This window comes from Mesorhizobium sp. Root695, from assembly GCF_001428185.1.
Lineage (GTDB): Bacteria > Pseudomonadota > Alphaproteobacteria > Rhizobiales > Rhizobiaceae > Mesorhizobium.
Genome location: NZ_LMHO01000008.1, coordinates 56,267 through 111,910, shown reverse-complemented (window position 1 = coordinate 111,910; position 55,644 = coordinate 56,267). Strand labels below are relative to the sequence as shown.

Here is a 55,644-nt window from a genome sequence, read left to right as displayed (position 1 = left end):
GGCACTCATCATGAAGATGGTGCCGAAAACCATATAGTAAGAGACACTTTCCTTGTCCGCCCCCATAACCGCAGGGCACAACCAACCAACATAACCAAAGATGATGGCCCCGGCGCAAGTCATGTCAAGCCATTCCGTTGCAACCCCTCGGCGAAGCTGTACTTCCAGGGTCAAAAGCGCGGTCAGTCCGACCGCAAAGCGCGCCGTGATCGTATAGACGGCCACATCTGGAATCAGCAGCAGATCCGTTACCGAAAACAACAGATAGATGAGAACGGCGATCCAAAGCCCTGGCCTGGCTTCCCCTCTTCGCGTCGCCTGGGCTTCCGTCCGGTAAAGGGTGCGAAGCTCGTCGGTCCCTGGTTCGTCGCGCGGTTCATACGGTTCCGCATGAGCCGTATCAGCCAATGCGGATGACAGGTGTTCGTTCATCACAGACCCCGTTTGAAAGGGATTTTGTATTCTGAACCCATTTCCAGCTTCTGCCCCCACGCGGGCCGGCTCCTTGAGACGCGACGGCGATTGCGACGCCGGGCACACAAATGCAATCGCGCAAGACAAGTTTCCGTTAACTCGAACCCGGAATCGGGCTCGGAAGCTGTCTGACGAACGAACATGGTTTGCGGGAAATTAATCATACCGATAAAATGCCACCGGATCGACATTGGCAAAGGGAGCATTCTACGCAATAAGTTAACTCACTGTTAACTATGGAGTGATGGCGTGCAAACCGTTCTTGATGGCAAAAGCTTGATTACTGCCGAGATGCTCGCCAGCGGTCTCCCTCGAGGAAAGCTCGAGCATCATGGCGAAGCGTTCGAAACTGCTCGCGCGGAGCTGGCGCTCATTCTCCACGCGACACATCAGCAGGTCGAACAAAGCAAGGACCCCGCCGAAATCGTTCGTCGCCTTCTGTCGTACCTCAACGCTCTGCGTTCCAAGGTTCACCCCGACGTTTGGCATGCATTGATACCGGTGGCGCAGAACCACCCGATCCTGAAGTATTTTCTCGAAGATCCACTGACGCACTGGTCCTTCACCAAGCCCAGGGGCTATTCCGGCGACGCGCAATTGCTCGACTACATCTATTGCGATCCGCATGTGGCAGAAAGCGTGGCAAACGCCTCGGAGGTCGGCAAGGCACTCTATAGCCATACCCAGAACGTCCCGTCGTGCGTCGCGGCACGGGAACGACGCGATCTCTTGACCCGATATGTCGATGAGATTGCGGCCAGGAACGGACCACAAACCGAGGTCCTGGCGATCGCGGCCGGCCATTTGCGGGAGGCCAACCGTTCAGTCGCCTTGGCGGAAGGTCGCCTCAAGCGTTGGGTTGCACTCGATCAGGATCCCCAGAGCGTTGGATTGATTGCGCGCGACTTCCAGGGCACGGCGATCGAGGCCATCGACGGCTCGGTGCGAACCGTGCTCACGAGAGGCCACAAACTGGGCAAGTTCGACTTCATCTACGCCTCCGGCCTTTACGACTACCTCCAGCACAACGTCGCCGTGAAACTTACCAAAACCTGCCTGCAGATGTTGAAGCCGAACGGAACATTCCTGTTTGCGAACTACGCCGAGGGCACCCCCGACGCCGGGTACCGGGAGACGTTCATGGACTGGGTGTTGCTGCTGCGATCGGAGGTCGACATGTGGAACATCGTCAATGCCAGCGTCGACCGCAACACCGTCGAGGCGCAGGTGTTCTTTGGCGAGAACCGCAACGTGCTCTATGCCGTCATCGAAAAGCGCGGATAGCACCCGCCTGGGCTGCGCGCCGGCGGACATGCCTTTGGCTTGCACCTCCGGCCGCCTTCCGCTATAGAGCCGCCACCCGCGTAGACACCCTTGGAGGCAACGCGGCGGAAGGCCGCCTCACCCGGCGGCTTTCGACGTTTACGGTCCAGGCACGTTGCCAGCCGCGAACGCTCCAGAACAAACCGAAAGGAAATGCCATGAGCCACGACACTTACGAGCTCAAGGCCGAAGCACGCGAACAGGTCGGTAAGGGGTCCGCCCGTGCAGTTCGCCGCAACGGTAAAGTGCCTGCAGTAATCTATGGTGACAAGCAGCCTCCCCTGGCTATCGCGCTCACCTACAAGGACATCTACTACAAGATCCACGGCGGCGGGTTTCTGACCACGATCGCCACGATCGATGTCGACGGCAAGAAGATCCAGGTCCTGCCGAAGGACTTCCAGCTCGACCCGGTCAAGGATTTCCCTGTCCATGTCGACTTCCTGCGCATCGGCAAGGACACCCAGGTCAATGTCGACGTGCCTGTCCACTTCATCAACGAGGACAAGTCGCCCGGCATCAAGCGCGGCGGCGTGCTCAACATCGTGCGTCACGAAGTCGAGTTCCACTGCCCGGCCAATGCGATCCCGGAATTCATCACCGTCGATCTCACCGGCGCCAACATTGGCGACTCGATCCACATCTCGGCGGTTACGCTGCCGGCTGGTGTGAAGCCTGTGATCTCCGACCGCGACTTCACCATCGCGACCATTGCCGGTTCGTCGGCGATGAAGCCGGAGACGGAAGAGACGGCTGAAGTGGCTGCACCTGAAGCGGCTCCTGCCGCCGAAGAGAAGTAACTCTTTCCCGCCCGGAGCAGACGATGCTTGTCTTTGCAGGCCTCGGCAATCCGGGCGCGAAATATGCCAATAACAGGCACAATGTCGGTTTCATGGCGGCGGACGCAATTGCCCGCCGCCATTCCTTTTCGCCCTGGTCCAAGAAATTCCAGGGCCTGATTTCAGAAGGCACGCTTGGCGGCGAAAAAATCGTCCTGATCAAGCCGCAGACCTTCATGAACCTGTCCGGCCAATCGGTCGGCGAAGCGCTGCGCTTCTACAAGCTCGAGCTTTCCGCGCTCACCGTCTTCTATGACGAGATCGACCTCGCCGAAGGCAAGCTGCGCATCAAGACCGGCGGCGGCGCTGGCGGCCACAACGGCATCCGCTCGATCGACGGCCATGTCGGCAACGCCTATCGCCGCGTGCGCATCGGCGTCGGCCATCCCGGCGTCAAGGAAATGGTCCAGCATCATGTGCTCGGCGATTTCGACAAGGCCGACCGCGAATGGCTCGAACCGCTGCTCGACGCGATCGCCGACAATGCCGCCATGATCGCCAAGGACGACGAATCCGGCTTCATGAACAAGGCCAGCCTCGCCGTTCAGGGCAAGGCCGGCGCGGAACCGGAAAAGCCGGCGCCAAAGCAGCAGGGCTCAAAGCAGCAGAGCCACATCCGCCAGGCCCGGCCGCAACAGATGCCCGCCAAGCTGCCGGAATCCGGCCCGATGGCCGCCATGCTGAAGAAGCTGTTCGGCGGCAAGGACTGAGCGGGATCGGCGCCACGGGGCTTGACGTTGATCACCCCTATCGCCCATAGCCCTGATCAAATTTCTATTTTCCCGATAGGACCGGACAAAAATGGGTTTCAAATGCGGCATCGTTGGCTTGCCCAACGTCGGCAAGTCGACGCTTTTCAACGCGTTGACCAGGACGGCTGCGGCGCAGGCCGCCAACTATCCGTTCTGCACCATCGAACCGAACACCGGCGAGGTCGCGGTGCCCGATCCGCGCCTGCAGAAGATCGCGGCGATCGGCAAGTCGAAGGAGATCATCCCAACCCGCATCTCCTTCGTCGACATTGCCGGCCTGGTGCGCGGCGCCTCGAAGGGCGAAGGGCTGGGCAACCAGTTCCTCGCCAACATTCGCGAGGTCGACGCCATCGTGCATGTGCTGCGCTGCTTCGAGGATGACGACATCACCCATGTCGAGGGCCGCATCGACCCTGTTGCCGACGCCGAGACGGTCGAAACCGAGCTGATGCTCGCCGACCTCGACAGCCTCGAGCGCCGCATCGTGCAATTCCGCAAGCGCGCCGGCAGCAAGGACAAGGAAGCGACCACCGTGCTGCCGATGATGGAGGCAGCGCTCGAACTGCTGCAAGCCGGCAAGCCGACCCGCGTCCTGCTCAAGGGCATTTCGGCGGAAGACCTGCGCATCCTGCAGGGGCTCAACCTTTTGACCTCGCACCCGGTCCTCTACGTCTGCAACGTCGCCGAAGCCGACGCCGCCACCGGCAACGAGCACACCAAGGCCGTGGAGAAGATGGCTGCGGCGCAAGGCGCCAGCACCGTCGTCATCTCGGCCGCGATCGAGGCCGAAGTCGCCCAGCTCTCGGACGAGGAAGAGATGGAATTCCTGTCCTCGCTCGGCCTCGACGAGCCCGGCCTGAACAAGGTGATCCGCGCCGGCTACGAGCTGTTGCACCTCATCACCTATTTCACCGTCGGGCCGAAGGAGACGCGCGCCTGGACCATCCATAAGGGCGACAAGGCACCGCAGGCGGCCGGCGTCATCCACACCGATTTCGAGCGCGGCTTCATCCGCGCCCAGACCATCGCCTACAACGACTTTGTCACGCTGGGCGGCGAAGTGGCGGCCAAGGAAGCCGGCAAGGCGCGCGACGAGGGCAAGGAATATGTCGTCCAGGACGGCGACATCCTGCTGTTCAAGTTCAACACTTGACGCCTCGGCGGCCGGGTATCCGAAACATCCCGGCGAGCTGCCTGCGAAGCTTTCTCGACGAGTTTTCTGAGCGGCCGGCGGCCATCCGCCGGACCGCCCCTTGTCTTGATTTTGTCACGTCACAGGTCTAAGCGGCAGGCGCACGGTCGGCGCTTTCGGCGAAAGTGCCCGTCTCGCGCAATCCGAAACAGCGCGTCAATCTGAACGCACCCTTTGGCCCCAGCAAGGGAGACCCGGCGATGATCAAGGCCTTCGTCGTGGACAATGACCGCCTGCGCGCCGTCGATGATCTCTTGCAAGACGGCGACAACGTCGTCTGGGCCGACCTGCTCAACCCGTCAAAGGAAGAGGAAGAGACGATCGAGAGCTGGCTCGGCGTTGCCATTCCGACGCGCGAGGAGATGGAGGAGATCGAGATTTCGAGCCGCCTCTATGTCGAGGACGGCGCCTATTTCATGACCGCCACCCTGCCCGCCCAGACCGAAGTCGACGATCCCCTGATGTCGCCGGTCACCTTCGTGCTCGCCGGCGCCAGGCTGATCACCGTGCGCTATCACGAACCCAAGGCCTTCAAGACCTTTCCGCAGCGCGCCGAGAAGGTGGCGACCGGCTGCACCAGCGGCGACACCATCCTGATCGGCTTGCTGGAGGCCATTGTCGACCGCCTCGCCGATATTCTGGAACGCGCCGGCCGCGACATCGAGGCGATCTCGCGCGATATCTTCGAGGCGAGATCGACCAAGGTTTCCAAGCGCAACCGCGACTTCCAGGAACTCCTGAAGGCGATCGGCCGCAAGGAGGACATCGCCTCCTCGATCCGCGACAGCCTGATCTCGCTGCAACGCCTGGCCGGCTTTTTCGCTCATGCCTCGACCCGCACCAAGATGAGCAAGGACACCAAGGCGCGCATCAAGACGCTGTCGCGTGACGTGCTGTCGCTCGCCGACCACGCCACCTTCCTGTCGCAGAAGATTTCCTTCCTGCTCGACGCTACGCTTGGCATGATCTCGATCGAGCAGAACGCCATCATCAAGATCTTCTCGGTTGCCGCCGTTATCTTCCTGCCGCCGACGCTGGTCGCCTCGATCTACGGCATGAATTTCGACGTCATCCCCGAGCTCAAATGGGAGTGGGGCTATCCCTTCGCCATCGCCATGATGGTGCTGTCGGCGATCCTGCCCTTCTGGTACTTCCGCCGCCGCGGCTGGCTCTGATCCGCCCGCCAGAGGCCATGCAGCCACGACGTGGCGCTATAGAAATCTCTTGACCAAATGCGCTGCGGCCTGCATCCGGAAACCCAGATCCACAGGGATCGCGGGTTCGTGAGCCGGATTTCAGACCATGACTGCAAAGATGAAAACATGGGCTTATGAGGATTTCGTCGAGGGCGCGTCGCTCGACCTCGGCTCGAAGCTGGTCAGCGCCGCCGAGATCGTCGAATTCGCCACGGAATTCGACCCGCAGCCGATGCATCTCGACGAAGAAGCCGGCAGGGCCAGCATCCTTGGCGGGCTGGCGGCGTCGGGCTGGCACACCTGCTCCATGTTCATGCGCATGCTGTGCGATGCGTTCCTGCTGGACTCGACCTGCCAGGGCGCGCCCGGCGTCGATCAGGTCAAATGGAAGAAGCCGGTCCTGGCCGGCGACAAGCTCACCGGCACCCTGCTGGTTGTTGCCAAGCGCCTGTCGAAATCGAAGCCGCAGCTCGGCTTGGTGACCATGCGCAGCGAGCTGTTCAACCAGCGTGGCGAAAGCGTCTTCGAGCTTGAGAACTCGGTCATGTTCCTCACGCGGGATGCCGCGGGGAGGCCCGCATGACACTGGACGAGTTCTTCCGCATCGGCGCCACCGTCACGCTCGGTTCGCACACATTCGAGCCCGAAGCGATCAAGGCCTTCGCTCGCAAATACGATCCGCAAATCTTCCATATCGACGAGGAGGCCGCGAAGAAAAGCGTGCTCGGCGGCCTCTGCGCGTCTGGCTGGCACACGGCAGCGACCTGGATGAAACTCAATCTGGAAAACCGCATGGATGCCGAGGTCGCGGCCTGGAGCGGCCCCGGCCCGGTGCCGGAATTCGGCCCCTCGCCCGGCTTCAAGAACCTGAAATGGCTGAAGCCGGTCTATGCCGGGCAAACCATCACTTTCACGCGCACCGCACTGTCGCACCGCCCGATCGCCTCACGCCCCGGATGGCGGCTGCTGGCGCTGCGATGCGAGGCTTCCGATTCGATCGGCGACAAGGTGCTGGAGTTCGAGAGCGCTGTGCTGGTGAAGGCCGAGTAATTTCTTCCTTCGCCCCGTTTGCGGGGAGAAGGTGCCCGAAGGGCGGACGAGGGGCGGCGCCAGCGTTGGTGGTTTGCGTTGCCTCCCGGCCCTCCGCTATCGCTCCGGGCGTTCGAGCTCTTTGAAAGGTCCAGTGGGCCTTTCAATTTGCCTTTGGCAAACCGGTCTCAATGCCCTTCGAACCCAATCAGCGTCCGCACCGGTACGCCGAGCGCTTCGAGTTTGGCGCGGCCGCCGAGGTCCGGCAGGTCGATGACGAAGCAGGCGGCGAGGATGTCGGCGCCGATCTGGCGCAGCAGCTTGACGGCCGCCTCCGCGGTGCCGCCGGTGGCAATCAAATCGTCGACCAGGATCACCTTTTCGCCCGGAGCAACGCCGTCCTTGTGCATCTCCATCTCGTCCAGCCCGTATTCCAGGCTGTAGGCGACGCGCACCGTCTCGAAGGGCAGCTTGCCCTTCTTGCGGATCGGCACGAAGCCGGCCGAGAGCTGGTGGGCAACAGCGCCGCCGAGGATGAAACCGCGGGCCTCGATGCCGGCGATCTTGTCGATCTTCTGGCCGGCATAGGGATGCACGAGCTCGTCAATGGCGCGGCGAAACGCGCGCGCATTGCCGAGCAATGTGGTGATGTCGCGAAACAGGATGCCGGGCCTGGGATAGTCCGGAATGGTGCGGATCGCGGCAAGCAGCGTGTCTTCAAGGGAGGATTTCATGGGTCGTGATTACCTGAAACGGAGATTCTTGCGCGACAATTGTTCGATCGAACTGCAGCCCATCAGCTTCAAGCCGCGTTCGATCTCGACCCGCATCTGCTCAAGCGCCCGTTCGACGCCGGGCTGGCCGGCCGCCGCGAGCGGGAACAAATAGTAGCGGCCGACGCCGACGGCCTTGGCGCCGAGCGACAGTGCCTTCAGCACATGCGTGCCACGCTGCACGCCGCCATCCATGATGACGTCGATCCTGTCACCGACCGCATCGACGACCTCGGCAAGCTGGTCGAAGGCCGCGCGCGAGCCATCCAGCTGCCGGCCGCCATGGTTCGACAGCACGATGCCGCTGCAGCCAATGTCGACGGCACGTCTGGCATCCTCCACCGACATGACGCCCTTGAGGCAGAACGGGCCCGACCAAAGCTTGACCATCTCGGCGACGTCGTCCCATGTCATCGACGGGTCGAGCATCTCGGTGAAGTAGCGGCTGATCGACATCGTGCCGCCGCCCATGTCGACATGCTCGTCGAGTTGCGGCAGCTTGAACCCCTCATGGGTGAAATAGTTGACGGCCCAGGCCGGCTTAAGCGCGAACTGCAGCATTCCGGCCAGGTTGAGCTTGAAGGGAATGGCAAAGCCGGTGCGTTTGTCGCGTTCGCGGTTTCCCCCGGTGATGCTGTCGACGGTCAGCATCATCACCTCGACGCCAACCGCCTTTGCCCGCTGCATCATCGCCCGGTTGAGGCCGCGATCCCTGTGGAAATAGAACTGATAGACCTGTGGGCTGCTGCTGATCTTGCGCGCCTCCTCGAGACTGACGGTGCCAAGCGAGGAGACACCGAACATCGTGCCGTATTTGGCAGCGGCTTTGGCGACCGCGCGCTCGCCCTGATGATGGAACAAACGCTGCAAGGCGGTCGGCGAGCAATAGAACGGCATCGCCAGCTTCTGGCCCATGACCGTCACCGACATGTCGACCTCGCTCACCCCGCGCAGGACATTGGGAACCAGGTCACAGGTCTCGAAGCTTGCGGTGTTGCGGCGATAGGTGGCCTCGTCGTCTGCCGCGCCGTCGATGTAGTTGAAGATCGGCCCCGGCAGCCGCCGCTGCGCCATGCGCCGGAAATCGGAAAAGTTGTGACAGTCACTGAGCCGCATCATCGAATTCCAAATGCCATGCCGTCGACGATCCCTTCGTCACGGATCCCGCATGGCATACCAATCACAGGGCGCCATGCCAACGGATCTGTTCGACAAGACCGCACCTGCCCCCCAGGGCGCCGGCCCCGCCGATTCAGCAAAAAGGGCGCCGTCCGGCGCCCTTCGTGATCGTATTTCTCTGGCGCAGCTTAATGCGCCACGCCTTCCCACACCTTGCGCTTGGTGAGGTAGACCAGCGCGCCGAACAAAAGCAGGAACACCAGCACGCGAAAACCGGTCTTCTTGCGGTCTTCCATATGCGGCTCGGCCGCCCACATCAGGAAGGTCGCTACGTCACGGGAATACTGGTCGACTGTCTGAGGCGAGCCGTCATCATAGGTCACCTGGCCGTCGGACAGCGGCTTCGGCATTTTCAGCGACACGCCCGACATGAAGTACGGGTTGTAGTGCGTGCCTTCCGGGATGACCATGCCGGCGGGCGGCGTCTCGTCGTAACCGGTCAACAGCGAGTGGATATAGTCGGGACCGCCCGCGTCATACTGGGTGAAGATGTCGAAGACGAATTGCGGAAAGCCGCGCTCGACGCCGCGTGCCTTGGCCAGCAGCGACATGTCGGGCGGAGCGGCACCACCGTTGGAGGCAGCAGCCGCCTCCTCGTTGGCGAAGGGGGCCGGGAAATAGTCGGACGGCTTGCCGGGACGGTCGAACATGTCGCCGGCGTCGTTGGGTCCGTCATGGATGGTGTACTCGGCCGACAGCGTCTTGATCTGAGCATCGGAATAGCCGAGGTCCGACAGCGTGCGGAACGCCACCAGGTTCATCGAATGGCAGGCCGAACAGACTTCCTTGTAGACCTTCAGGCCGCGCTGCAGCTGCGCCTTGTCATAGGTGCCGAACGGGCCGGTAAAGCTCCAGCTCATCTCCTTCGGCTCGTTGATCGGGAAGTGCGTCGGCGCGGCCGCATTGTGTGCTTCTTCGGCGGCCATCGCCCAAGTGCCTGCTGCCCCAATGCCGGCGGCCACAAGGCCGACCAGCGCCAGCGAGGTGAGAATCTTTTTCATGCCAAATCCCCTTAGATTCTCTACCGCTCTGTCTTCCTGTTTGAGCATGATCTTGTCCGAAAATCGGTTCCCACTTTTCGGGATCATGCTCAGCCCTTGGTCTCTGGCGCGGCCGTGGCGCCTATCGGATGTCCGCCGCCGCCCTTGTTCTTCTCGAGCACCGCCTCGGTGATCGAGTTCGGCACCCTGCGCGGCGTCTCGATCAGGCCGAGCACCGGCAACGCGATCAGGAAGAAGGCGAAGTAGAACAACGTCGCCATCTGCGCCATGAAGACATAGCTGCCTTCGGCGGGCTGCGAGCCCAGCCAGCCAAGCAGGATGGCATCGGCCACGAACAGCCAGAAGAACAGCTTGTACCAGGGCCGATAGACCGCCGAGCGCACCTTCGACGTGTCGAGCCACGGCACCAGGAACAGCATGACGATGGCGCCGAACATGCACAGCACGCCGCCGAGCTTGGAGTTGATCGGCCCGACATTGAAGGTGATGGCGCGCAGGATCGCGTAGAACGGCAGGAAGTACCATTCGGGCACGATATGAGCCGGCGTCTTCAGCGGGTTGGCGACGATGTAGTTGTCGGGGTGGCCGAGATAGTTCGGCAGGTAGAAGACGAAATAGGCGAAGAAGAACAGGAATACGATCATGCCGAACGCGTCCTTGATGGTCGCGTAGGGGGTGAAGGCGACGGTGTCGGTCTTCGACTTGATCTCGATGCCGGTCGGGTTGTTCTGTCCGACGACATGCAGCGCCCAGACGTGCAGCACGACGACACCGGCAATCATGAATGGCAGCAGGTAATGCAGCGCAAAGAAGCGGTTCAGCGTCGGATTGTCGACGGCAAAGCCGCCGAGCAGCAGCTGCTGGATCCAGTCGCCGACGAGCGGAATGGCGCTGAAGAAGCCAGTGATAACGGTGGCGCCCCAGAAGCTCATCTGCCCCCATGGCAGCACGTAGCCCATGAAGCCGGTCGCCATCATCAAGAGGTAGATGATGCAGCCGAGGATCCACAGCAGCTCGCGTGGCGCCTTGTAGGAGCCGTAATAGAGGCCGCGGAAGATGTGGATGTAGACGGCGACGAAGAAGAACGAGGCACCGTTCGAATGCAGGTAGCGCAGCAGCCAACCCGAATTCACGTCGCGCATGATCTTCTCAACCGAGCCGAAGGCGAGATTGACGTCGGCCGTGTAGTGCATGGCAAGAACGATGCCGGTCAGGATCTGCGACACCAGCATGATCGCCAGGATGCCGCCGAAGGTCCACGCATAGTTGAGGTTGCGCGGCACCGGATAGGCGACGAAGCTGTCATAGACCAGCCGCGGCAGCGGCATGCGGGCGTCGAACCAGCGTTCGATACCGGTCTTGGGCGTGTAGGTCGAGTGTCCCTCGCTCATCGAAATATCCCCTGCCTCAACCGATAAGGATCTTGGTATCGGAAATGAACTTGAATACTGGAACCGCCATGTTCTCGGGCGCCGGCCCTTTGCGGATGCGGCCGGCGGTGTCGTATTGCGAACCGTGGCACGGACAGAACCAGCCGCCGAAATCGCCTTCCTGGCCGAGCGGAATGCAGCCCAGGTGCGTGCAGACCTGAACCATCACCATCCAGGCTTCCTTGCCGGGCGTTGTGCGGTTGGCGTCGGTCGCCGGCGCGTCGGCCGGCAGATTGGCGTTGCGGGCGATCGGATCCTTGAGATCGGCCAGCTTGACCGCCTCGCCGTCCTTCATTTCCTGTTCGGTGCGGTTGCGCACCACCACCGGCTTGCCGCGCCACTTGACGATCAGCGACATGCCCGGCGTCAGCGAGGCGACATCGACCTCGACCGAGGCGAGCGCCAGCGTCGAGGCGTCGGGGCGCATCTGGTCGATGAACGGCCATGCGAAGGCACCCGCGCCGACCACTGCGGCCATGCCGGTGGCGACGTAGAGAAAATCACGACGGTTGGGATCCTGGGTGTCGGTTGCGCTCACGGGTGCCTGATCCTTTCGCCTCTTCCGTGCCGGTGGCTGAGCCTTGTTCCCTGCTCAATTACGCCAACCCGACAGCGCATGGCGAACAGGCTTGCGAATTCCTCCGGCATTTGGACTTCGGTTTATGCGTGAAGCCCGTTTTTGTCCAGACGGGTGAAGGCACAAGGGCAGATTGTCGCGGGGACAAAATCCGCAGCCGGGCAACGCGGCGCCGGATAGCCGCCAAACGTCGCTAAACAACCGGGAAACAACCGCAAATCCGACATCCCCCTTCGTCTCGACACAGGGCGTCAGCCGGGTCTATCCTTGCCGCCATGGCACACGTCATAGACCGCGACACCTGGGCCGTTGGCTCCGACCGCTGGAAGGGCGAGCTGCAATGCGGCGCCTACGGCTCCAACTCCTGCCTGATCTTCAACCACCTGCCTGACGTCGGCGGCGGTCCCCGGCTGCACATGCATCCCTACGCAGAGATCTTCATCATCCGCCAGGGCACCGGCCTGTTCACCGTTGGCGACAAGGAAATCGAGGCCTCCACCGGCCAGATCCTGATCGTACCGGCCAACACGCCGCACAAATTCACCAATCTCGGCCCCGGCCCGCTGGAGACGACCGATATCCACGAGAACGGCTGCTTTATTACCGAATGGCTGGAGTGATCCCTATTTCGCGCCGAGCCTGGCCAGCACCGCCTTTGGGATGCTGTATTCGCGAATGACGGCATCGTGCTTGCGCAACCCGCACAGTTCGCGCTGGATGAAATAACCGTGCACCGCCTCGGCAGCGTCCTTCAGAAGCCCCGGCCGCAGCTGTTCGTCGCTATTGTCGCGCAGCCTGGCCAGCGTTTCCTCCACCCGCTGGCCGGCGCGACCGAGCGCCGCCGCCTTCTCCGCCAGGATTTCATGGCCGAGTGCGTCGAAGGCGGCTTCGGCAGCCGAGGCGCCGGCAAGATGAGATGGCGGACGCAAGGACATTTCAGCCCCCTTTCCCGAAAATCACGCGGTGTGTGACGAAGTCTTCGCCTTCCACGCGCTGAAAGCCAAGCCGTTCATAGAAACCGAAGGCTTCTTGCGGCGCGCGCGTGTTCAGCACGGCGAAATGGTGACGTGCCTTGTCGATAACGGTCTCGACCAGCATCCGGCCAAGGCCGGTGCGACGGTGGCGCGCAGTGACGAACAGGTGCCGGACCCGACCGTGGTCCCTGCCCTCGAAATAAGGATCGATGTTCAGCCCGCAAACGCCGGCGAGTTCCCGGCCTTGCCAGGCTCCGTACAGCACCTCGCCGCGCTTCAGGAACTTGTTGCGGCCGCTTGCCCAGCCGTCCGCCAGGCGCACCAGCATCCAGAAGCCTTCCAGCCGGCTCTCCTCCTTCAGCGTGTCGAAGGCCGGCATGGTTGGCCGGAGCCGCTTGAGCACATAGGTGACCTCTGGGCTGACCTCTGGCGACCCACCCATGGAGTTACTCCGCCGGGCGTGTCTCTTCGAGCACGCTGTCCTCGTGATAGAGAAAACCGCCAGACTGCCGCTTCCACAGCCGCGCATAGAGCCCGTCGAGCGCCACCAACTGGTCATGCGTGCCCTGCTCGACGATGCGGCCGCCGTCGAGCACCACCAGCCGGTCGAGTGCTGCGATCGTCGACAGCCGGTGGGCGATGGCGATGACCGTCTTGTTTTCCATCAGCCGCGTCAGATTCTCCTGGATCGCCGCCTCGATGTCGGAATCGAGTGCCGAGGTCGCTTCGTCGAGAATCAGGATCGGCGCGTCCTTGAGGAAGACACGGGCGATCGCCACGCGCTGACGCTGGCCGCCCGACAGTTTGACGCCGCGCTCGCCAACAAAGGCCTCGTAGCCGGCGCGGTCCCTGTTGTCGCGCAAGGTCGGGATGAACTCGTGCGCCTCGGCCTTCTTCGCCGCCGCGATCACCTCGGCGTCGGTGGCGTCCGGCATGCCGAGCTTGATGTTGTCGCGCAGCGAACGGTGGAACAGGGCCGTATCCTGGCTGACGACGCCGATATTGGCGCGCAGCGAATTCTGCGTGACCTGGGCAACGTTCTGACCGTCGATGGTGATCGACCCGCCTTCCAAATCGTAGAGGCGCAGCATCAGATTGGCGAGCGTCGTCTTGCCGGCGCCGGACGGTCCGACCAGTCCGACCTTTTCGCCCGGCTTCACCACGAGGTTGATGCCGTTCAGCACGCCGAAGCCCTTGCCGTAATGGAACTTGACGTTCCTGACCTCGATGCGACCGCCGGTCACGACAAGCTCCTTCGCATCGGGCGCATCGACAAGCCCGAGCGGTTGCGAGATCAGCGCCTTGGAGTTCTCCAGCACGCCGAGGTTTCGCAATATGCTGTTGAGCTGCATCATCACCCGCCCGAGCAGCATGTTGAGCCGCAGCACCAGCGACAGCGTGAAGGCGACCGCGCCCACGGTGATCGAGCCCTCGACCCAGAGATAGACGGCAAAACAGCCGATCGCCGTGATCATGATGCCCGACAGCGTCGTCAGCGCCATGCGCACGCCGGTCAGCCGGCGGGTGAAGGGCCGTAGTGCGTCGAGATAGATGTCGAAGCCGTTCTTGATGTAGCGGTCGTCGCCATCGGCCGAGAACAGCTTCAGCGTCTGAACGTTGGAATAGGAATCGATGATGCGCCCATTGATCATCGAGCCGGCTTCGGCGGCCTCCTCCGCATGCTTGCGGATTGCCGGCAGATAGAGCTTGGCCAGCCAGCCGAAAGCAAGGATCCAGATCACCACCAGCGCCGCCAGTCTGAGATCCAGCCCGGCGACCAGCGCCAGCGTCGTCACCGTATAGATGAGCATGAACCAGATGACCTCGATGAAGCTCTCCATCAGGTCGCCGGTCGCTTGCCCCGCCTGCCAGACTTTTGTCGCGATGCGGCCGGCAAAATCGTTCTGGAAGAAGGTGTAGGACTGTCGCGAGACATGCCGGTGCGCCTGCCAGCGCACCAGATTGTAGAAGCCCGGCGTGATCGTCTGTTCGTCGACCAGCGTCGACAGCCCGACGACGACGGTGCGGATGACCAGAACCACCGCGATCATGAACACCAGTTCAGAGCCGGCGGCATTCCACAAGGCGTGCCAGCTGCGCTCGGCGGGAAGCTGGTCGAGAATATCGACCAGCCGCCCGACGAAGTAGAACAGGCCGGCCTCGACCAGCGGCGCGATGCCGCCGATGACCAGCATGGCGAAGAAGGCGAACTTCGCCTGGCCGACATAGTGCCAGAGAAAGCCGCCGACACCAGTCGGTGGCCGAAGATTCGCTGGCTCCCTGAACGGATAGACCCAGTTCTCGAACCAGCGATAGACGGCTGTCATCATGCGGCGGCCATCATTCTGCGGCTTGCCCCTTTGCAAGTGCGTCATTGGCGGCGTCGGCGGGACCGTCCTCAAGCAGGAACCCGCCCGACTGGCGCTGCCAGAGCTGCGCGTAGAGCCCGCCCTTGGCGACGAGTTCCTCGTGCGAACCTTCCTCGATGACACGCCCCTTGTCCATCACCACCAGCCTGTCCATCGCCGCGATGGTCGACAGCCGGTGCGCGATGGCGATGACGGTCTTGCCTTGCATGAGCTTGTAGAGATTCTCCTGGATCGCCGCCTCGGCTTCGGAATCAAGCGCCGAGGTCGCTTCGTCAAGGATAAGTATAGGTGCGTCCTTCAACATAACGCGAGCAATGGCGATGCGTTGCCGCTGGCCGCCGGACAATTTGACGCCGCGGTCGCCGACATGGGCATCGAAGCCCATGCGCTCTTTGGCGTCCGAAAGCCCTGATATGAAGTCCAGCGCCTCGGCGCGGCCCGCCGCCTCGACAAGCAGCTCTTCCGAGGCGTCGGGCCGGCCATAGAGGATGTTCTCGCGCACCGAACGATGCAGCAGCGAGGTGTCCTGGGTGACCATGCCGATCTGGGCGCGCAGCGAATCCTGTGTCACATCGGCGATCTCCTGGCCGTCGATCAGGATCTTTCCGCTCTCCAGGTCGTAGAAACGCAGCAGGAGGTTGACCAGCGTCGATTTGCCGGCGCCGGAGCGGCCGACAATACCGACCTTCTCACCCGGCTTCACCGCCAGCGACAGGTTCTCGATCACCCCTTTCTGCTTGCCATAGTGGAAGCGGATGTCCTCGAAGCGTATCTCACCCCTGGAAACGGCGATGTCCTTCGCGCCAGGCTTGTCCTCGACCAGGCGTGGCAACGAGATCGAGGCGATGCCGTCCTGCACCGTACCGATATTCTCGAACAGGCCCGACATTTCCCACATGATCCATTGCGACATGCCCCATAGCCTGAGCACCAGCCCGATGACCACGGCGACCGCGCCGATCGTCACCGACTGGCCGAGCCACAGCCACAGCGCCATCGCCGTCACCGAAAACAGCAGCAGCGAATTCATGATGTAGAGCAGGCCGAAAAGCACCGTCACCAGCCGCATCGACCGGTAGACCGTCTGCAGGAAACCGGCCATGCCTTCCCGCGCGAACGATGCTTCGCGGCGTGCGTGGCTGAACAGCTTGACCGTCTGGATGTTGGAGTAGCTGTCGACGACGCGGCCGGTCATGGTCGAGCGCGCATTGGCCTGCTCCTCGCCGACCTTGCCCAGCTTCGGGATGAAATAGCGCAGCAACAGGATGTAACCGACCAGCCAGACGCCGAGTGGCGCCGCCAGCCGCCAGTCGGCCGAACCGACGATGACCAGCATGCCGAGGAAATAGACGATGACGTAGTTCAGGACATCGATCAGCTTGATGACGCATTCGCGCACGGCGAGCGCCGTCTGCATCAGCTTGGTGGCGATGCGACCGGCGAACTCGTCCTGATAGAAACTCATCGACTGCTTGAGCAAATAGCGATGCACCTGCCAGCGGATGCGCATGGGATAGTTGCCCATCAGCGTTTGCTGGTTAAGCAGCGAATGCAGCCATACCGTGCCCGGCAGCGCAAACAGCACGATGAAGGCCATGCCGGCGAGCTTCCAGGCTTCCGTCTGCAGGAAGGTTTCGCGATTCTGCCCCGACAGCCAGTCGACGATGCGGCCGAGGAAGCCGAACATCCACACTTCCGCGATCGCGATGGCCGTCACCAGCACCGCGTCGAGAAGGATATAGGGCCACGCGCCGCGCGTATAATGCACGCAGAAGGCAACCAGCGTCCTGGGCGGCTCGACCGGTTCCACCGCGGGGAACGGATCGAGCCGTCTTTCAAACCAGCTAAACAACAACATAGGTCATGCTCATGAAATCTGTTTTCCGCTTATGCGGCACGGGAGCGTACGAAGTCTCCGGAACCCACGGCGTCGAGGGCCGACGGTCCGGAATCATCCGGACCGTCGGCCCTGCTTCGCGCATTATAGGGGCTCGCGGGCTTTTCGCCGACAGGTGCGCCTGATGATCCTGACGGCGCACTGTTCACGATCCGGATTTTCGCGCCGGGTCGGACCAGCCGGATGATCCGGCGCACCAGCGACGGCCGGCTGGGGTCGGGAACCGCGCGCGAGAAATCGACGTCCGGCAGCATGCCGCGATGCGGCCGGCGGCGGACTTCGGCGTGAACCGCCGACGAATAGGTGTCGCCGATCAGCAGTGCCCAGGTCGGCAGTCGGTGGATATGCAGGCTCCTCGAGCCCGGTATTCTGTAGGGATCGAACATCGGTCCGTCCTCCGTGTGAAAATAGAGATAAAAAGGCGAAGCAATTTCGTCCGCCGGCATTCGGCCGGAGGCACGCATTGCGTCAGTCGAGGCACGATAAGCATCGGTCCGGACATGCTCAGGTGGGGCGTTCAGCCCTTTTGACTTTTTGAAAAACATCGCAGGATTCCTTCGAGAGCCGAAAAATCGTTTCGGCGGGAATCGGTGCGATCAAGTCTTAGAGGGTCAGGAGAATCGTCGTACCGAAACCGCCGGCAGGCAGGTAAGCCCACGAGAGGGGCGCTGGATGTGCATGGTCATCATGAATTACCCCTCCATCGGTTCGGGTTGACAATGGAGCTGACATACCCGACTTCGCAGAAAATGGCCACCCGCAGGTCCAGCAATTTCCAAAACCGCGAGCCCGCTGTGGCCGATCTGCCACTTATTAGAAGGACGCGGAAGTGAACTGTCGTCTCCGCATCGCGCTCTACCAGCCGGATATCGCCGGCAACACAGGGACAATCCTGCGCTTCGCCGCTTGCCTCGGGCTCGGCGTCGACATCATCGAACCGGCCGGCTTTCCGCTCTCCGACAAAGCGCTCAAGCGAGCCGGCATGGATTACCTCGAAATGGCTGCCCTGACCCGGCATGTCGACTGGCACGCCTTCGAGGACTGGCGCAAAGCCCGCGCGAACCGAGTGGTGCTGCTGTCGACCAAAGCCACGACCGCTTACACCAGCTTCACCTTCGCCGATGGCGACATCCTTCTGTTTGGCCGCGAATCCGCAGGCGTTCCGGATCCTGTCCATCAGGCGGCGGATGCGCGGCTGACCATCCCCATGCAGGGCACGGCGCGCAGCATCAACGTCGCGCTTTCCGTCGCCATGGTGGCGGGCGAAGCCATCCGGCAACTCGGCTAAAGCAATTCCAGGAAAAGTGTGAAGCGGTTTTCCGTCCGGAATTGCGTCAAGACCTATCGGCACTCCGTCTCCCGTCATCTTGACCCAGGCGCACATCGCCTTCTGCTTCGTTTGCACATTCAGGGTTTCTTCGCTACAAGCTCAACTTAACTTGAGGTCAAGCGGAAAGTGAGAAATGGCGCCAGTAACGGAATTGACGGTCGGCCAGGTGGCCATGCGCAGCGGGGTGGCGGTGTCGGCGCTGCATTTTTATGAGGCCCGCGGCCTGATCCGCAGCAACCGCACATCAGGCAACCAGCGCCGCTACAGCCGCGACGTGCTGAGGCGCGTGGCGATCATCAAGGTGGCACAAGAGGTCGGCATCTCGCTGGCCGAAATCGGCACGGCCCTGGCATCGCTACCCGAGGGGCGCACGCCAACACGCGATGACTGGAACCTGCTGTCGACCGCCTGGCGCGACAGGCTCGACCACAAGATCGCCCAGTTGAAGAAACTGCGCGACGGGCTGACCGATTGCATCGGCTGCGGCTGCATGTCCATCGACAAATGCCCGCTGCGCAACAAGGGCGACCGGCTGGCGAAGGAAGGCACGGGCGCGAGGCGGTTGTTGGTAGAGTCCTAGTCCGCCACCGGCAACCGCCTGATGGTGAACTCGATCAGGTCGCCCGGCCGCTCGAACCAGCTTTCGATCTCGGTCCAGTAGGCCTGCTTGGGAAAGCGCTCGAACCACTCCTTGGCCTTGAGCCGCGCATCGGAGCGCGGCAGCACGAAGGTCTCGCGCAGGAAACCGTCGCGCGGCATGCGTGCGCGCTCGGCCCGGCTTTGGTCGAGCCTTTTCTTCAGGCCATCCAGCGGCGGTCTTGCCGGGGTGCGCACGAAACAACTCCTTGCACCGTAATGACACTTGACCCTGTCCTCTAAGAGATTAGGGATCGCGCCGGCAAAAGACGAGTCATTTGTGGGACTCGCCGCCCCAACCGGAGACGGCACTTGGAACGACCTGAAATACCGGCAGGCCTGCCCGCCGACATCGAACAGAAGAAGATGAAGGCACGGCTGTGGTTCGAGGCGTTGCGCGAACGCATCTGCACCACCTTCGAGCAGATCGAGCAGGATCTTGGCGGGCCGCTGGCCTCATGGTCGCCGGGCCGTTTCGAAAAGACGCCATGGGAACGTGACGAGGGCCGCGGCGGCGGCGGCACCATGTCGATGATGCACGGCCGCGTCTTCGAGAAGGTTGGCGTCCACACCTCGACCGTCTATGGCGAGTTCTCAGCCGAATTCAGGAAGCAGATGCCCGGCGCCGAGGAAGACCCGCGCTTCTGGGCATCTGGCATTTCGCTGATCGCGCATCCCTGGAACCCAAACGTTCCGGCCGTGCACATGAACACGCGCATGGTGGTCACATCTCGCCAATGGTTCGGCGGCGGCGCCGATTTGACGCCGGTGCTTGACCGCCGTCGCACCCAGGACGACCCCGACACGGTCGCCTTCCACCGCGCCATGCAATTCGCCTGTGAGAAGAACGCCGCCGTTGCCGACTACCCGAAATTCAAGGCCTGGTGCGACGAGTATTTCTATCTGTCGCACCGCAACGAGCCGCGCGGTACCGGCGGCATCTTCTTCGACTGGCTGCATTCGGGCGAGGACAAAGGCGGCTGGAATGCCGATTTCAACTTCGTCCAGGATGTCGGCCGCTCTTTTCTCGTCGTCTACGGCCACCTCGTGCGCGCCAACTTCAACGAGAACTGGACCGACGGCGACCGCGACGAACAGCTCATCCGCCGTGGCCGCTATGTCGAATTCAACCTGCTTCACGATCGCGGCACCATCTTCGGACTGAAGACTGGCGGCAACGTCGCAGCCATCCTCTCCAGCCTGCCGCCCGAGGTTCGCTGGCCGTAACAAGATGGTGAGCGCGGCGTGAGCCGCATTGATGTCCCATTCGCTCGAAATGGGCATGGAATGTGGCACGCGGTGCGGCGAAGAATTTCTTTTTCGTCTAATAGGCTCTTGAAAAGACTGGTCTATTTGTGGCGCCAGGTCGGGAAGCGCCGGCGGTTCGCCTGAGGGCGAGCCGCGACCCGACGCGACCGGACGGCCCAGACGATGCGGGACATCTTCGTCAAAAAGGATGCCCGCCTCCCCAAGAGTACTCCACAATGCGCAAGATCATTGTTTCGGCAGCCGCCGCTGCCCTTCTCGCTTCCGGTTCGGTGGCATTCGCCGCCGTCAAGCATACCACCGGGACGATCAAGACCTTTGACACGACGGCCATGAGCCTGGTCCTCGATGATGGATCGTCTTTTACGCTTGCCAAGACCTTCAAGGATCCTGGCCTGACGGTCGGTGAAAAGGTCCGCGTCTCATGGGATATGAAAGGCAAGAACAAAGTCGCCGAGGCCGTAAAGATCGCAAAATGACGGCTTGCCTGCCAGAGCAGGATGAGACGATATCCGGTCCTGTTTCGGGGTAGCGTAAGAGGGAGGAGCAGCGCTGCTCCGCCTTTTCACCGTTGACCGCAACCAATGTCACCCCATGTGTGTTATGCTGCTCTCCCGCTCGCGGCCCCAGGATTCGATCTCGGATTGGGCCGTGAGCCAAAAAAAGGTGTCGGAGCCTCAGGCTCCACGGAGGAAAAGGAGAAATCTCATGAAGGAATTTCACTGCGGGTCGCTCGTGCCCGGCTGTGACTGGCACACGCGTGCCGACGAGGAGGCCGAGGTCATGCGCCGTGCCGTCGAGCATATGCGCGAGACGCATGGCGAAACGGTCATCCGCGAGACGATGATCGAGGCGATCCGCTCGCGCATCGAGAAGACCCGCGACGCGGCCTGATCTACCCGGCCTTCAAGGCTTCGGCGGCGCGCATGAGGAGCGCGTCGCGATCAGGGGCAAAACCGGCTTCGACCCATTCCGCCTCCAGATTCTTGAGGACTTCGCCCAGTTTCGGCCCCGGAGTTGCACCGAGCGCGGTCAGATCGGCACCTTTCAGCGGAAACAACGGCTTTTCCCATTTGGTGGCGAAGGCAAGCAGGCGCGAAAAGCCACCGGCTTCGAGCAGCGCCTCATTGTCCTCGACAGCGCGCACCCTGGCTGCCGCAAGCGACAGCCGCAGACGGTCGACAAATCCCTGCCGGTCGCCGCGATAGAGCCTTTTCGCCAGTTCGCCCTCGGTCGTCTTCGGCTCGACGGCGGTGGTCAGCGCCCAGTGGCGCAGGCGATCCGCTTCAGCAGTCGAAAATTTGAGCCGCTCGGCGAGCGTCTTCATGCGCGCCGCATCCGGCGGCACGATCGCTTCCAGCCGCAGCAGCGGGTCAGGTGCCCAGCCTAGATCCTTCTCGGCCTTGGTTAGCCCATGGATCGCGTCGATGCCCCATTTCTCGCTTTCCGGCAGCGCGGCGGTCAACACACTCGCCTGCCGCATCCAGAGCAGCGCCCGCGAGGCATCAGGCGCCGACAAGAGCTTCTTCAGTTCCGACCAGATGCGCTCAGCCGAAAGCTGGGCCAGCCCTTCCTTCAGTCGGGCGCAGGCCTTCAATCCCTCGGCATCCGGCCGGCCGTCGCCATACCAGGCGAAGAAGCGGAAGAAACGCAGGATGCGCAGGTAATCCTCGCGGATACGCGCCTCCGCATCGCCGATGAAGCGCAGCCGGCGTGCCTCGATGTCGGCGATGCCGCCGACCAGGTCGACCACCTTGCCATCAGCCTCGGCATAGAGCGCGTTGATGGTGAAATCGCGCCGCTCGGCGTCGAGATTCCAGTCGCACCCGAACGACACCTTGGCGCGTCGCCCATCGGTCTCGATGTCGGCGCGCAAGGTGGTGACCTCATAAGGCTTGCCGCCGGCGACCACGGTGATCGTGCCGTGCTCGATGCCAGTCGGCACCGCCTTGAAGCCTTCCGCCTCGGCGCGGCGGATGGTTTCCTGCGGCAAACATGTGGTGGCGATGTCGATGTCGGCGACCGGCTGGCCCATCAGCGTGTTGCGCACCGCACCGCCCGCGACACGCGCCTCCTCACCGCCCTCGGCCAGTGCGGCCAGCAGGCGCTGCAGATGCTTGTCGGTGAGCCAGTCGGCCCTGCTCGCGATCGAGACACTCACACATAGAGCCTTTCATACAGCGTACGGATGATGCCGGCGGTGACGCCCCAGATGCGCCGGTCGCCATAAGGCATGTCGTAGAAGAACCATTCGAGATCGTTCCACATGCGGCTGTCACGCTTGTGGTTGGCCGGGTCCATCAGAAAGCGCAGCGGCACTTCGAAGGCGGCATCGACCTCGTCGGCATTCAAGGCGAGATGGAAACCTGGCCGCACGATGCCCAGCACCGGTGCGATGCGGTAGCCGCTGCCGGCGACATAGTCGGGCATGCGGCCGATGATCTCGATGCGATCGCCGCCAAGGCCGATCTCCTCGAAGGTCTCGCGTAGCGCCGCAGCCTCCGGGCTCGGATCGGTCGGGTCGATGGTGCCGCCGGGAAAGGCGACCTGTCCCGAATGGTTGCGCAGCTTTTCGGCCCGTTTGGTCAAGAGAACCGTCGCATCGCCCTGATGATCGACAATCGGGATCAGCACGGCCGCATCGCGCAACGCCTTGCCCTGGTTGAGGCGCGGATGACCGGGGTTGAAGCGATGATCGCCATAGTCGTCACCGGCATGCGCATCCGGCTGCGCGGCAAAGCGCGCCCGAAAATCCGCTGATGAAAACGGCGCCTGCGACATCTGGTCCATCACGCGCTCAGCCGCTTCAACTGGTCCGCCGGCATGATCGGGAACACCGCGCCCTTCGAGCGCACGGCAAACATTGTCTTGCCGCCGATCTCGACCTCCTCGCCATGCCCGACCAACTCATACATCACCGGCCGCGCCACCAGCGCCTCCAGGCGGCCGCGCACCAGCACATAGGGCTTCAACCCGCCGGTCTCGTTCTCGTCGACGAAGCGCAGCGGCCGCTCCGGCCCGGCCTCGACGACGTCGCCGACATTGGTACGGAAGGTGATGATCCGCGCGTCACCGCCGCCAGAAACATCCATCTCGACGGCGATGAAGGGCGCATCGGCGACGCGGATGCCGACTCGCTCCACCGGCGTCACCAGATAGGTCCTCCCGTCCTCGTCCTTGCGCAGCACCGAGGAGAAAAGCTGCACCAGCGGCATGCGGCCGATCGGCGTACCCAGATAGAACCAGGTGCCGTCGGCCTTGATCTCCATGTCGAGATCGCCGCAAAAGTCGGGATTCCAGCGTTCGACGGGTGCCGCGCCCTTGCCGGCGCGGGCCGCGCGCGAGATCAGCGCCTCGAGACCGCGCGCTTCAGTGGCGGTCGTGAGGCTTTCTTCACGATGTTCCAAGGGTCCCGTCATGGTCACGAAATAGTCACTGTTGTTCCGCTTGTCAGCCTAAGTCTGTGATTTAAGTTCAAATGCAGACGCTGGGCGAGGCCGAATCGCGGCAGTCATGGTATGCTGCGAGCTGGTATTTCCAACCACGAGGATCGATGCGGCATGAGCGTAATGGTCAAGGAAAGCCCGATCAGCGAAAAGGACATGATCGCCGAGGCCGAGAAGGCGCTGGCGGATATTTCCAGAATCCGTGACGGGGTCGGTCGGGTCATCTTCGGCCAGGAGAGTGTCGTCGAGCGCACCCTGGTGGCGCTTTTGGCCGGCGGCCATGCGCTGCTGGTCGGCGTGCCGGGCCTCGCCAAGACCAAGCTGGTCGAAACGCTGGGCATCGTGCTCGGCCTCGATTCGCGCCGCATCCAGTTCACGCCGGACCTGATGCCGTCCGATATCCTCGGCTCCGAAGTGATGGAGCAGGACGAGATCGGCAAGCGTTCCTTCCGCTTCATCTCCGGGCCGATCTTCGCCCAGCTTCTGATGGCCGACGAGATCAACCGCGCTTCGCCGCGCACCCAGTCGGCACTGCTGCAGGCGATGCAGGAATACCATGTCACCATTGCCGGCGCCCGCTACGATCTGCCGGCGCCCTTCCACGTGCTGGCAACGCAGAACCCGCTGGAGCAGGAAGGCACCTATCCGCTGCCCGAGGCGCAGCTCGACCGCTTCCTGATGCAGGTCGACATCCTCTATCCCGAAATCGAGGCCGAGCGCCGCATCCTGCTGGAAACCACCGGCATCGAGGACGCGAAAGCCCAGAGCGTGCTGCAGCCGGCGCGGCTGAAGGAAATCCAGACGCTTATCCGCCGCATGCCGGTGCCCGAAAGCGTCGTCGAGGCGATCCTCACCCTGGTGCGCTCGGCGCGTCCCGGCCAGGGCAATGCCGAGACCGACAAGCATGTCGCCTGGGGCCCCGGCCCGCGCGCCAGCCAGGCGTTGATGCTGTGCACAAGGGCGCGCGCGCTCTACGACGGGCGGCTGGCGCCTTCGATCGACGATGTCCGCGCGCTGGCCGAGCCGGTGCTGCAGCATCGCATGGCGCTAACCTTCGCCGCCCGCGCCGAAGGCACCAGCGTGCGCGACGTGGTGGCGAAACTGGCCAAAGGTATCTGATGGCGCATATTGGCGAGCTCCAAGCACCGGCCGCGACGCGCGACGCGCTCGCCCGTGGCCGGTTGCGGGCCTCGCTGGTTCCCGACCTGCTGGTCGAGGCGCGGCGCATTGTCAACACGGTGATCGCCGGCTGGCATGGCCGCCGCAAGCGCGGCATCGGCGAGAATTTCTGGCAGTTCCGGCCCTATGTCGAAGGCGATGCCTCACGCATAGACTGGCGCCGCTCGGCGCGCGATGACCACACCTACGTGCGCGACCGCGAATGGGAAGCCGCCCATACGGTATGGCTGTGGGCCGACCCCTCGCCCTCGATGCTCTACAAGTCGACCGGCGCCAGCGTTTCCAAGCAATCGCGCGCGCTGGTACTGGCGCTGGCCATGGCCGAATTGATGTCGCGCAGCGGCGAGCGCATCGCCTGGCCCGGCCTCACCGATCCGTTCACCGCCCGCAACGGCGCCGAGCGCATCGCCGCCCAGCTGATGCATGCCGGCGACTTGCCGGCAAAACCCGATCTGTCCGATATCAGGCGCTTCTGCGACATCGTCATCGCCAGCGATTTCCTCGATCCCGTCGAGGAGACGATGGCGTGGCTCGACGTGCTCGCCCGCCACGGCGTGCGCGCGCATCTGATCGAGGTTGCCGACCCGGCCGAGGAAACCTTCCCCTATGCCGGCCGCACCGAGTTCACCGATCCCGAGACCGGCGACAAGCTGACCGCCGGCCGCGCCGAAATGCTGGGTGACGAGTATCGCCTGCTCTACACCGCCCGCCGCCACGAACTGGCCGCCTGGTGCAGACGGCTCGGCTGGAGCTTTACCGTCAACCACACCGACCGGCTGGCGTCCGATGCGCTGGTGCGCCTGCACATGGCGATGACCGCCGATGGCCCCTCCATCGGAAAGGCTGTCGCATGAGCTGGCTGCCGCTCTCCTTTGGCGCCCCCATGGTGCTGTGGGGCCTGCTGGCGCTGCCGGTGATCTGGTGGCTGTTGCGGCTGACACCGCCCAAACCGCAGACCGAAATCTTCCCGCCGCTGAAAATCTTGGCCCGTGTGCTGAAGCGCGAGGAGACGCCGCAGCAGAGCCCGTGGTGGCTGACGCTACTCAGGCTCCTGATGGCGGCGCTCATCGTCGCCGCATTGGCCGACCCGGTCTTCAACCCGCGCGAAAAGCTGCCGGCCGAAGGTGCCGCGCTTGCGCTGGTCATCGACAATGACTGGGCAAGTGCCGCCGACTGGGGCAAGCGCGTCGCCACAGCCGAACGGCTGATCAACGATGCCGGCTCGAACGGCGTGCCTGTCGTCATCGCCTTCACCGCCGAAAAAGCCAATGCGGAGATCGGCCCGTTCGATGCCGCCGCAGCCCTTGACCGGCTGCGCGCAGCCAAGCCACGGCCGATCCCGACCGACCGGCCCGCCGTCTATGCCCGCGTCGCCGGCGTGCTGGAGACTTTGCCTGGCGCCAGCGTCGCCGTGCTTGCCGACGGCCTTGCGGCAAAGGGCGACGAGGCCGCCTTCAACACGCTGTTGTCGAAGAACGCCGCCCGCGTCGTCTGGGCAACCGCCGACCGGCTGTCGCTGACCGGCCTGACCACCTCCGATAACCAGGTCGACGGCTTTGCGCTAACCGCCATTCGCGCACCGGGCGACCCGGCCCCGGCGCAGGTGACCGCCGGCGCCTTCGACGACAAGGGCCGCCGCATCGCCGATGCGACGCTGACTTTTTCGCCTGGCGAAACCACCGCCACCGGCACGATGGCGGTGCCGTTCGAGCTGCGCAACGACTTCGCTTCGATCACGCTCGACGGCGAGCGCCAGGCAGGTGCCGTCCGCGTTCTCGACGAAAGCTCCAAGCGCCGCCGCGTCGGGCTGTTGTCGCAGGCCGAGGCCGATCAGGCGCAGCCGCTTTTGTCACCGCTCTATTACATCAGGCGCGCGCTCCAGCCCTTCGCCGATCTGGTCGAACCCTCCAGCGCCGACCTCGCCGATGCCATCCCGCAGATCCTCGACCAAAAGCCGGCGATGATCATCATGGCCGACATCGGCACCATTCCCGCACAGGTCCGGCAGAGGCTGGTCGACTGGGTCGCCAATGGCGGCACGCTAGTGCGTTTCGCCGGATCGCGACTGGCCGCCGCCGGCAATGACGAAGATCTGCTGCCGGTCCGCCTGCGCACCGGCGAGCGTTCGCTCGGCGGCGCACTGTCATGGACGTCGCCGCAGCCGGTCACCGAATTCCCCAAGGCCGGCCCGTTCGCCGATCTGGCGCCGCCGACCGAGGTCACCGTCAGCAGGCAGGTGCTGGCCGAGCCGACGCCCGACATCGTCGAGCGCACCTGGGCGGCCCTTGCCGACGGCACGCCTCTGGTCACCGGCCTGAAGAAAGGCAAGGGCACGCTGGTTCTGTTTCACGTCACCCCCGAGGCGACCTGGTCGAACCTGCCGATCTCGGGCAGCTTCGTCGAGATGCTGCGCCGTATCGTGCAGCTGTCACGCAACCAGGGTGCGGCGATCGCCAATGCCGAAGCCGCCGCCACCTCGCTGGCACCCTACCGCATGATCGCGGCTGATGGCTCGCTGGTGCCGCCGACACCGGACGCGCGGCCGCTGGTGCCGGGCGCCGGTGCCCTGCCGGTGACTTTTGAAAACCCGCCCGGCCTCTATGGTTCCGAGACGGGCGTGTTTGCCCACAATCTGCTTGAAGCCGACAGCACGCTGGCCCCGCTGGTACGCCCGCAAATCACTGTTCCCGTCACATCGATCCAGTATGCCTTTGATGAATCGCGCAACCTGAAGGGCGCTCTGGTCGCGGCTGCCCTGGTGCTGATGCTGCTCGATACGCTGGCGGTGTTCTGGATGGGCGGCCTGTTTTCACGCCGGCCGCGCCGCGCCGGCGCCGTGGCTACCACAGCAGCAGTCCTGATTGCGCTTGGCGCGCTGTTCGGCCATGCCGATCTCGCGCGCGCCGACGATGCCAAGCCGGGCGACGAGGTTGCCATAGAGGCGATTTCGAAGACCCGCATCGCTTATGTGCTGACCGGCGTGCCGGGCGACGATTCGATCAGCCGCGCCGGGCTCGAGGGCCTGACCCGCTTCCTGGTCGAGAAGACGGCACTGGAACCAGGCGAGCCGGCCGGTGTCGACATCTCGAAGGACGAGCTGTCGTTCTATCCGCTCATCTACTGGCCGATCGATCCGGCCGCTCCGATGCCGAGCCAGGCCGCGATCGCCCGCATCGACGCCTATATGCAGCAAGGCGGCACGGTGCTGTTCGACACCCGCGACCAGTTCGCCAACGGCATCGGCGCCGATTCGACCAGCCCGGCGACGGAGCGGCTGCGCGACATCCTCGGCAACCTCAACGTGCCGCCGCTGGAGCCGGTGCCGTCCGATCATGTGCTGACCAAATCCTTCTTCATCCTGCCCGAATTTCCCGGCCGCTTCGCCGGCAGCCCACTGTGGGTCGAGGCGTCACTCGAGGCCAGCAACGCCGAGAACCGGCCGGTGCGCACCGGCGACGGCGTCTCGCCGATCATGATCACCGCCAATGATTTCGCCGGCGCGTGGGCGGTAGACGAGAATGGCGATCCGCTGCTGCCGACCGTGCCGGCGGACCCGATGCAGCGCATCTACGCGCTGCGCGCCGGCGTCAACATCATGATGTACATGCTGACCGGCAACTACAAATCCGACCAGGTGCACGTGCCCATACTGCTCGAACGGCTGGGCCAGTAAGATGACGTTCTTTGCTGTGCTGCCTACGCGGATCGACCCTCCCCACAAAGGGGAGAGTAAGGGATGAACTGGTCGATCTCTTTCGAACCGCTGATCTCCTGGCCCTTGCTGGCCTTGGCGCTCGTGCCGCTGGCGCTGCTTGCGATGGTCGGCCTGTGGTTTCGCCAGCGCGGCTCGGTCTTCCGCTTCATCGCCCTTCTGGCGCTCGCCGCCGCGCTGTTCAACCCGGTGTTCCTCAATGAGGAACGCGAGCCGCTGAAGAGCGTCGTCGCGCTGATCGTCGACCGCAGCCAGAGTCAGGATATCGGCGACCGCACCAACCAGACCGACGAGGCGCTGGCCGGGCTGCAACAGCGCCTTGGCCGGTTCAAGCAGTTCGACGTGCGCGTCGTCGAGGCCGGCAAATCCGAGGCCGCCGAGGAGCGCACCGAGACACGGCTGTTCGGCGCGCTCGAAGGCGCTTTCCGCGACGTGCCGCCGTCACGCATCGGCGGCGCCATCATGATCACCGATGGCGAGGTGCATGATGCGCCCCCGGGCGCGCCCGATTTCAACGCCCCGCTGCATGCCCTGATCACCGGCAACGATCACGAAAAAGACCGCCGCATCCGCTTCGAGAATGCGCCACGCTTCGGCCTTGTCGGCAAGCCGCTCGACATGACGTACCGCGTCATCTCGACCGAAAACGAGACTGGCCTGGTCGATGTACGCGTCTCGGTCAATGGCGAGCAGGTCGCGGTCGAGCATGCCACCGTCGGCCAGGCCATGCCGCTGCAGGTGACCATTCCGGGCGCCGGCCGCAACATCGTCGAGCTCGCCATAGATCGCGAACCAGGCGAACTGACCGACACCAACAACCGCGCCATCGCGCTCATCGACGGCATTCGCGAGAACCTGCGCGTGCTGCTCGTCTCGGGCGAGCCGCACGCCGGCGAGCGCACCTGGCGCAACCTGTTGAAATCCGATGCCTCGGTCGATCTCGTCCACTTCACCATCCTGCGGCCGCCGGAAAAGCAGGACGGCACGCCGATCAACGAATTGTCGCTGATCGCCTTCCCGACCCGCGAGTTGTTCGTCGAGAAGATCAAGGATTTCGACCTCATCATCTTCGACCGCTACCAGCATCGCGACGTGCTGCCGATCCTCTATTACGACTACATCTCCGAATATGTCGACAAGGGTGGCGCGCTGCTGATTGCGGCCGGCCCCGAATATGCCGGCGAAAGCTCTATCGCACGCACACCGCTGATGTCGGCCCTGCCTGCGATGCCGACCGGCGAGGTGGTCGACAAGGCCTTTTATCCGCGCCTCACCGAACTCGGCCAGCGCCATCCGGTGACGCGCGGGCTCGATGGTTCGGCCACCGAGCCGCCGCACTGGAGCCGCTGGTTCCGCACCATCGGCGTGCAGAATCCCGAAGGCGAAGTGGTGATGAAGGGCGCTGACAACCGGCCCCTGCTGTTGCTCGATCGCAAGGGCGAAGGCCGCGTCGGCATGCTTCTGTCCGACCAGGGCTGGCTGTGGGCGCGCGGCTTCGAGGGCGGCGGCCCGCATGTCCAGCTCTACCGGCGCATTGCGCACTGGCTGATGAAGGAGCCCGAGCTCGAGGAGGAGCGGCTGACCGCCGATGGCCGCGGCATGGTGCTGGAGATCCGCCGCCAGACGATGGCCGACGATCCCGGTCCCGCCCAGATCATCACCCCGTCCGGCAAGACCTTGACCGTCAAGCTCGAGAAATCCGAACCCGGCGTCTTTCTCGGCAGCGTCGAGACCAACGAGATCGGCCTCTACCAGGTCGCCAACGGCGACCTGACGGCGCTCGCCCATGTCGGCCCGGTCAACGCACCGGAGTTCGCCGATGTCATCTCCACCGAAAACCGGCTGAAGGCGCCGGCGGAAGCCACCGGCGGCAGCGTGCGCCGGCTGGCGTCGTCCACGGCCCTTGGCAGCAATGTGACGCTGCCCTCCATCGTGCCCGTGCGTTCGGCTGGTGCTGCGTCCGGCAGCGACTGGATCGGCTTGCGCACCACAGACGACAGCGTGCTCAAGGCCGTCTCGCGCGTGCCGCTGTTCGGCGGCTTCCTCGGCCTCGGGCTATTGCTGCTGGCAATGGGTTCGATGTGGTACCGCGAGGGACGCTAGGACTACTCCTCCGGCTCCGTCGTGAACATCAGCGGATAGCCCTTGGCCTTGCCGGCATCGGTGGCGCGCGTCGCCTTGGTCTCGGCGACATCCTTGGTGAAGACGGCGACGACGCAGACGCCGCGCCGGTGCGCGGTGATCATCACCCGGTGCGCCTGGTCCTCGCTGAGCTTGAACTCGCCCTTCAGCACCGTCACCACGAATTCGCGCGGCGTGAAATCGTCATTGATGAGGATGACTTTGTAGAGCTTCGGCCGTTCGACCTGCGGCTTGACCTGAGTACGCGGTTTTGTGGTGATTTCAGGCATCGGAACCGACAGTTAGCATAGTGACCTTGCCGCCATTCTGGCATCAGCGACAGCAGCCGTCCATTTTGATTGACGCGCCAAACCGATGTCCGGCGGGCGCGACCATTCACAATCATGTGGGAAAGTGTCGGTTGCCGTTCAACGACCCTGACGGCCGAACATGCGACGGCCCTGGATCGCCCTCAGCGTCGTGGTGGACGGCATGTCGTGCCGAAGGCGGGTTCCACCGGCATCGGCCCGGCGTTCCAGCCATGCTGCGATCGGCCACGCGGCAGCGCTGATCAGCGTTGCGCCGGTCAGCACGATCAGCAGCCAGGTCTGTGCGGGCGTGATGTAGTCCCAGTTGGTGGAAATCGCCGGTGCAAACAGCGAAGGCTCGGTGCGTCCGCTGGCCGGATCGGGCACCGGGCTGGCGGTGAACAGGATCAGCACCTTGGCGACGCCGGTGACAACCAGGCCGCCGATCACCATCGAGCGCAAAATGGACGAAAGCCGCTTCTTCATGCGGATTGTCCTACATGGCCGGTGTTGCAAACGGGTTAAGCGTCGGTCGAGTTGCCTGGCTGGAAAGCCGCCGGTATTCAGCTCATCGACCATGCACTTGGCAGAAGGCCGCCCCAGCCGATTTACGGCTGGAACGGCCTTGCTGGAACTGACCTCGAAGCTGATCAGGGCTTCTTCGGAGCAGCCTTCGGGGCCGCCTTCGCGGGCGCCTTCTTGACCGGGCACTTGTGCTTCTTGGTCACCTTGCAGACGGTCTTCTTGGTGACCTTCTTCGGAGCAGCCTTGGCCGGAGCGGTGGTCGTCGCGGCAGCAGCCGGAGCGGTGGTCGTGGTGGCAGTAGCCGGGGCAGTGGTCGTGGTGGCGGCTGCATTGCCAAGAACTGGCATCGAGAAGGCGAGAGCAACGGAGAGGCCGAGGGCGGACAGGATGGACTTTTTCATGGCTTCATTTCCTTTTTATGCGGGTCGAGTTTCTGATGTCACTGAACCGGGTCGTTCGGTGTCACTCCAAGCAGCTTCAAAGCATTTGCGAGCATCCGGATGCCCTGTGCCTGTTTCTTGGCGGCGCAGTACCGGTTGCCCTTCCTCTGAAGTGCCTTTGCCGCGGTGACCTGCGTTGCCGTGGCATGGGTTTCGAGGGCTTCGTCGAATTGGCGGCTGAGATTGGCGCACCGTTCGCTCCGGGTTGTGAGTGTCATCTTTGCGTCCGATTGTCCGACAGCGGCGGTAACCAGGCCAAGGCCCAGCAACGCACCCAACAAACTGATCGACAACCTTGGCATCGGTTTATCCGTAAACCCGGAGACTAGCGTCGCAGCCGATGACCTGACCGCCACGAGACCCGTTATGCCTTTGAAATTTTTCAGGAGTTTTTCTGAACTGTAGAATTTTGTTTCTGGATTGTGTCTGAGAAAGCCGGTGTGAACCCATCATCACCACTGGCCAACATATGGCCTGAATTCTATCGTGTGGGTTGCGACAGAAGGGCTTGGCAATCAACAATGACAGGGCTGCTGTGAAATCCGATGCACACATACTGATTGTCGACGACGACAAGGGCATCCGCGACCTGCTGCAGGAATTCTTCCAGAAGCGGGGCCTGCACACCTCGGTTGCCGCCGACGGCGTCGAGATGGAAACCCTCCTGCGCCGCACGCAGGTGGATCTCATCGTCCTCGACGTGATGCTGCCAGGCAAGAGCGGGCTGGAGCTGTGCCGCGACCTGCGCGCCCAGTATTCGACGCCGATCATCATGCTGACCGCCGTCACCGAGACGACCGACCGCGTCGTCGGCCTGGAGATGGGCGCCGACGATTATGTGCCGAAACCCTTCGACCCGCGCGAGCTGCTGGCGCGTATCCGCGCCGTGCTGCGGCGCAATGGCGCCGCCGAGCCCAAGCGAGCCACCACGAAGCAAATCTACCGCTTCGCCGGCTGGACGATGGACTGTTCGCGCCGCCGGCTGATCGCGCCCGACGATGTCAGGGTCGAGCTGACCATGGCGGAATTCAACCTGCTGCAGACCTTCGTCAAGAGCGCGCAGCGCGTGCTGACCCGCGACCAGCTCATCGAACTGTCCGGCGGCGACAGCGACTATTCCTTCGACCGCAGCATCGACATCCTGGTCAGCCGGTTGCGGCGCAAGATGGAGGACGACCCGAAAACGCCCAAACTGATCCTCACCGTGCGCAGCGGCGGCTACCAGTTCCTGCCCGAGACGACCTCCGAATGAGACGTTTCCTGCCGCAGACCTTGCCTGTCTGGGTACTGCTGATCGTCATCGCCGGCCTGCTGATTAGCCAGGTCGCGACCCTCTACATCGTGTCGCGCGACCGTGCTGCCGCCAACGACGTCGTCGACCTCTACCGCCTCAACGATCGTGCCTTCTCGCTGGTGCAGCTCATGCATGACGCCACGCCGGAGGAACGCAAAGCGACGGCGACCGGCCTGTTCAATTCCACCTATGCGCTCACCGTCTCGGACACGCCGGCGGTCACCTCGTCGATTGCAGGCGACGACGAACTGGCTGAACTCGAAGACATCCTCGTCGGCCGGCTGTCGAAATTCGGCATCACCGATGCGCGCGTGCGGCGTGACCCGGCGACGCGCGAGGCCGACGACGCCACCGGCACGGCGCCGGGACCCGATATCGGCCAGGTGGAACGCGACCTGCTGGTGCTGGCCGCCGACTTCGCCCAGAGCGACAAGCTGACGGCCTCGCTGCGTTTCGCCGACGGCCAATGGCTGAACTTCACCGAGCCGATCACGCCCGTCGGCCCGATCCTGAGCTTCGACAGCCTGCCACTTTATTCGCTGATCGCCGGCCTGGTGGTGATCATGTCGATCTGGTCGCTGCGCCGGCTGACAGCGCCCTACCGGATGATGGAAACCGCGGTGAACCGGATCGGCAAGGACCTGAAGAGCCCGCCAATCGCTGAAGGCGGCAGCCGCGAGGTCCGTGCCGCCGCCAAGGCGATCAACGCCATGCAGGCCCGGTTGCGCGAATATGTCGAGGACCGCGAACATCTTGCGGCGGCACTGGCGCATGATCTGCGCACGCCGATGACCAGGATGCGCCTGCGCCTGGAGCTATTGCGCAAATCGGCGGTTCGCGAGGCGCTGGCGCATGATCTCGCCGATGTCGAGAGCATCGCCAGCTCGGTGATCGACTTCGCCACCTTCGAGGTGACCGAGGAAAAGAACGAACGCATCGATTTCTGGTCGCTCGTGGAATCGATCGCCGACAGCTATGACGACGTCTCGTTCGACGACGATACAAGATCACGCGGCCTCATCTGCATGGCGCGACCGGTCGCGCTCAAGCGCTGCGTCACCAATCTGGTGCAGAACGCGGTCACCTACGGCAAGAAGGCGCATCTCAGCCTGCGCCGGTCGGAAAACATGATCCTGCTCACCATCCGCGATGAAGGACCTGGGATACCGCAGGCACAGATCGACGCCGTGTTCGGCTCTTTCGTGCGCCTCGAACAATCGCGCAACCGCCAGACCGGTGGTCTCGGGCTCGGCCTGACCATCGCCCGCAACATCGCCCGTGCCGCGGGCGGCGAGATCCGCCTGTCAAACAACCCGGGCGGCGGTCTGCTGACGCAACTGCGCCTGCCGCTGGCGGCTTAGAGCAATTCCAGAAAAAATGTGAAACGGTTTTCCGTCCGGAATTGCGTCAAAACAAAGGGTTAGAGCGGTTCGCCGTTTCCTTGAAACGGTGAACGGCTCTAGAGGCAAGTCGCCCAAGTGCCGGCCTCGCAAGACAGAGCTTTAGCGGCGTTCCCCTAAAACCGAGGAACGCCGGCAACAAGATATCAAGGCCGGCACGAACCAGGGACGTTTTGCCGTTTTCAACGGATGACGGCGATCTTCCATGCCAACAGGGCAATTATTGCAGCCAAGCTGAAGAGGGTCGCCCAACCGTGCCGCCCGAATGCATGCAGGACAAGAACGGCCAACGAGGCAGCGATCGCTGCCAGCGTCCCTTCAATTTAAAAGAGCTGATGTGCACTCAGCTGCGTGCCGATCGCACCGCCAATCCTGAAAAACTCCAGGATCGATCGCATCGCAACCACCAGCAGTATTCCGGGTGCCTTTTTGGGCAGTCCCCAGTTTACACAGCCAACCCCAAATCCTCTCCAAAGCGCCTTCCCTGATCGCCGATGGTCCTGGAGTTCTCGCGGCTCCTACCGCCGCAGCACCGCACTCAGCACGTCGCGGATGCCGATCGCGCCGACAAATCGCGACTGGTCGTCGAACAGCGCCACCGGCGCGGTCTGCGAACGGTGCATGGCTAGCATCACGGTCTTCAGCGACGTGCCGGGATTGGCCCAGAACACCTGCGCGACTTCCTCCGGCTGGGCCTCGACATCGGCGCACGACACCCACACCGCCGGCTTGCCGTCGCGTTCGGCCGCCGCCACCAGCCCATGATCATCGATCTTGAAACGCGTAGTCTTGCGCCGGTCGAGCCACACCCAGCCATCCTTGCCGTGATCGAGGTCGCGGCGGTCGCGCATCACGTTCCAGGCGGTCAGCACCGACAGCGGATTCACATTGGCGATGAAGTCGCGGACATAGTCATTGGCCGGGCGCAGCACGATGTCTTCCGGCGCCCCGGTCTGCACGATGCGCCCGCCTTCCATGATGGTGATGTGGCTGCCTATCTTCAGCGCCTCCTCGAGGTCGTGGCTGACGAAGATGATGGTCTTCTTCAGCTCAGCCTGAAGCTGCAGCAATTCGTCCTGCAGCTTGGTGCGGATCAGCGGGTCGAGCGCCGAGAACGGCTCGTCCATCAACAGGATCGGCGCCTCGGTGGCGAAGGCGCGGGCGAGGCCGACGCGCTGCTGCATGCCGCCCGACAGCTCATGCGCGTATTTCTTCGACCACTGGTCGAGATTGACCAGCTTGAGCTGGCGTTGCACGCGCTCCTTGCGCTCGGCTTCAGGCACGCCGGCGAGTTCGAGGCCAAGGCCGACATTCTCCTCCACCGTGCGCCAAGGCAGCAGGCCGAACTGCTGGAACACCATCGCCACCTGTTTCTGCCGCAGTCGCCGCAAGGTCGCCTGGTCGCAAGTCACAACATCGACGGTCTTGTCGCCGTCCTTGACCAGCACCTGGCCGCGCGACACCACGTTGAGCCGGTTGACCGCCCGCAGCAATGTCGACTTGCCGGAGCCGGAGAGGCCCATCAGCACCGAAATCTCGCCCTCGTTCACGGTCAGGCTGGCACCGGCGCAGCCGAGCACATTGCCGGTCTTTTCGAGGATCTCGGCACGGCTGGCGCCGGCGTCGATCATCTTCAGCGATCCGGCCTGGTCGGCGCCGAAGACGATGTCGACATTCCGGAAATCGACGGCGACGGTCATTTCTTGCCTCCAACGGCGATGCGGGTCATCCGGTCGAGCACGATGGCCAGCACGACGATTGCCAGGCCGGCCTCGAGCCCGAGGTCGATACGGCGCGAGCCAAGCGCCCGGTTGATCTCGGTGCCCAGGCCGCCGGCGCCGATCAGTGCGGCGAACACCACCATCGACAGCGACAGCATGATCGACTGCGTCAGACCGGCCATGATGGTGGGCAGCGCCGAAGGCAGCTCGACCTTCCACAAAAGCTGGCTCTTGGTGGCGCCGAAAGCCTCGCCGGCCTCGACGATCGACTTCGGCACCGAAACGACGCCGAGATGGGTGAGCCGGACCGCGGTCGGGATGACGAAGATGATGGTGACGATGAGGCCGGGCGCATTGCCGAGACCGAACAGCGTCAGCACCGGGATCAGGTAGACGAAGGTCGGCAGTGTCTGCATCAGGTCGAGCACCGGTAGCATGACGCGATAGACCTTCGGCTTGTGCGCCGCCCAGATGCCGAGCGGCACGCCGATGGCCATGGCCATGGCAGCGGCCGCGACGACCAGCACCAGCGTCTGCACCGTCTGCTTCCACAAATTCTGGTTGATGATGAAGATCAGGCCGAGAAAGACGCCGATGGCGAGCGGCCTCGAGCGCTGCAGCAGCCAGGCGATGACAGCGATGATCAGCGCCAGCAGCACCGGCGGCACCATCAGCAGGATGCCGACCAGCCCGTCGAGCAGGAAATTGAGGCCATTTGAAAAGGCCCTGAACACAGTATCGAAATTGTCGGTGAGGAAACCGAAGAACGCCTTTCCCCAGGCGCCGATCGGAATCTTGTGATCGACCATGAATTTCGAAATCGGATCCATATCGCCCCTCTCATGCAGGAGACCGCCCTGCCCTCGGCCTCACCTATCGTCATCTTGTCACAGGATGTGAAAAAGGGCAGCCTTTTCTAAATGGCTGCCCTTATTTCGGTCATGCCGAAATCACAGTCGGCTCAGCTTCCGAGAGCGGTCTTGATGGCAGCCGCAGCGTCACCACCGTCGAAGGTTGTCACGCCGGCGATCCATGGCGTGATCGCATCGGGATTTTTCTTCAGCCAGTCGGTCGCCACCGTGTTGGCATCGCCACCCTTGAGGATCGCGTCCATCATCTGGCCTTCCATATCCAGATTGAACTTGAGGTTGGCGATGAACTTGCCGGCATTCGGGCACTCGGTGGTGTAGCCCTTGCGCACAATGGTAAAGACGGTGGCGGCGCCGAAGCCGCTGTCGCCCATGCCGTCGAGATAGGTGATCTTCATGGCGCCCATCACCGGATGCGGCGTCCAGCCGAGGAAGGCGATCCACTCATTGTTCTTCATCGACTGCTCAGCCTGCGTCAGCATGCCGGCTTCCGAAGATTCGACCAGCTCGAAGCCTTCGAGATTGTCCTTGGGGTTCTTGATCATGTCGAGGATGATGCGGTTGCCGTCGTTGCCGGCCTCGATGCCATAGATCTTGCCGTTGAATTTGTCCTTGAACTTGCCGATATCGGTCAGCGACTTGACGCCGGCATCCGCGACATAGGTCGGCACGACAATGCCGTAGCCGGCGCCGGTCAGGTTGGTGCTGATCGTCTCGACCGAGCCGTCGGCGGTGTAGTCCTTGATGTCGTTGGTCATCGACGGCATCCAGTTGCCGAGGAAGACGTCGAGATCCTTGTTCTTCAGCGACGCCATGGTCACCGGCACCGACAGCTGGATCGTCTGCGGCTCGTAGCCGAGCGCGGTCAGCAGCACCGAAGCGATGCCGGTCGTCGCCTGGATGTCGGTCCAGCCGACATCGGAAAGGCGCACCGCCTTGCAGCTTGCCGGATCACCGGCAAAGGCAGCGCTCGTGGACAAAAAAGCCGCCAGGCCGAGGCCTGCGACGAAAGAGTTCATGCGCGACATAGATATTCTCCCATTGTGATTCTTTGGCGAAGCGTAGTTACGGTTTCTTTGCCCGCCTTGTTTCGTCAGCCAAACACCATTCTGGTGTGGATTCAAGCGTTAAGGCAATCACGATCAACGGCGCGGGCTGGCCAATGAGCGACACGGCTGACGCTTTTGTCTTGCGATACGGCTTTTTCAGGGGAATGCGGGCGGTCGCCCCTCCACGTGCCCAGCCAAGTCGGCATAAGGTCTGTTTAGATTCAGGTCAGGCCGAGACGAAAATGGTGGGCTCCGAGAACCGGAGCGGAGCGTACCTTTGGGTACGTGAGCACCGGAAGCGCAGGAACCGCCATTTGCAGGCCGGCATCACCTGAATATCAACAGACCGTAGGACGGCATGGCCAAGCTCTATTTCCACTATGCAACGATGAATGCCGGCAAGACGACGATGCTGTTGCAGGCGTCGTACAATTATCGCGAGCGCGGCATGGGCACGATGCTGTTCGTCGCCGGCCACTACCGCAAGGGCGATACCGGCCTGATCTCGTCGCGCATCGGCCTGGAGACGGAAGCCGAGATGTTCCGCGACGGTGACGATTTGTTCGCCCGCGTCGCCGATCATCACGCGCACACATCAGTGCATTGCGTGTTCGTCGACGAGGCGCAGTTCCTCGAGGAGGAGCAGGTCTGGCAGCTCGCCCGTATCGCCGACCGCCTGAACATTCCGGTCATGTGCTACGGCCTGCGCACCGACTTCCAGGGCAACCTGTTTTCCGGCTCGCGCGCGTTGCTGGCCATCGCCGACGATTTGCGCGAAGTGCGCACCATCTGCCGCTGCGGCCGCAAGGCGACGATGGTCGTGCGCCTCGGCCTGGATGGCAAGGTGGCACGCCACGGCGAGCAGGTGGCGATCGGCAAGGACGTCTATGTCTCGCTCTGCCGCCGCCACTGGGAAGAAGAGATGGGCCGCGCCGCGCCCGACGATTTCATCGGCTTCATCAAGGGCTGACCAGCTCACACAGTCGAGACACGCCACTTCGGAAACCGCCAACCGAGCCGCACGCCAAGCGTTGCCAGTGCGATAAGCGCCATGCCTGCAGCCTGCGCCGGTCCGAGCGGATGCCCATAGATCGCCCAGTCGACGATGATGGCGACGACCGGGTAGATAAAAGTGATCACGCCGATCACCGGTGTCGTCAGGCGTGGGAAGGCCGAATTCATCAACGCATAGGCAATGCCGGTGTGCAGCACGCCGATGCCGAGCAGCCAGCCCCATGACGCAGGCGCAATATGTTGGCCGATGTCCGCGAACGGGGCGAGCATGACGATACCCACCACCGTCTGGCAAAGCACGGTGATCTCGGCGCGCTGCTGGCCAAGGCCTTTGGCGAGGATCGTTGCAACGGCATAGAGCAAGGCTGCGCCCAGCGTCAGCGCAATGCCCAGCGCCCAGCTGGCATCGGGATGGCCGTGCGCGACCACGAGGCCGCTGGCCAGCACGACGCCGAGAAACGCCCCGATCATCCACAGCAGTTGGTCGAGTGAGATGCGCTCCTTGAGAAAGATGACGCCGATCATAACCACGAAGAACGGCTGGACATGGTAGACGATCGTCGTCGTCGCGATCGACGTCATGGCGAAGCCGGCGAAGAAGGCCGTCCAGCTCAGCACCATGCAGACGCCGGCAAGTGCTGCAAGGGCAAGCCGGGACGGCGACAGCGTCCGGTCCGGCAGATAGCCGCGCAACAGACACCATGCGAAAAGGAAGATCGCTCCGAACACGCACCGCCAGAAGACGACGGTGACGGGATGCAGCCCCGATTCCGTGACGAAGGCGCCGACCGTGCCAGCGATCACCATCGCCAAAGCGAGGTTCGCGGCCGGAAAGCGGGCTGTCGATGCGTCTGCCATAGGGTGTTCGTCCAGCTGTACTCCAGCCATCTGGTCACCGGCACGGCCTTCAAACAAGCGAATAGATTTGGAATGATCTATTCGATATGCTGATAGCACCATGGCCGTGCCACTCGACCTCAATCTGCTGAAAACCTTCGTCGCCGTCGTCGAGAGCGGCAGCCTTTCCAATGCAGCGCCTCGCGTCGGCCGCAGCCAGTCGGCCGTCAGCATGCAGATGCAGCGGCTGGAGGAGATGGTTGGCAACCAGCTTCTGGTGCGTGGTCCCAGAACGGTCACTCCCAATGCCATCGGCGAGGATTTCCTGATCTATGCGCGCCGGTTGCTGAAGCTTTCCGATGAGGCATGGGCGAGCGTCACCCGGCCGAAGGAGACCGGCAGCGTCCGTCTGGGTGTCCCGGACGACTATGCGGCCTTCCTCTTGCCACCCGTGCTGTCGCGCTTTGCGGAGGAGCATCCCCTGGTGACGGTGGAATTGATCTGCGAACAGTCGACGGCGCTAGTGAAGACGCTGGCGGAGGGGCGGCTGGATCTGGCCATCGTCACCCGCTTGCCGGAGCAGTCGCTCGACGTGATCCGGCTGGAGCGCTTCGTCTGGGTCGCCTCGCCTAACCATGTCGCCTGGCAGACCGACCCGCTTCCGGTCGCCTTGTTCGAACCAGGCTGCGCCGCAAGGATGAATGTCCTGCAAGCGCTTGGCGATGCCGACCGCTCCTACCGCTGCACCTATTCGAGCGCATCTCTGCTGGGCCTGATCGCGGTCGTCCAGGCCGGGCTCGCGGTGGCTGGCCTCGCCCTGCGCAGCGTGCCGCCGTCGCTGCGCATCGTCGGCGGCAATGAAGGGCTTCCGGTGCTGCCGGACCTCGAAATCGGCATTCTGCGCAACCCGCTGTCGACGACGCCGGCGGTCGAACGGCTGAATGATTTCCTGCGCCGCGACCTGGCCCAGCAGGCCTGACTTGCAATACCATTGTCGTGGCCTGTCTTCTGCAATGCCGCAACGATGCAGCGTTTGTTAAGGCCTCGGTCCTATAAGGCCGCCAGCCAGAGCTCTCCGGGGTCAGCCATGTTTCGAGCCGCTTCATCCGCCAGCATTCTTCTCCTTGTCACCTCGCTTGCCGCCCATGCCGGCGGTGACCCGGCCCTGGGCAAGAAGGTCTTCAACCGGTGCATGGCCTGTCACGAAGCGGCCACCGACCGCGACAAGGTCGGCCCGCATTTGATGGGCGTCGTCGGCCGCACCGCCGGTAGCGCCGAGAGCTTCCTAGGTCACTACTCCGAGGCGATGAAGAGTGCCGGTGCAGCCGGCCTGGTCTGGGATGAAGCCAATCTCGCCGAGTATCTCAAGGCCCCCAAGCTGAAAGTGCCCGGCAACAAGATGGCTTTTGCCGGCCTGACCAAAGACGACGACATCGCCAATGTCATCGCCTATCTGAAGGCCGATCCCAAGCCCTGATCCGCTGTTCGTCAGCTCTGTAAAGCTGGCTTTCGCGTCGCATATCGCGGCCGCGATTGCTGCAGTGGTTTGCCGAATACAAAGGCATTCGCGCGCCGTCGCTTTGCGGCATGAAAGTTCAATGACAGCTGAACTATGCCTGGCCGGCAAGCTAATCACGCCATGACCTCGCCTTCATTGACTTTCAAGACCGCGACGGATTCTTTTGTTTTCAGGGTGGGTGTTGTCTTGCGTCTTTCAATCCCCGAATGCCCCACATATATTCGCCGCTGTTCGCGACCAGCGACCTGATGCCGAAGCGGGAGGCCCCAATGGCGACATTGCAGAATTTCGATGCCGAAATTGCCAAGACCAAGCAGGTCGTGCAGGACATGCGCACCAAGATCGAGCAGTCCGGCACCGTGCTTGATACGCTCGCCACCGCCGACAAGAAGATCGGCGACGCCAATTTCGACATCGAGAACGCCCGCATCGAGGACGTGCTGAAACAGCAGAAGGTGATGGAAGGCAACATCGCCGACCTGATCATCGGGCTGGAGGACGCCACCAACGTCTTCGGCGCCGAGTTCGAGAGCATGAAGAACTACACCGGCTGGGAAAAATTCGTCGGCGTCTTCTCCAGCCAGAGCAAGCAGCGCATGCGCACCGATCGCGTCCGCAACATGTCGCTGGCCGGAAATCTGCAGGAACTGCTGGTCAAATCCGACACCATCGTCGGCATCCTGAAGGCGCAGAAAGAAGTCCTCGATCAGCGTTACAAGACCTCCGAGACCAGCCTGTCGCAGGTCATCGAGCGCCGCAAGACCACAATGACCAACCTTGAGGCCGTGCAGAAGCGGATCGAGGAACTCAATCCGATGCTTCTCGACATCGAAAACAAGATCGCCGCTTCGACCAGCCAGAAGGAGCGCACGCAGCTCGAAGGCGACCGCTCCAAGCTGGCGACGGAATACAACGAAAAGCAGGCGAAGGAGCAGGAACTGCTGGCCGAGAGCCAGACGCTCGAGCGCTACACCTCGATGTTCCAGACCTTCGTCGATTCGCTCAACAACCAGATCGCCGCGCAGTCGACGCTGATCAACAAGCTGACCATCGATACCGAGCAGCGCATCGTACTCTACAAGGCCCTGGAAGATTCGCTGAAGACCGCCGCCCAGCAGGACGTCGCCCACAAGATCAACACGCTGGGCAGCCAGGTCGACAACACCGCCGAGGAAACCATGGCCGGCATCGGTGCTGCTTCGCAAAAGCACATCGGCGACCTGCTTGAGATGCACGAGAAGAACATGGTCGCCACCGCCGACATCCAGCGCCGCAAGAAGCTGGCCGACGATGCCTTCGCCCGCCGCTTCGACGAGGTGCTGAAAAAGCACAATTCCGCAAATTACGTGCAGTCTTAGGGGTAACAGGACTGCCCGCGAGCGCACAGGCATGACCCCCGAAAACGAAGCCGCGGCACGGTATTTCTCCGCCATCACGGCCGCGCTCAGCGGCCTTGAAGTGTTCATGCGCGACGATCGCTCGCCGCTCTACCGGCATGGCATTGTCGCCAAGATCGTCGCCGAATACATCGCCCGGCTCGACAAGTCGTTTTCCTGCTGGCGCAATCGGCTTGGCTTCATAGACACGTTCCGCATTTCACGCGCCGAGAGCGGCTTCCCGGTCTTCCAGAACCTGCTCGAACTGGAAAACGACCGCCGCCAGGCCGACGCGCGGCTTGCCAACATTCCGTTGGCCGGCGAGTTGCGCGAGGAAATGGCCGACTTCATCCTGCGCCACAAGGAGTTCCCCGAGGCGCTGCAGAAGTCGATGGCCGAGCGGCTCTATCTCGAGGACGTGAAAAGCGAGAACACCTTCGGCCCGTTCACCCTGGCGCAGACGGCCAAGGTCTCGGTCAACCCGAAGACGGGGCGGCCATATTATCTCGTCCACTGGGCGACGTTCGACGGCAGCGCCAACCTGCCTCTGGTCTACATGGTGACGGTGGAGGATTCCTCCGACGCCATGATCCGCCAGCTTGTCGACAGAAACGGCAAGCTGAACGAGACGATCGACATTCCGCTGCCGGTCGACGGCCTGCTCAATCCCGAGCTTGCCCATCGTTTCGACGACTTCACCGAGAAGAACTCTGCCTATACGCTGTCGCCGGCGACCATCGCGGTCAACCTCGACAAGGATTTCGAGCCGCTGCACCCCAAGCAGCTGCGCCGCGTTGTGCTCGGCCCGTTCTATTCGGCGGGCATTACCGACAACAATTCGACGGTGACCGAAGTTCTGGCCAAGGTGCGCAAGCCGGAAAATGCCTGGCTCCTGACCTGGACCATCCAGGAGGTCTATTCAAAGAGCGAGAAGCCCGGCCGCAAAGGCCTGTTTTCGAGCGAGAAGACCACGCAGGAATTCTACATCAACACCGACGATCTGGAAGCCGCGCGCCAGGGCGTGTCGAGCTACGAAAACCATGCGCTGATCCCGCACGAGGCGTATCAGGCGCTCTACGCCGCCGGCGAGGCGCAGAAGATTTTTGCCGGCTACAAGGTTCACATCCTGTCCAATGGACAGGTCATCTCAGACGTCTGACCGTCACACCACGGAGCACTCTTCATGGATACCGGCCTGACCACCATACCGGAAGCCGCCATCGAGAAGCACCGCGCAACCGCGCAGAGCTTCATCACCCGCATTGTCGTGCTGGAGGATCCGTCACGCGAGTCCGGCACCGCACTTGCCGGCACCAACCGCCGCTTCGTTTCGACCGTCTCGGTCGGTTCAGTGCGCCGCACGCGCGAGGTCGAGCTGTCGAAAACCGTCGGCGCCGTCCATCCCGACGACCAGTTGCTGACCATCCCGCAGCACACGCTCCTGTTCCGCGCCCGGCGCGGCACGGCGATCGCGCTGGCAATATCGGACGTCTTTGCCGAAGGCTCCGACCTCGAAAGCCTGCAGGCCAAGAACACGCGCGCCCCGCTCGAAGGCGACGAGGCATCCACCTTCAAGAAGCTTCTGTCGGCCTCCGCTTACATCTCCGCCTTCAGCCTCGCCTCCTATCTGTTCCAGCTGATCGACAGCGACGGCGAGGCGCCCAACGACATTCCCGAGCCCGATTTTCTGTTCGACACACCGCAGGATGCGGTGAAGTCGATCCTCGCCGGTCTCGACAAGACGATCTCAGGCTCGTCCGACGACGCCGACCTGCTGACAAGGGCGCGTGCCTTTGCCCGCGTCGCCATCGACGGGCTTCTGGCGCGCAAGGGTCGCTTCGACGGCATCGGTCCGTTCGAGAACGCCCATATCCGCATCGATGCCGACGATTTCACCCTCGATGGTTTCGACGTCGCACCGGGCAAGCGCTCCAAGCCGCTGGTGATGACCTTCAAGAAGCCGGAAGAGGTCGTCGGCAACCACATCGCCAAATACCAGTCGGTCAAGCTTGCCAAGATGCTGATGGCCTACGATTTCGAGCGCGAACTGAACCCGTTCGTGGAGCTTGGCGGCTTCCTGTTCACCTTCATCGGCGACGGCGCGCCCGGCACCGGCAAGACGACGCTGATCCAGATGATCGCCGGCCTCGTCAACGGCTACTGCCAGGTCGCTGGCTATCCCTTCGCCTACGAGAATTTCGGCGTCGACCAGATCTCGTCCTACCAGGGCAAGTCGGGCCAGAACTGCCGCCAGTTCATCAACAATGTGCTCAATCCGCGCGTCATCGGCTTCGGCACCATCGACGACATCGACCAGGTGGCGGCGCGCCGTTCCGACGACCGCGCCTCGGCCGGCCAGCAGGAAATAACCGGCGTTCTGATGGATGCCTTCGCCGGTGCCGCCACCGTGGTGCGCGGCAACTGCTCGTTCGGCATGTTCTCCAATTATCCCGAAAATGTCGACGACGCGCTGCGCCAGCGCGCCGGTGCCCGCTGGTTGGTCGACGGACCGCAGTCGCGAGACGATTACATCGACATCTTCGTGCTGCTCGCCGGCAAGAACCACAAGATCCCGCTCGGCGACCACGATCTGTACGCCGCGCAGGAAATCCAGCGCGCCGTGACGGAGGCCTATGAGGAGCACGAGAAGCCGCAAGAAGACGGGCTGATCAAGGTCTACGAGCGCTACATGAAGGAGAACGGCGCGCCGAAATCGATGGCCGACATCGGCACCTATCTGCACCTGATCAAGGATGCCGAGCCCCGCTTCACCGGCCGCGCCATCAAGAACGTTACCGACGCCATCAAGATGCGCGCCATGGACATCGAGCTTCCCGACGACTGGTTCGAGAAGCCGGAAGTCTTCATGCATAGGGCCTACGACGAGAAGAAAGCGATGATCGAAGAACTGCGCGGGCCGTTCTCGATGGACATGGTCATGCAGGAGATCAACCGCTACGCCGACTCGGAGTTCCGCTACTCCGACAAGTCCGACGACTCCGCGGTGCAAAAACTGCTGCGCGACGCACGCCTGCGCGAACGGGCCGCGCGCGAGATGGAGGAGATGAAGAAGAAGGGGCTATGGAATGCCTAGAGGTAGGCAATGACCCACGCCAAGAAACCCGATCTTCTGCGCGACAATGAGCTGATCTATGGGCGGCTGCTGACGGTCGACGAGCCGCATCTGATCCAGCGCTACAACAAGGCGCTCGCCGCATTCGGCTTGAAGCCGACCAAGCTGAAAAGCTTCCAGATCGACCGCACCGGCTTCTCGCCCGAAGTGGCCGAGGAATGCGACGACTACGACTATCTCGATCCCAACGAGGTCAACCGCCGTTTCATCATCCTGACGCCGTCGCAGATCGACCTGCCGGTGGTGCACACAGCCTTCTCCAACACCTCGCAGCTGATGTTTGAGTTCATGTCCAAGAACCAGCGCGCCATTGACGCGCTGACGATCAAGGACGTCATCTACGGCGAGATCGAGGATTCCGTTCCCAAGGTCAACGACATCGAGGACCTGCTGTCGATCAACCAGGTCGAGTTCAAGGTGCTGTCGGCCGAGGATGTGCTGGGCAAGGCCGCCGAACTCGGCAAGCTCGTCGACCGGCTGAAGCAGGAGCCCGACGCATGGCGCGACAGTGCCATGCTGACCCGCATGGTGGACCTCGCCAAGATCTGCGGCGACATCCGCGAGAACGCGCTGGTGCCGGACCAGGTGATCTTCCGCCACAACGCCTACTGGACCAGCCATTTCGGCGGCCTCTATGTGTTCGTCGACCCTGATATGACGACGGTGATCAGCGATCCGGCAGCACCCGGCTTCCGCCGTTCACGGCCGTGGCAGGTCAGCTATCTCCCGATCAACGACGCCGACAAGGTGTTCAAGTTCCTCGCCACCACCGGCCGCATCGAGCTGCCTCGTGCCTCCTGGGTCGAGGCCTCGGGCTATCTCGAGCACCGCGCCGAGATGGTGGTGCGCGCGCTGATCCGCGATGCCGAGCCGGACCGCAACCTGACCGATGTCGACAAGGTCTGGCTGCAGACCTGGATCCAGAGCCATGCCGACCTGATCACCAGGGACGGCAATTTCCCCTTCCTCAACGCCGCCAAGCGCGAGATCTCCCAGCTCGGCCACCTCAAGATCGAGGATGTCTTCCCGCAGCAGCGCTTCCTGGTGATCCGCGCCAAGCCTGATCATCCCGACGCCTGGCTGACCAATCGGCTGATCTCGGATTTCGTGCCGTCGGACTTCGTCTCGCGCTACGTCTTCAACAAGCAGGGCTTCTACAAGGACTATGACGGCTTCAGCGACGCCTGGCGATCGCATGTTGTGGACGTTCTCAAAACCACATATTTGAAGGACAAGGTGGCGTTTCGCACACGCCTCTACGGCCTGACTGGCTAGAACGAAATGAGCCGTTATTTCGTTCTAACTTGTTGTTTTGGCGCATGATGTTATCCAAGAAGTCTGCAACTTTTTGGCATCATGCTTTGAGGGGTAACATTGCCATGCTCGATCCGATCGTGAACTTCTTCACCCGGATTTTCCAGTGGATCGGCCGCGGCATCGGGCTTGTGATCGGCGTGATCCTGTGGCCGTTCCTGTGGGCCGGGCGCTGGTACACGCAGCGCGGCTGGATCCTCAAGGCGGCGGTCGGCGTCGCTCTGCTGGTGCTGATCGGCCTCTACGCCAATTTCTTCTACGCCACCCAGTGGTGGAACAATTTCAACCCGAACTATCCTGACACCTACACGTTCGAGAAGCGCAATGTCTCCGCCGGCGAACAGGTTGCCGCAGGCGCCGGCACGGACACCGCCAAGACCTGCGGCAACTCTGGCATTGCCCAGATTGCCGCCGACCTGACCGACTTCAACGTCAACCAGAATGCCTGGATCTCGTCGATGATCCTCTACAAGCTTGGCCTGTTCGGCATCGACTGGGACCACACGCCATGGATGGACAACAAGGCCTCGTTCCAGCGCGGCATCAACCAGGCGGTGCGACGCACCGCGACCGAACTCGCCGACAATCTCGGCCGCGTTCGCACCACATCGCAGATCGACAGCGATCTGCAGAATGCCCGCGGCAACTTGCAGTTCGACGAGGAGACCTGGTATTTCGGCCTGAACCCGTTCGGCCCCAAGACGCCGACGCCAAGCTATTACCGCGATGCCGTGCGCATGTTGCGTTCCTTCAACGCTCGCCTTGCCACCTGCCAGGCGACTTTCGACGCCCGCGCCGACAATCTGAAACAATATATCGACCGTATCTCGTCCGACATCGGCTCGACGTCGGCGATCCTCAAGGAACGCGCCGAGAACCACAACAATGGCTGGTTCGACTTCCGCGCCGACGACCGCTACTGGTTCGCTTATGGCCAGTTGTATGGCTATTACGGCCTGATGAAGGGCGCTCAGGCCGACTTCGAGGACGTCATCAAGGAAAAGCATCTGCAGAACCTGTGGGACACGATGGACTCGCAGTTCGTTTCGGCGCTGAAGATTCAGCCCTTCATCATCGCCAATGGCCGCGAGGATGGCTGGCTGTTGCCGACGCATCTGACGACGATGGGCTTCTACGTGCTCAGGGTGCGCTCCAACATGGTCGAAATCAGCAACGTTCTGATGCAATAAGACTGTTCAGCCCAATGCATGTCGCCCAAAAGTGGTCCCGGTTTCGGGAGAACGACATGCATAAAATAAGAGCCTGAAGCGCGAGGCGCTTTAGGCATGCGATGGCGAATTTGCGCCGTCGCCTCTGTCGCATTCCGTGCATTGTGCGGCTGTTTTGAGACGGCGGAGCGACGCGTCCTCTGGCTTCTATACGGCGCGGCAACGGAGCCAGGAAGAACCGATGACAGGTCGGCCGGTCCGCGGAGGAATTTTCTTCATAGGAAACATAGTTGCATGCAAGTTGACGCCGCGGCAGCGACAGGGTTAGAACATGCCCGCGCCCGGTTCCAACCTGCTTGCCAGTAAGATTAAACCCGTCCCCTCCACCGTCCAATCCAGAGGAAAGCCGTCATGGCCGAAGTGAAGTCCGACATCGAGATCGCGCGCGGCGCCAAGAAAAAGCAGATCCAGGAGATCGGCCAGAAGATCGGCATCCCGACCGAACACCTGCTGCCCTACGGCCACGACAAGGCCAAGATATCAGCCGAATTCATCAAGTCGGTGAAGGGCAACAAGGACGGCAAGCTGATCCTCGTCACCGCCATCAACCCGACGCCAGCCGGCGAAGGCAAGACCACGACCACGGTTGGCCTCGGCGACGGCCTGAACCGCATAGGCAAGAAGGCGATCGTCTGCATCCGCGAGGCCTCGCTCGGCCCGAATTTCGGCGTCAAGGGTGGTGCCGCCGGCGGCGGCTATGCGCAGGTCGTGCCGATGGAGGACATGAACCTCCACTTCACCGGCGACTTCCACGCCATCACCACGGCGCACAACCTGCTTTCGGCGCTGATCGACAACCACATCTACTGGGGCAATGAGCTCGGCATCGACACCCGCCGCGTCGTCTGGCGCCGAGTCATGGACATGAACGACCGGGCGCTGCGCGAAATCATCTGCTCGCTCGGCGGTGTCGCCAACGGCTTCCCGCGTGAAGCCGGCTTCGACATCACCGTCGCTTCGGAAGTGATGGCGATCCTGTGCCTGTCCACTGACCTGAAGGACCTTGAAAAGCGCCTCGGCGACATCATCGTCGCCTACCGCCGCGACAAGTCGGCGGTCTATGCCCGCGACCTCAAGGCCGACGGCGCCATGGCCGTGCTGTTGAAGGACGCCATGCAGCCCAACCTGGTGCAGACGCTGGAGAACAACCCGGCCTTCGTCCATGGCGGCCCGTTCGCCAACATCGCCCATGGCTGCAACTCGGTCGTCGCCACCACAACGGCGCTCAAGCTCGCCGACTACGTCGTCACCGAAGCCGGCTTCGGCGCCGACCTGGGTGCGGAAAAGTTTTTCGACATCAAGTGCCGCAAGGCGGGCCTGAAGCCGGCGGCGGCCGTCATCGTCGCCACCGTGCGCGCCATGAAGATGAATGGCGGCGTCAAGAAGGAAGACCTCGGCAAGGAAAACGTCGATGCGGTGAAGAAGGGCTGCGCCAACCTCGGCCGCCACATCGAGAACATCCGCCAGTTCGGCGTGCCGGCGGTGGTTGCCATCAACCACTTCTATTCCGACACCGACGCCGAGATCCAGGCGATGAAGGACTATGTCGCCTCGATGGGCGAGGAGGCGATCCTGTGCAAGCACTGGGCCCATGGCTCGGCCGGCATCGAGGATCTCGCCAACAAGGTGGTGGCGCTGGCCGAATCCGGCGCCTCGCAGTTCGCGCCGCTCTATCCNCATCCTGTGCAAGCACTGGGCCCATGGCTCGGCCGGCATCGAGGATCTCGCCAACAAGGTGGTGGCGCTGGCCGAATCCGGCGCCTCGCAGTTCGCGCCGCTCTATCCCGATGCCATGCCGCTGTTCGAGAAGATCAACACCATCGTCCAGCGCATCTATCGCGGCTCGGAAGCGATCGCCGACAAGTCGGTGCGCGACCAGTTGCACGCCTGGGAGCAGGCCGGCTATGGCCACCTGCCGGTGTGTATGGCCAAGACGCAGTACTCGTTCTCGACCGACCCGAACCTGCGCGGCGCACCGACCGGCCACACCGTGCCGGTGCGCGAGGTCAGGCTTTCGGCTGGCGCCGGCTTCGTCGTCATCATCTGCGGCGAGGTCATGACCATGCCCGGTCTGCCCAGGGCGCCGTCCTCGGAAAAGATTTTCCTCAACGAGGCCGGCCAGATCGAAGGCCTGTTCTAAAATCCCTCAATTCCAAACAAACAAGGGCGCCGCAGCGATGCGGCGCCCTCTCTGTTTTCGGATAGTCCTACGCGGCGCTGCGCGACAGCGCCCGCTGGTTGGAGCCGAAGATCGTGTCGCGTTCCGGCAGTGTGCCGGTTTTCAGGCACTCGACCCATTCGGCGGTCTTGAGCACGGCGGCGAAGCGCGACTGCAGGATGATCGTCACCACGCGGTGGATCTCCTCGGCCGAGGCGTAGCCGGCGCTGTTGGCGTAAGGCACCGAGCCGGTCGCATCCGACAGGAACTCGACGGCAAAGCCCATATGCACCGCGTGGATGACGGTCGACAGGTCGCAATTGTGCGTCATGTAGCCGACCACCGTGATCGTATCGATGGCATTGGCGCGCAGCCAGTCCTCCAGATCGGTGCCGGTGAAGGCGGAGGGCAGGTTCTTCTCGACATAATGGTCGCGCTCACGCCTGGCGATTTCGGGGTGCAACTCGCCGCCATGGCTGCCCTTGGCGAAGATCGGCGATGTCTCGGGGGCCATCTGCTTGACGACCACCACCTTGATGCCGGCCGCGGCTGCTGCATCCATCGCCCGCGCCACATGGACGACGCTGTCACGGAACGGCGGATGCTGGATGGCGAGATTGCCGCCGTCATAGTCATTCTGCACATCGACGACGATCAATGCCCGGCGCGGCGTGGTGTTGGCTGGGTCAGACATGGTGTTTTCCTTTCCGGCTTGAATGCGATGGGGCGAAAATAGGCGGGTTGCCAGACAATCAAAAGTGGCCTGATTGACATCGTTCGAAAGAATTGGGACAATCCGCTTTCAACTGCCGGAAGCGCCCATGACCGACCCGATCATTGCCGTCCTCGCCTTCGACGGCATCAGCCCGTTCCATCTCTCCGTGCCGTGCCTGGTCTTCGGCGAGAACAGGACGGCGCTTGGCCTACCGCGCTTCGACTTCCGCATCTGCGCGGTCAAGGCCGGGCCGATCCACACCGAGGCCGGCTTGACCGTTGCCGCGCCGCATGGGCTCGAAGGGCTCGACGACGCCGACATCGTCATCATTCCAAGCTGGCATCATCTGGGCGAACCGGTATCGCCGCTGTTGATGGAGGCGCTGCGCCAGGCGCACGGGCGCGGTGCCTTGATTGTCGGCCTCTGCCTGGGAACCTTCGCCATTGCCGCGGCTGGGCTGCTTTCTGGCCGCCGTGCCGCGACGCATTGGGCCTATTCAGAGCGGCTGCAAAAACTCCATCCCGACATCTCTGTTGATGCCACGGTGCTTTATGTCGACAATGGCGATGTCGTGACGTCGGCCGGCGTCGCCGCCGGCCTCGACTGCTGTCTCCACATCGTGCGCGCCCGCTATGGCGCGGAAGCTGCACTGCGGCTCGCCCGCCAGATCGTGCTTTCCCCGCATCGGCAGGGCGGGCAGGCGCAATTCATCGAGCATCCGGTGGCGAGGAGCGCGGACGCCGACCGTTTCACCCAGGCCCTCGACGCGGTTCGTGCGGCGCTCGGTGAGACGCATAGCCTGGACAGCGTCGCCGAGGCCGCCGGCCTGACGCGGCGCACTTTCACCCGCCGCTTTCAGAAATCGATCGGCAGCAGTTTCGGCGAATGGTTGACCGGCCAGCGGATCGAACTGGCGCAAAGGTTGCTGGAGGCAACGGAGAAATCGATGGACATGGTGGCCTTCGAAGCCGGCTTCGGCAGCGCCACCTCGCTGCGACAGCATTTCGCCGCAAGGCTGAGGACTTCGCCGGCGCAATATCGGCGCGAATTCTCCAGGCAGGCCGACCAGGACGAGCGCATGGCGCTGTCGTCTTGATCCCTTAATCCCGCTTGACCGCCCGCGCCGGATTGCCGACCACCGTGGTGTTCGCGGCCACGTCGCGCGTCACCACCGCGCCGGCGCCGACAATGGCGCCTTCACCGATGCTGACGCCGCCAAGGATGACGGCTGAGCCGCCGATCCAGGCATTGGCGCCGATCTCGACCGGCCTGGCGATCTCCAGTCCCGCCCGCCGCCCAATGGCCTCCTTGTGATGCTCGGCGCAATAGATCTGCACATTGGGGCCGAGCAGCGTTCCCTTGCCGATGCGCACGCTCGCTGTGTCGAGGATGGTGCAGCCGGCATTGAGGAAGACGCCGTCTCCGAGAAAGATGTTGAAGCCATAGGCGCAGTGGAACGGCGCCTCGATGCGGTCGCCCTCGCCGGCTTTGCCGAGCAGTGCTCTCAAACCTGGCCCGAGGTTGCCGCGCTGCAGCGGCGGCAGGCAATTGTGTTCGAACACCGCGTCGCGCGCTATTACCCGCAATGCCTCCAGTTCGTCATCGAGGCACGTGTACCATTCGCCGGCCGCCATCTTTGCGCGCTCGCTTCCAGCCATGACGATGTCTCCCTGTGACGTCTTTGCCAAAGCACAATTGCGGTGAACGGGAAAGTGCCAGCATCCGGCAGCACCGCGCAAAAATCCATTCGCATTTTCGAAGTCATGCGCTGGTCAAATGCCGGACCTATGCTAGCCTGCTTTTTCCGGACTGTCCTGGCCCGGTGATCGAGGGGGATCAACCATGCTGTATGTTCTCGCACTTCTGATCGGCGTCATTGCCGGTCTTCGCGCCATGACCGCGCCGGCCGCCGTCGCCTGGGGCGCCTGGCTCGGCTGGCTGCCGGTTGCCGGCACCTGGGCCAGTTTCATGAGCCATTGGGCCGCCGTCGGCATCTTCACCATCCTGGCCATCGTCGAGCTGGTCACCGACCAACTGCCGTCGACGCCGAGCCGCAAAGTGCCGCAGCAATTCGGCGCCCGCATCATCATGGGCGCTTTCACCGGCGCGGTGATCGGCGCCACCAGTGGCGCCACCATCGGCGGCCTGATCGCCGGCGCCATCGGCGCTGTCATCGGCACGCTGGGCGGCGCCGAAGCACGCGGCCGGCTGGCGGCCGCCTTCGGCAAGGATCAGCCCGCCGCCTTCATCGAGGACGCGGTGGCGATCATCGGCGGCCTGCTGATCGTAGCGGCGGTGGCATGACGGCCGAAACCTTCGACGCCATCATCATCGGCGCCGGACAGGCCGGCCCTCCGCTGGCCGGCCGGCTGAATGCCGCCGGCATGAGCGTGGCGCTGATCGAGCGCAAGCTGGTCGGCGGCACCTGTGTCAACACCGGCTGCATGCCGACCAAGACCATGGTTGCCAGCGCCTATGCCGCGCATCTCGCCCGCCGCGCCGCCGACTACGGCGTGACGCTCGGTGGCCCGGTCGGGGTCGACTATGCCAGGATCAAGGCGCGCAAGGACAAGGTGACGATCGACGCGCGCACCGGGCTCGAAACCTGGATCGCCGGCATGGACAAATGCACGCTCTATCGCGGCCACGCGCGTTTCGAATCCACCAACACGGTGCGCGTCGGCGACGACCTTTTGACCGCCGAAAAAATCTTCCTCAACACAGGCGGCCGCGCCTCGGTACCGGACCTGCCCGGCATTCACGACATCGACTATCTGACCAATTCCTCGATGATGGATCTCGACGTGCTGCCGCGCCATCTCGTTGTCGTCGGCGGCAGCTACATCTCGCTCGAATTCGCGCAGATGTTCCGCCGCTTTGGCTCAGAAGTCACCGTCATCGAGAAGAGCCCGCGCCTGACCGGCCGCGAGGACGAGGACGTCTCGGCCGCCATCCTGTCGATCCTCGAAAACGAAGGCATCGCCGTTCACCTTGGCGCCGACGACATCGCTTTCGCCAAACAGGGCAAGGACATTGCCGTAACCTTCTCGGCCGGCAAGCCACCGGCTGTCGGCTCGCACGTGCTGCTGGCTCTGGGACGGACGCCCAACACCGACGACCTCGGCCTCGACAAGGCCGGCGTCGATGTCGACAAGCGCGGCTTCGTCACCGTCGACGACCACCTGCGCACCAGCGTGCCCGGCATCTGGGCGATGGGCGACTGCAACGGCAAGGGCGCCTTCACCCACACCTCCTACAACGACTATGAGATTGTCGCAGCCAACCTGCTCGACAACGATCCGCGCAAGGTCAGTGATCGCATCGAAGCTTATGCGCTCTACATCGACCCGCCGCTCGGCCGCTGTGGCATGACCGAGGCCGCGGTGAAGAAGTCCGGCCGTCGCGCACTGGTCGGCCAGCGGCCGATGACCCGCGTCGGCCGCGCCGTCGAAAAAGGCGAGACGCAGGGCTTCATGAAGATCCTGGTCGATGCCGACACCAGGCAGATCCTCGGCTGCTCGGTGCTCGGCCCCGGCGGCGACGAGGCGGTGCATTGCGTCCTCGACCTGATGTACGCCAAGGCACCCGTCGACACGCTGGCACGCGCCGTGCATATCCACCCAAATGTCTCGGAGTTGCTGCCGACCATTGCCCAGGAGCTGAAGCCGCTGGTTTGATGGCCCGCAGCCATTTCCAAGCTATTCCCTTTCTGCATCGCTGCAATGCGGCAATGGCGCTTGCGTATGGCGCCGTTCCTTCGTTCAGTCTCAATTTGAACCGATTCAGTCTGGACGCTCCATGCCCTTGCCGATCCTTGCGCTTGCCATTGCGTCCTTCTGCATCGGCACCACCGAATTCGTCATCATGGGCTTGCTGCCCGAGGTCGCCGCAGACCTAGGCGTGTCAATCCCTTCGGCGGGCTTGCTGGTCACCGCCTATGCGCTCGGCGTTGTCTTCGGCGCTCCGATTGTCGCCATGGCCACCGCGCATTTGCCGCGCAAGCCGGTGCTGGTTGGGCTGGCCGCACTGTTCGTCGTCGGCAACCTGT

57 protein-coding genes and 1 pseudogene (2 of these 58 only partly in view) are annotated in these 55,644 nt (G+C 63.1%); 33 read left to right on the top strand and 25 right to left on the bottom strand.

The annotated features are described in order from the left end of the window. Nucleotides 1-432, bottom strand: the beginning of a protein-coding gene (locus ASD99_RS10145; RefSeq protein WP_056595661.1) for a putative bifunctional diguanylate cyclase/phosphodiesterase. It extends 1,575 nt beyond the left edge of the window; only the first 432 of its 2,007 coding nucleotides appear in the window; it begins with the start codon at nt 430-432; its stop codon lies beyond the left edge, outside the window. A gap of 291 nt (nt 433-723) precedes the next feature. On the opposite strand from ASD99_RS10145, the gene ASD99_RS10140 reads away from it, so the two are divergent. The 7 genes from ASD99_RS10140 to ASD99_RS10110 all read left to right on the top strand — a co-directional run bounded on the left by ASD99_RS10140 (nt 724) and on the right by ASD99_RS10110 (nt 6,826). Further along, the gene (locus ASD99_RS10140) at nt 724-1,758 is read left to right on the top strand and encodes a class I SAM-dependent methyltransferase (RefSeq protein ID WP_056595664.1); all 1,035 of its coding nucleotides are present in this window, start codon (nt 724-726) and stop codon (nt 1,756-1,758) included. 197 nt (nt 1,759-1,955) lie between these two features. After that, nucleotides 1,956-2,597 carry a 50S ribosomal protein L25/general stress protein Ctc gene (locus ASD99_RS10135; RefSeq protein WP_056595667.1) on the top strand — a complete coding sequence of 214 codons (642 nt, stop codon included), beginning with the start codon at nt 1,956-1,958 and terminating at the stop codon, nt 2,595-2,597. A gap of 23 nt (nt 2,598-2,620) precedes the next feature. Further along, on the top strand, nt 2,621-3,346 hold the full coding sequence (gene pth / locus ASD99_RS10130) for an aminoacyl-tRNA hydrolase (RefSeq protein ID WP_056595670.1): 726 nt from the start codon (nt 2,621-2,623) through the stop codon (nt 3,344-3,346). A gap of 91 nt (nt 3,347-3,437) precedes the next feature. After that, nucleotides 3,438-4,541, top strand: a complete 1,104-nt coding sequence (ychF, locus tag ASD99_RS10125) for a redox-regulated ATPase YchF (RefSeq protein WP_056595672.1) — start codon at nt 3,438-3,440, stop codon at nt 4,539-4,541. 239 nt (nt 4,542-4,780) lie between these two features. Next, a complete protein-coding gene (gene corA, locus ASD99_RS10120) occupies nt 4,781-5,755 on the top strand; it encodes a magnesium/cobalt transporter CorA (protein WP_057143512.1) in 975 nt (324 codons plus the stop codon). A 127-nt stretch (nt 5,756-5,882) separates the two neighbouring features. Then, entirely contained in the window at nt 5,883-6,359 is a 477-nt protein-coding gene (locus ASD99_RS10115; RefSeq protein ID WP_057143469.1) for a MaoC family dehydratase, read from the top strand. Continuing rightward, nucleotides 6,356-6,826: a MaoC family dehydratase gene (locus ASD99_RS10110; protein ID WP_056595679.1), complete on the top strand. Its 471-nt coding sequence runs from the start codon at nt 6,356-6,358 to the stop codon at nt 6,824-6,826. The genes ASD99_RS10115 and ASD99_RS10110 overlap by 4 nt, the downstream gene beginning before the upstream one ends. Nucleotides 6,827-6,993: 167 nt before the next feature. Here the strand turns inward: ASD99_RS10110 and ASD99_RS10105 are convergent, their stop codons facing one another. The 5 genes from ASD99_RS10105 to petA all read right to left on the bottom strand — a co-directional run bounded on the left by ASD99_RS10105 (nt 6,994) and on the right by petA (nt 11,726). Beyond that, nucleotides 6,994-7,539 (bottom strand): adenine phosphoribosyltransferase, encoded by a 546-nt coding sequence (locus ASD99_RS10105; protein ID WP_056595682.1) that lies wholly within the window; start codon nt 7,537-7,539, stop codon nt 6,994-6,996. A gap of 9 nt (nt 7,540-7,548) precedes the next feature. Further along, complete coding sequence (locus ASD99_RS10100) at nt 7,549-8,694, bottom strand: alpha-hydroxy acid oxidase (RefSeq protein ID WP_057143511.1); 1,146 nt, start codon at nt 8,692-8,694, stop codon at nt 7,549-7,551. Nucleotides 8,695-8,885: 191 nt separating this feature from the next. After that, nucleotides 8,886-9,758 carry a cytochrome c1 gene (locus ASD99_RS10095; RefSeq protein WP_056595685.1) on the bottom strand — a complete coding sequence of 291 codons (873 nt, stop codon included), beginning with the start codon at nt 9,756-9,758 and terminating at the stop codon, nt 8,886-8,888. A gap of 89 nt (nt 9,759-9,847) precedes the next feature. Beyond that, the gene (locus ASD99_RS10090) at nt 9,848-11,149 is read right to left on the bottom strand and encodes a cytochrome b (protein WP_056595688.1); all 1,302 of its coding nucleotides are present in this window, start codon (nt 11,147-11,149) and stop codon (nt 9,848-9,850) included. Between the two features lie 16 nt (nt 11,150-11,165). After that, nucleotides 11,166-11,726: a ubiquinol-cytochrome c reductase iron-sulfur subunit gene (gene petA / locus ASD99_RS10085; RefSeq protein ID WP_013529984.1), complete on the bottom strand. Its 561-nt coding sequence runs from the start codon at nt 11,724-11,726 to the stop codon at nt 11,166-11,168. A gap of 314 nt (nt 11,727-12,040) precedes the next feature. Between petA and ASD99_RS10080 the strand changes: the two genes are divergently transcribed. Continuing rightward, entirely contained in the window at nt 12,041-12,385 is a 345-nt protein-coding gene (locus ASD99_RS10080) for a cupin domain-containing protein (RefSeq protein ID WP_057143468.1), read from the top strand. A 3-nt stretch (nt 12,386-12,388) separates the two neighbouring features. On the opposite strand, the gene ASD99_RS10075 is transcribed toward ASD99_RS10080, so the two are convergent. The 5 genes from ASD99_RS10075 to ASD99_RS10055 are packed head-to-tail and all read right to left on the bottom strand — an operon-like array spanning nt 12,389 to nt 17,391. Beyond that, a complete protein-coding gene (locus tag ASD99_RS10075) occupies nt 12,389-12,700 on the bottom strand; it encodes a DUF6665 family protein (RefSeq protein WP_056595694.1) in 312 nt (103 codons plus the stop codon). 1 nt (nt 12,701) lies between these two features. Beyond that, entirely contained in the window at nt 12,702-13,181 is a 480-nt protein-coding gene (locus ASD99_RS10070) for a GNAT family N-acetyltransferase (RefSeq protein WP_056595697.1), read from the bottom strand. Nucleotides 13,182-13,185: 4 nt separating this feature from the next. Further along, nucleotides 13,186-15,069 (bottom strand): ABC transporter ATP-binding protein, encoded by a 1,884-nt coding sequence (locus ASD99_RS10065; RefSeq protein ID WP_056596010.1) that lies wholly within the window; start codon nt 15,067-15,069, stop codon nt 13,186-13,188. A gap of 10 nt (nt 15,070-15,079) precedes the next feature. Continuing rightward, nucleotides 15,080-16,966: an ABC transporter ATP-binding protein gene (locus ASD99_RS10060; protein WP_057143467.1), complete on the bottom strand. Its 1,887-nt coding sequence runs from the start codon at nt 16,964-16,966 to the stop codon at nt 15,080-15,082. A 29-nt stretch (nt 16,967-16,995) separates the two neighbouring features. Further along, the gene (locus tag ASD99_RS10055) at nt 16,996-17,391 is read right to left on the bottom strand and encodes a hypothetical protein (RefSeq protein WP_082583222.1); all 396 of its coding nucleotides are present in this window, start codon (nt 17,389-17,391) and stop codon (nt 16,996-16,998) included. A 443-nt stretch (nt 17,392-17,834) separates the two neighbouring features. Between ASD99_RS10055 and ASD99_RS10050 the strand changes: the two genes are divergently transcribed. Then, on the top strand, nt 17,835-18,293 hold the full coding sequence (locus tag ASD99_RS10050; protein WP_027039408.1) for a tRNA (cytidine(34)-2'-O)-methyltransferase: 459 nt from the start codon (nt 17,835-17,837) through the stop codon (nt 18,291-18,293). Nucleotides 18,294-18,468: 175 nt separating this feature from the next. Continuing rightward, nucleotides 18,469-18,915: a redox-sensitive transcriptional activator SoxR gene (soxR, locus tag ASD99_RS10045; protein ID WP_057143465.1), complete on the top strand. Its 447-nt coding sequence runs from the start codon at nt 18,469-18,471 to the stop codon at nt 18,913-18,915. On the opposite strand, the gene ASD99_RS10040 is transcribed toward soxR, so the two are convergent. Beyond that, the gene (locus ASD99_RS10040) at nt 18,912-19,169 is read right to left on the bottom strand and encodes a hypothetical protein (protein ID WP_027030665.1); all 258 of its coding nucleotides are present in this window, start codon (nt 19,167-19,169) and stop codon (nt 18,912-18,914) included. The two genes, soxR and ASD99_RS10040, sit on opposite strands and share 4 nt — an antisense overlap. A 114-nt stretch (nt 19,170-19,283) precedes the next feature. On the opposite strand from ASD99_RS10040, the gene hemF reads away from it, so the two are divergent. From hemF to ASD99_RS10025, 3 genes are all read left to right on the top strand, one after another. Beyond that, nucleotides 19,284-20,198, top strand: a complete 915-nt coding sequence (gene hemF, locus ASD99_RS10035) for an oxygen-dependent coproporphyrinogen oxidase (protein ID WP_056595715.1) — start codon at nt 19,284-19,286, stop codon at nt 20,196-20,198. Nucleotides 20,199-20,455: 257 nt separating this feature from the next. After that, the gene (locus ASD99_RS10030; protein WP_056595718.1) at nt 20,456-20,716 is read left to right on the top strand and encodes a DUF1344 domain-containing protein; all 261 of its coding nucleotides are present in this window, start codon (nt 20,456-20,458) and stop codon (nt 20,714-20,716) included. 229 nt (nt 20,717-20,945) lie between these two features. After that, nucleotides 20,946-21,131, top strand: coding sequence for a DUF1059 domain-containing protein (locus ASD99_RS10025; protein WP_013529972.1), 186 nt, complete (start codon nt 20,946-20,948; stop codon nt 21,129-21,131). A 1-nt stretch (nt 21,132) separates the two neighbouring features. Here the strand turns inward: ASD99_RS10025 and ASD99_RS10020 are convergent, their stop codons facing one another. From ASD99_RS10020 to ASD99_RS10010, 3 genes are read right to left on the bottom strand one after another with little or no spacing between them, the layout of a single operon-like run. Continuing rightward, the gene (locus ASD99_RS10020; protein ID WP_057143464.1) at nt 21,133-22,398 is read right to left on the bottom strand and encodes a CCA tRNA nucleotidyltransferase; all 1,266 of its coding nucleotides are present in this window, start codon (nt 22,396-22,398) and stop codon (nt 21,133-21,135) included. Next, entirely contained in the window at nt 22,395-23,027 is a 633-nt protein-coding gene (locus tag ASD99_RS10015) for a CoA pyrophosphatase (protein ID WP_057143463.1), read from the bottom strand. The genes ASD99_RS10020 and ASD99_RS10015 overlap by 4 nt, the downstream gene beginning before the upstream one ends. Continuing rightward, a complete protein-coding gene (locus ASD99_RS10010) occupies nt 23,027-23,656 on the bottom strand; it encodes a DUF1285 domain-containing protein (RefSeq protein WP_057143462.1) in 630 nt (209 codons plus the stop codon). Before ASD99_RS10010 ends, ASD99_RS10015 begins: the two co-directional genes overlap by 1 nt. A 141-nt stretch (nt 23,657-23,797) precedes the next feature. On the opposite strand from ASD99_RS10010, the gene ASD99_RS10005 reads away from it, so the two are divergent. The 4 genes from ASD99_RS10005 to ASD99_RS09990 all read left to right on the top strand — a co-directional run bounded on the left by ASD99_RS10005 (nt 23,798) and on the right by ASD99_RS09990 (nt 30,677). After that, complete coding sequence (locus ASD99_RS10005; RefSeq protein WP_056595729.1) at nt 23,798-24,802, top strand: AAA family ATPase; 1,005 nt, start codon at nt 23,798-23,800, stop codon at nt 24,800-24,802. Then, complete coding sequence (locus ASD99_RS10000) at nt 24,802-25,716, top strand: DUF58 domain-containing protein (RefSeq protein ID WP_056595732.1); 915 nt, start codon at nt 24,802-24,804, stop codon at nt 25,714-25,716. The genes ASD99_RS10005 and ASD99_RS10000 overlap by 1 nt, the downstream gene beginning before the upstream one ends. Beyond that, nucleotides 25,713-28,535: a DUF4159 domain-containing protein gene (locus tag ASD99_RS09995; protein WP_057143461.1), complete on the top strand. Its 2,823-nt coding sequence runs from the start codon at nt 25,713-25,715 to the stop codon at nt 28,533-28,535. The genes ASD99_RS10000 and ASD99_RS09995 overlap by 4 nt, the downstream gene beginning before the upstream one ends. Nucleotides 28,536-28,598: 63 nt before the next feature. Further along, a complete protein-coding gene (locus ASD99_RS09990) occupies nt 28,599-30,677 on the top strand; it encodes a hypothetical protein (protein ID WP_057143460.1) in 2,079 nt (692 codons plus the stop codon). Nucleotides 30,678-30,679: 2 nt separating this feature from the next. On the opposite strand, the gene clpS is transcribed toward ASD99_RS09990, so the two are convergent. The 4 genes from clpS to ASD99_RS09970 all read right to left on the bottom strand — a co-directional run bounded on the left by clpS (nt 30,680) and on the right by ASD99_RS09970 (nt 32,270). Further along, a complete protein-coding gene (gene clpS, locus ASD99_RS09985) occupies nt 30,680-30,985 on the bottom strand; it encodes an ATP-dependent Clp protease adapter ClpS (protein WP_056595743.1) in 306 nt (101 codons plus the stop codon). A 138-nt stretch (nt 30,986-31,123) separates the two neighbouring features. Further along, nucleotides 31,124-31,489: a hypothetical protein gene (locus ASD99_RS09980; protein WP_056595746.1), complete on the bottom strand. Its 366-nt coding sequence runs from the start codon at nt 31,487-31,489 to the stop codon at nt 31,124-31,126. 164 nt (nt 31,490-31,653) lie between these two features. Next, complete coding sequence (locus tag ASD99_RS09975; protein WP_057143459.1) at nt 31,654-31,929, bottom strand: hypothetical protein; 276 nt, start codon at nt 31,927-31,929, stop codon at nt 31,654-31,656. Nucleotides 31,930-31,967: 38 nt separating this feature from the next. Next, a complete protein-coding gene (locus ASD99_RS09970; protein ID WP_056595753.1) occupies nt 31,968-32,270 on the bottom strand; it encodes a hypothetical protein in 303 nt (100 codons plus the stop codon). A gap of 233 nt (nt 32,271-32,503) precedes the next feature. On the opposite strand from ASD99_RS09970, the gene ASD99_RS09965 reads away from it, so the two are divergent. After that, nucleotides 32,504-33,220, top strand: coding sequence for a response regulator (locus tag ASD99_RS09965; protein WP_056596016.1), 717 nt, complete (start codon nt 32,504-32,506; stop codon nt 33,218-33,220). Next, complete coding sequence (locus ASD99_RS09960) at nt 33,217-34,623, top strand: ATP-binding protein (protein ID WP_057143458.1); 1,407 nt, start codon at nt 33,217-33,219, stop codon at nt 34,621-34,623. The genes ASD99_RS09965 and ASD99_RS09960 overlap by 4 nt, the downstream gene beginning before the upstream one ends. A gap of 557 nt (nt 34,624-35,180) precedes the next feature. Here the strand turns inward: ASD99_RS09960 and choV are convergent. The 3 genes from choV to ASD99_RS09945 form a co-directional block, all read right to left on the bottom strand. Further along, on the bottom strand, nt 35,181-36,362 hold the full coding sequence (gene choV, locus ASD99_RS09955; RefSeq protein WP_056595759.1) for a choline ABC transporter ATP-binding protein: 1,182 nt from the start codon (nt 36,360-36,362) through the stop codon (nt 35,181-35,183). Continuing rightward, nucleotides 36,359-37,213 carry a choline ABC transporter permease subunit gene (gene choW / locus ASD99_RS09950; protein ID WP_013529957.1) on the bottom strand — a complete coding sequence of 285 codons (855 nt, stop codon included), beginning with the start codon at nt 37,211-37,213 and terminating at the stop codon, nt 36,359-36,361. The genes choV and choW overlap by 4 nt, the downstream gene beginning before the upstream one ends. 131 nt (nt 37,214-37,344) lie before the next feature. After that, nucleotides 37,345-38,280, bottom strand: coding sequence for a choline ABC transporter substrate-binding protein (locus ASD99_RS09945; RefSeq protein WP_056595762.1), 936 nt, complete (start codon nt 38,278-38,280; stop codon nt 37,345-37,347). A gap of 379 nt (nt 38,281-38,659) precedes the next feature. Between ASD99_RS09945 and ASD99_RS09940 the strand changes: the two genes are divergently transcribed. Then, a complete protein-coding gene (locus ASD99_RS09940; RefSeq protein ID WP_056595766.1) occupies nt 38,660-39,271 on the top strand; it encodes a thymidine kinase in 612 nt (203 codons plus the stop codon). Between the two features lie 5 nt (nt 39,272-39,276). Here ASD99_RS09940 and ASD99_RS09935 read toward each other — a convergent pair whose 3' ends face one another. Continuing rightward, a complete protein-coding gene (locus ASD99_RS09935; protein WP_056595768.1) occupies nt 39,277-40,173 on the bottom strand; it encodes a DMT family transporter in 897 nt (298 codons plus the stop codon). A 100-nt stretch (nt 40,174-40,273) separates the two neighbouring features. Between ASD99_RS09935 and ASD99_RS09930 the strand changes: the two genes are divergently transcribed. From ASD99_RS09930 to ASD99_RS32020, 9 genes and pseudogenes are all read left to right on the top strand, one after another. Continuing rightward, complete coding sequence (locus ASD99_RS09930) at nt 40,274-41,131, top strand: LysR substrate-binding domain-containing protein (protein WP_057143457.1); 858 nt, start codon at nt 40,274-40,276, stop codon at nt 41,129-41,131. A 108-nt stretch (nt 41,132-41,239) separates the two neighbouring features. Further along, nucleotides 41,240-41,629, top strand: coding sequence for a c-type cytochrome (locus tag ASD99_RS09925; protein ID WP_057143456.1), 390 nt, complete (start codon nt 41,240-41,242; stop codon nt 41,627-41,629). Between the two features lie 311 nt (nt 41,630-41,940). Further along, entirely contained in the window at nt 41,941-43,029 is a 1,089-nt protein-coding gene (locus tag ASD99_RS09920; protein WP_056595777.1) for a hypothetical protein, read from the top strand. Between the two features lie 31 nt (nt 43,030-43,060). Continuing rightward, nucleotides 43,061-44,206, top strand: coding sequence for a hypothetical protein (locus ASD99_RS09915; protein WP_057143455.1), 1,146 nt, complete (start codon nt 43,061-43,063; stop codon nt 44,204-44,206). A 24-nt stretch (nt 44,207-44,230) separates the two neighbouring features. Next, entirely contained in the window at nt 44,231-46,141 is a 1,911-nt protein-coding gene (locus ASD99_RS09910) for an AAA family ATPase (RefSeq protein ID WP_056595782.1), read from the top strand. A 9-nt stretch (nt 46,142-46,150) separates the two neighbouring features. Continuing rightward, on the top strand, nt 46,151-47,455 hold the full coding sequence (locus tag ASD99_RS09905; protein WP_057143454.1) for a DUF6638 family protein: 1,305 nt from the start codon (nt 46,151-46,153) through the stop codon (nt 47,453-47,455). Nucleotides 47,456-47,559: 104 nt separating this feature from the next. Next, the gene (locus ASD99_RS09900; RefSeq protein ID WP_056595789.1) at nt 47,560-48,684 is read left to right on the top strand and encodes a DUF2333 family protein; all 1,125 of its coding nucleotides are present in this window, start codon (nt 47,560-47,562) and stop codon (nt 48,682-48,684) included. Between the two features lie 390 nt (nt 48,685-49,074). Further along, nucleotides 49,075-50,399: pseudogene (locus tag ASD99_RS09895) on the top strand (formate--tetrahydrofolate ligase); the annotation flags it as partial. Between the two features lies 1 nt (nt 50,400). Further along, a partial coding sequence (locus ASD99_RS32020) for a formate--tetrahydrofolate ligase (protein WP_156388963.1) occupies nt 50,401-50,863 on the top strand: 463 nt, incomplete at its 5' end. A gap of 67 nt (nt 50,864-50,930) precedes the next feature. Here the strand turns inward: ASD99_RS32020 and ASD99_RS09890 are convergent. Beyond that, nucleotides 50,931-51,575 carry a cysteine hydrolase family protein gene (locus tag ASD99_RS09890; RefSeq protein ID WP_056595796.1) on the bottom strand — a complete coding sequence of 215 codons (645 nt, stop codon included), beginning with the start codon at nt 51,573-51,575 and terminating at the stop codon, nt 50,931-50,933. Between the two features lie 127 nt (nt 51,576-51,702). On the opposite strand from ASD99_RS09890, the gene ASD99_RS09885 reads away from it, so the two are divergent. Next, nucleotides 51,703-52,692 carry a GlxA family transcriptional regulator gene (locus ASD99_RS09885; protein WP_057143453.1) on the top strand — a complete coding sequence of 330 codons (990 nt, stop codon included), beginning with the start codon at nt 51,703-51,705 and terminating at the stop codon, nt 52,690-52,692. A gap of 4 nt (nt 52,693-52,696) precedes the next feature. On the opposite strand, the gene ASD99_RS09880 is transcribed toward ASD99_RS09885, so the two are convergent. After that, the gene (locus ASD99_RS09880) at nt 52,697-53,254 is read right to left on the bottom strand and encodes a sugar O-acetyltransferase (protein WP_057143452.1); all 558 of its coding nucleotides are present in this window, start codon (nt 53,252-53,254) and stop codon (nt 52,697-52,699) included. A gap of 184 nt (nt 53,255-53,438) precedes the next feature. Between ASD99_RS09880 and ASD99_RS09875 the strand changes: the two genes are divergently transcribed. From ASD99_RS09875 to ASD99_RS09865, 3 genes are all read left to right on the top strand, one after another. Continuing rightward, a complete protein-coding gene (locus ASD99_RS09875) occupies nt 53,439-53,900 on the top strand; it encodes a hypothetical protein (protein ID WP_056595805.1) in 462 nt (153 codons plus the stop codon). After that, a complete protein-coding gene (locus tag ASD99_RS09870) occupies nt 53,897-55,273 on the top strand; it encodes an FAD-containing oxidoreductase (RefSeq protein ID WP_057143451.1) in 1,377 nt (458 codons plus the stop codon). Before ASD99_RS09875 ends, ASD99_RS09870 begins: the two co-directional genes overlap by 4 nt. A 121-nt stretch (nt 55,274-55,394) precedes the next feature. Next, a protein-coding gene (locus ASD99_RS09865) for an MFS transporter (protein ID WP_057143450.1) crosses the window boundary here: on the top strand, nt 55,395-55,644 show its beginning. It continues 929 nt past the right edge of the window; the window shows 250 of its 1,179 coding nt (coding positions 1-250); the start codon lies at nt 55,395-55,397; its stop codon lies off the right edge, out of view.

What these genes read in the sequence shown, in the direction of transcription:
- ASD99_RS10135 (WP_056595667.1), top strand. Translation starts at nt 1,956, where the DNA reads ATGAGCCACGACACTTACGAGCTCAAGGCCGAAGCACGCGAACAGGTC.
- pth (WP_056595670.1), top strand. Translation starts at nt 2,621, where the DNA reads ATGCTTGTCTTTGCAGGCCTCGGCAATCCGGGCGCGAAATATGCCAAT.
- ychF (WP_056595672.1), top strand. Translation starts at nt 3,438, where the DNA reads ATGGGTTTCAAATGCGGCATCGTTGGCTTGCCCAACGTCGGCAAGTCG.
- corA (WP_057143512.1), top strand. Translation starts at nt 4,781, where the DNA reads ATGATCAAGGCCTTCGTCGTGGACAATGACCGCCTGCGCGCCGTCGAT.
- ASD99_RS10115 (WP_057143469.1), top strand. Translation starts at nt 5,883, where the DNA reads ATGACTGCAAAGATGAAAACATGGGCTTATGAGGATTTCGTCGAGGGC.
- ASD99_RS10110 (WP_056595679.1), top strand. Translation starts at nt 6,356, where the DNA reads ATGACACTGGACGAGTTCTTCCGCATCGGCGCCACCGTCACGCTCGGT.
- ASD99_RS10105 (WP_056595682.1), bottom strand. Translation starts at nt 7,539, where the DNA reads ATGAAATCCTCCCTTGAAGACACGCTGCTTGCCGCGATCCGCACCATT.
- ASD99_RS10100 (WP_057143511.1), bottom strand. Translation starts at nt 8,694, where the DNA reads ATGCGGCTCAGTGACTGTCACAACTTTTCCGATTTCCGGCGCATGGCG.
- ASD99_RS10095 (WP_056595685.1), bottom strand. Translation starts at nt 9,758, where the DNA reads ATGAAAAAGATTCTCACCTCGCTGGCGCTGGTCGGCCTTGTGGCCGCC.
- ASD99_RS10090 (WP_056595688.1), bottom strand. Translation starts at nt 11,149, where the DNA reads ATGAGCGAGGGACACTCGACCTACACGCCCAAGACCGGTATCGAACGC.
- ASD99_RS10080 (WP_057143468.1), top strand. Translation starts at nt 12,041, where the DNA reads ATGGCACACGTCATAGACCGCGACACCTGGGCCGTTGGCTCCGACCGC.
- ASD99_RS10075 (WP_056595694.1), bottom strand. Translation starts at nt 12,700, where the DNA reads ATGTCCTTGCGTCCGCCATCTCATCTTGCCGGCGCCTCGGCTGCCGAA.
- ASD99_RS10070 (WP_056595697.1), bottom strand. Translation starts at nt 13,181, where the DNA reads ATGGGTGGGTCGCCAGAGGTCAGCCCAGAGGTCACCTATGTGCTCAAG.
- ASD99_RS10065 (WP_056596010.1), bottom strand. Translation starts at nt 15,069, where the DNA reads ATGATGACAGCCGTCTATCGCTGGTTCGAGAACTGGGTCTATCCGTTC.
- ASD99_RS10060 (WP_057143467.1), bottom strand. Translation starts at nt 16,966, where the DNA reads ATGTTGTTGTTTAGCTGGTTTGAAAGACGGCTCGATCCGTTCCCCGCG.
- ASD99_RS10055 (WP_082583222.1), bottom strand. Translation starts at nt 17,391, where the DNA reads ATGTTCGATCCCTACAGAATACCGGGCTCGAGGAGCCTGCATATCCAC.
- soxR (WP_057143465.1), top strand. Translation starts at nt 18,469, where the DNA reads ATGGCGCCAGTAACGGAATTGACGGTCGGCCAGGTGGCCATGCGCAGC.
- ASD99_RS10030 (WP_056595718.1), top strand. Translation starts at nt 20,456, where the DNA reads ATGCGCAAGATCATTGTTTCGGCAGCCGCCGCTGCCCTTCTCGCTTCC.
- ASD99_RS10025 (WP_013529972.1), top strand. Translation starts at nt 20,946, where the DNA reads ATGAAGGAATTTCACTGCGGGTCGCTCGTGCCCGGCTGTGACTGGCAC.
- ASD99_RS10015 (WP_057143463.1), bottom strand. Translation starts at nt 23,027, where the DNA reads ATGGACCAGATGTCGCAGGCGCCGTTTTCATCAGCGGATTTTCGGGCG.
- ASD99_RS10010 (WP_057143462.1), bottom strand. Translation starts at nt 23,656, where the DNA reads ATGACGGGACCCTTGGAACATCGTGAAGAAAGCCTCACGACCGCCACT.
- ASD99_RS10005 (WP_056595729.1), top strand. Translation starts at nt 23,798, where the DNA reads ATGAGCGTAATGGTCAAGGAAAGCCCGATCAGCGAAAAGGACATGATC.
- ASD99_RS10000 (WP_056595732.1), top strand. Translation starts at nt 24,802, where the DNA reads ATGGCGCATATTGGCGAGCTCCAAGCACCGGCCGCGACGCGCGACGCG.
- ASD99_RS09995 (WP_057143461.1), top strand. Translation starts at nt 25,713, where the DNA reads ATGAGCTGGCTGCCGCTCTCCTTTGGCGCCCCCATGGTGCTGTGGGGC.
- ASD99_RS09990 (WP_057143460.1), top strand. Translation starts at nt 28,599, where the DNA reads ATGAACTGGTCGATCTCTTTCGAACCGCTGATCTCCTGGCCCTTGCTG.
- clpS (WP_056595743.1), bottom strand. Translation starts at nt 30,985, where the DNA reads ATGCCTGAAATCACCACAAAACCGCGTACTCAGGTCAAGCCGCAGGTC.
- ASD99_RS09980 (WP_056595746.1), bottom strand. Translation starts at nt 31,489, where the DNA reads ATGAAGAAGCGGCTTTCGTCCATTTTGCGCTCGATGGTGATCGGCGGC.
- ASD99_RS09975 (WP_057143459.1), bottom strand. Translation starts at nt 31,929, where the DNA reads ATGAAAAAGTCCATCCTGTCCGCCCTCGGCCTCTCCGTTGCTCTCGCC.
- ASD99_RS09970 (WP_056595753.1), bottom strand. Translation starts at nt 32,270, where the DNA reads ATGCCAAGGTTGTCGATCAGTTTGTTGGGTGCGTTGCTGGGCCTTGGC.
- ASD99_RS09960 (WP_057143458.1), top strand. Translation starts at nt 33,217, where the DNA reads ATGAGACGTTTCCTGCCGCAGACCTTGCCTGTCTGGGTACTGCTGATC.
- choV (WP_056595759.1), bottom strand. Translation starts at nt 36,362, where the DNA reads ATGACCGTCGCCGTCGATTTCCGGAATGTCGACATCGTCTTCGGCGCC.
- choW (WP_013529957.1), bottom strand. Translation starts at nt 37,213, where the DNA reads ATGGATCCGATTTCGAAATTCATGGTCGATCACAAGATTCCGATCGGC.
- ASD99_RS09945 (WP_056595762.1), bottom strand. Translation starts at nt 38,280, where the DNA reads ATGTCGCGCATGAACTCTTTCGTCGCAGGCCTCGGCCTGGCGGCTTTT.
- ASD99_RS09940 (WP_056595766.1), top strand. Translation starts at nt 38,660, where the DNA reads ATGGCCAAGCTCTATTTCCACTATGCAACGATGAATGCCGGCAAGACG.
- ASD99_RS09935 (WP_056595768.1), bottom strand. Translation starts at nt 40,173, where the DNA reads ATGGCAGACGCATCGACAGCCCGCTTTCCGGCCGCGAACCTCGCTTTG.
- ASD99_RS09930 (WP_057143457.1), top strand. Translation starts at nt 40,274, where the DNA reads ATGGCCGTGCCACTCGACCTCAATCTGCTGAAAACCTTCGTCGCCGTC.
- ASD99_RS09925 (WP_057143456.1), top strand. Translation starts at nt 41,240, where the DNA reads ATGTTTCGAGCCGCTTCATCCGCCAGCATTCTTCTCCTTGTCACCTCG.
- ASD99_RS09920 (WP_056595777.1), top strand. Translation starts at nt 41,941, where the DNA reads ATGGCGACATTGCAGAATTTCGATGCCGAAATTGCCAAGACCAAGCAG.
- ASD99_RS09915 (WP_057143455.1), top strand. Translation starts at nt 43,061, where the DNA reads ATGACCCCCGAAAACGAAGCCGCGGCACGGTATTTCTCCGCCATCACG.
- ASD99_RS09910 (WP_056595782.1), top strand. Translation starts at nt 44,231, where the DNA reads ATGGATACCGGCCTGACCACCATACCGGAAGCCGCCATCGAGAAGCAC.
- ASD99_RS09905 (WP_057143454.1), top strand. Translation starts at nt 46,151, where the DNA reads ATGACCCACGCCAAGAAACCCGATCTTCTGCGCGACAATGAGCTGATC.
- ASD99_RS09900 (WP_056595789.1), top strand. Translation starts at nt 47,560, where the DNA reads ATGCTCGATCCGATCGTGAACTTCTTCACCCGGATTTTCCAGTGGATC.
- ASD99_RS09890 (WP_056595796.1), bottom strand. Translation starts at nt 51,575, where the DNA reads ATGTCTGACCCAGCCAACACCACGCCGCGCCGGGCATTGATCGTCGTC.
- ASD99_RS09885 (WP_057143453.1), top strand. Translation starts at nt 51,703, where the DNA reads ATGACCGACCCGATCATTGCCGTCCTCGCCTTCGACGGCATCAGCCCG.
- ASD99_RS09880 (WP_057143452.1), bottom strand. Translation starts at nt 53,254, where the DNA reads ATGGCTGGAAGCGAGCGCGCAAAGATGGCGGCCGGCGAATGGTACACG.
- ASD99_RS09875 (WP_056595805.1), top strand. Translation starts at nt 53,439, where the DNA reads ATGCTGTATGTTCTCGCACTTCTGATCGGCGTCATTGCCGGTCTTCGC.
- ASD99_RS09870 (WP_057143451.1), top strand. Translation starts at nt 53,897, where the DNA reads ATGACGGCCGAAACCTTCGACGCCATCATCATCGGCGCCGGACAGGCC.